The 56229-nt window shown below is 69.9% G+C and carries 47 protein-coding genes, 1 pseudogene and 2 riboswitches (1 of these 50 cut by a window edge); of the genes and pseudogenes, 20 read left to right on the top strand and 28 right to left on the bottom strand.

Translation table 11 applies throughout. From position 1 onward, the window contains the following. From LVB77_RS17960 to LVB77_RS17950, 3 genes are all read left to right on the top strand, one after another. A protein-coding gene (locus tag LVB77_RS17960; RefSeq protein ID WP_232907427.1) for a dicarboxylate/amino acid:cation symporter crosses the window boundary here: on the top strand, window positions 1-1076 show its 3' portion. It extends 256 nt beyond the left edge of the window; the window shows 1076 of its 1332 coding nt (coding positions 257-1332); its start codon lies off the left edge, out of view; its stop codon occupies window positions 1074-1076. A 262-nt stretch (window positions 1077-1338) separates the two neighbouring features. Continuing rightward, entirely contained in the window at window positions 1339-3339 is a 2001-nt protein-coding gene (tkt, locus tag LVB77_RS17955) for a transketolase (protein ID WP_232907426.1), read from the top strand. A gap of 175 nt (window positions 3340-3514) precedes the next feature. Further along, window positions 3515-5611, top strand: a complete 2097-nt coding sequence (locus tag LVB77_RS17950; protein ID WP_232907425.1) for a tetratricopeptide repeat protein — start codon at window positions 3515-3517, stop codon at window positions 5609-5611. Window positions 5612-5620: 9 nt separating this feature from the next. Here the strand turns inward: LVB77_RS17950 and LVB77_RS17945 are convergent, their stop codons facing one another. Continuing rightward, complete coding sequence (locus LVB77_RS17945) at window positions 5621-6097, bottom strand: hypothetical protein (RefSeq protein WP_232907424.1); 477 nt, start codon at window positions 6095-6097, stop codon at window positions 5621-5623. A gap of 335 nt (window positions 6098-6432) precedes the next feature. On the opposite strand from LVB77_RS17945, the gene LVB77_RS17940 reads away from it, so the two are divergent. Further along, window positions 6433-6771: a hypothetical protein gene (locus LVB77_RS17940; RefSeq protein ID WP_232907423.1), complete on the top strand. Its 339-nt coding sequence runs from the start codon at window positions 6433-6435 to the stop codon at window positions 6769-6771. 37 nt (window positions 6772-6808) lie between these two features. Here LVB77_RS17940 and LVB77_RS17935 read toward each other — a convergent pair whose 3' ends face one another. From LVB77_RS17935 to LVB77_RS17925, 3 genes are all read right to left on the bottom strand, one after another. Beyond that, window positions 6809-7912 carry a hypothetical protein gene (locus tag LVB77_RS17935; RefSeq protein WP_232907422.1) on the bottom strand — a complete coding sequence of 368 codons (1104 nt, stop codon included), beginning with the start codon at window positions 7910-7912 and terminating at the stop codon, window positions 6809-6811. 183 nt (window positions 7913-8095) lie between these two features. After that, window positions 8096-8788 (bottom strand): hypothetical protein, encoded by a 693-nt coding sequence (locus LVB77_RS17930; RefSeq protein WP_232907421.1) that lies wholly within the window; start codon window positions 8786-8788, stop codon window positions 8096-8098. A gap of 80 nt (window positions 8789-8868) precedes the next feature. Beyond that, window positions 8869-10806: an acetyl-CoA hydrolase/transferase C-terminal domain-containing protein gene (locus tag LVB77_RS17925; protein ID WP_232907420.1), complete on the bottom strand. Its 1938-nt coding sequence runs from the start codon at window positions 10804-10806 to the stop codon at window positions 8869-8871. 85 nt (window positions 10807-10891) lie between these two features. On the opposite strand from LVB77_RS17925, the gene LVB77_RS17920 reads away from it, so the two are divergent. Next, window positions 10892-11263, top strand: coding sequence for a BlaI/MecI/CopY family transcriptional regulator (locus LVB77_RS17920; protein ID WP_232907419.1), 372 nt, complete (start codon window positions 10892-10894; stop codon window positions 11261-11263). After that, a complete protein-coding gene (locus LVB77_RS17915) occupies window positions 11250-13016 on the top strand; it encodes a TonB family protein (RefSeq protein WP_232907418.1) in 1767 nt (588 codons plus the stop codon). The genes LVB77_RS17920 and LVB77_RS17915 overlap by 14 nt, the downstream gene beginning before the upstream one ends. A gap of 255 nt (window positions 13017-13271) precedes the next feature. On the opposite strand, the gene LVB77_RS17910 is transcribed toward LVB77_RS17915, so the two are convergent. The 7 genes from LVB77_RS17910 to LVB77_RS17880 all read right to left on the bottom strand — a co-directional run bounded on the left by LVB77_RS17910 (window position 13272) and on the right by LVB77_RS17880 (window position 18518). Beyond that, window positions 13272-13895, bottom strand: coding sequence for an ATP-binding cassette domain-containing protein (locus LVB77_RS17910; protein ID WP_232910353.1), 624 nt, complete (start codon window positions 13893-13895; stop codon window positions 13272-13274). Between the two features lie 11 nt (window positions 13896-13906). After that, window positions 13907-14599: a molybdate ABC transporter permease subunit gene (gene modB / locus LVB77_RS17905; protein WP_232907417.1), complete on the bottom strand. Its 693-nt coding sequence runs from the start codon at window positions 14597-14599 to the stop codon at window positions 13907-13909. A 13-nt stretch (window positions 14600-14612) separates the two neighbouring features. Further along, entirely contained in the window at window positions 14613-15398 is a 786-nt protein-coding gene (gene modA / locus LVB77_RS17900) for a molybdate ABC transporter substrate-binding protein (protein WP_232907416.1), read from the bottom strand. A gap of 128 nt (window positions 15399-15526) precedes the next feature. Then, the gene (locus LVB77_RS17895; protein ID WP_232907415.1) at window positions 15527-15922 is read right to left on the bottom strand and encodes a molybdopterin-dependent oxidoreductase; all 396 of its coding nucleotides are present in this window, start codon (window positions 15920-15922) and stop codon (window positions 15527-15529) included. A 133-nt stretch (window positions 15923-16055) separates the two neighbouring features. After that, entirely contained in the window at window positions 16056-16919 is an 864-nt protein-coding gene (locus tag LVB77_RS17890) for an MBL fold metallo-hydrolase (protein ID WP_232907414.1), read from the bottom strand. Between the two features lie 74 nt (window positions 16920-16993). Then, a complete protein-coding gene (locus LVB77_RS17885; RefSeq protein WP_232907413.1) occupies window positions 16994-17785 on the bottom strand; it encodes a S1/P1 nuclease in 792 nt (263 codons plus the stop codon). A gap of 106 nt (window positions 17786-17891) precedes the next feature. Beyond that, window positions 17892-18518 (bottom strand): OmpW family outer membrane protein, encoded by a 627-nt coding sequence (locus LVB77_RS17880; protein WP_232907412.1) that lies wholly within the window; start codon window positions 18516-18518, stop codon window positions 17892-17894. A gap of 266 nt (window positions 18519-18784) precedes the next feature. On the opposite strand from LVB77_RS17880, the gene gap reads away from it, so the two are divergent. Next, window positions 18785-19789 (top strand): type I glyceraldehyde-3-phosphate dehydrogenase, encoded by a 1005-nt coding sequence (gap, locus tag LVB77_RS17875; RefSeq protein ID WP_232907411.1) that lies wholly within the window; start codon window positions 18785-18787, stop codon window positions 19787-19789. A 342-nt stretch (window positions 19790-20131) separates the two neighbouring features. Here gap and metE read toward each other — a convergent pair whose 3' ends face one another. The 4 genes from metE to LVB77_RS17855 all read right to left on the bottom strand — a co-directional run bounded on the left by metE (window position 20132) and on the right by LVB77_RS17855 (window position 27010). Continuing rightward, on the bottom strand, window positions 20132-22411 hold the full coding sequence (gene metE / locus LVB77_RS17870; protein WP_232907410.1) for a 5-methyltetrahydropteroyltriglutamate--homocysteine S-methyltransferase: 2280 nt from the start codon (window positions 22409-22411) through the stop codon (window positions 20132-20134). A gap of 210 nt (window positions 22412-22621) precedes the next feature. Beyond that, window positions 22622-22827, bottom strand: a riboswitch (cobalamin riboswitch). 85 nt (window positions 22828-22912) lie between these two features. Next, the gene (locus LVB77_RS17865; protein ID WP_232907409.1) at window positions 22913-23293 is read right to left on the bottom strand and encodes an acyl-CoA thioesterase; all 381 of its coding nucleotides are present in this window, start codon (window positions 23291-23293) and stop codon (window positions 22913-22915) included. 208 nt (window positions 23294-23501) lie between these two features. Continuing rightward, window positions 23502-24518, bottom strand: a complete 1017-nt coding sequence (locus LVB77_RS17860) for a ribonucleotide-diphosphate reductase subunit beta (RefSeq protein ID WP_232907408.1) — start codon at window positions 24516-24518, stop codon at window positions 23502-23504. A 143-nt stretch (window positions 24519-24661) separates the two neighbouring features. Continuing rightward, the gene (locus LVB77_RS17855) at window positions 24662-27010 is read right to left on the bottom strand and encodes a ribonucleoside-diphosphate reductase subunit alpha (RefSeq protein ID WP_232910351.1); all 2349 of its coding nucleotides are present in this window, start codon (window positions 27008-27010) and stop codon (window positions 24662-24664) included. A gap of 366 nt (window positions 27011-27376) precedes the next feature. Next, window positions 27377-27602: riboswitch (cobalamin riboswitch) on the bottom strand. A gap of 127 nt (window positions 27603-27729) precedes the next feature. On the opposite strand from LVB77_RS17855, the gene LVB77_RS17850 reads away from it, so the two are divergent. The 5 genes from LVB77_RS17850 to LVB77_RS17830 all read left to right on the top strand — a co-directional run bounded on the left by LVB77_RS17850 (window position 27730) and on the right by LVB77_RS17830 (window position 34481). After that, window positions 27730-30474 (top strand): DUF2339 domain-containing protein, encoded by a 2745-nt coding sequence (locus LVB77_RS17850; RefSeq protein ID WP_232907407.1) that lies wholly within the window; start codon window positions 27730-27732, stop codon window positions 30472-30474. Continuing rightward, window positions 30471-31865 carry a DUF3999 domain-containing protein gene (locus LVB77_RS17845; RefSeq protein ID WP_232907406.1) on the top strand — a complete coding sequence of 465 codons (1395 nt, stop codon included), beginning with the start codon at window positions 30471-30473 and terminating at the stop codon, window positions 31863-31865. Before LVB77_RS17850 ends, LVB77_RS17845 begins: the two co-directional genes overlap by 4 nt. Window positions 31866-32010: 145 nt before the next feature. Further along, complete coding sequence (locus tag LVB77_RS17840; RefSeq protein WP_232907405.1) at window positions 32011-33186, top strand: phosphoglycerate kinase; 1176 nt, start codon at window positions 32011-32013, stop codon at window positions 33184-33186. A gap of 2 nt (window positions 33187-33188) precedes the next feature. Then, entirely contained in the window at window positions 33189-33839 is a 651-nt protein-coding gene (locus LVB77_RS17835; RefSeq protein WP_232907404.1) for an HAD hydrolase-like protein, read from the top strand. 411 nt (window positions 33840-34250) lie between these two features. After that, a complete protein-coding gene (locus tag LVB77_RS17830) occupies window positions 34251-34481 on the top strand; it encodes a DUF6289 family protein (RefSeq protein WP_232907403.1) in 231 nt (76 codons plus the stop codon). Between the two features lie 177 nt (window positions 34482-34658). Here LVB77_RS17830 and LVB77_RS17825 read toward each other — a convergent pair whose 3' ends face one another. Beyond that, window positions 34659-35255 carry a GNAT family N-acetyltransferase gene (locus tag LVB77_RS17825; RefSeq protein ID WP_232907402.1) on the bottom strand — a complete coding sequence of 199 codons (597 nt, stop codon included), beginning with the start codon at window positions 35253-35255 and terminating at the stop codon, window positions 34659-34661. A gap of 70 nt (window positions 35256-35325) precedes the next feature. On the opposite strand from LVB77_RS17825, the gene pyk reads away from it, so the two are divergent. The 3 genes from pyk to LVB77_RS17810 all read left to right on the top strand — a co-directional run bounded on the left by pyk (window position 35326) and on the right by LVB77_RS17810 (window position 38775). Then, the gene (gene pyk / locus LVB77_RS17820; RefSeq protein WP_232907401.1) at window positions 35326-36792 is read left to right on the top strand and encodes a pyruvate kinase; all 1467 of its coding nucleotides are present in this window, start codon (window positions 35326-35328) and stop codon (window positions 36790-36792) included. 174 nt (window positions 36793-36966) lie between these two features. Next, window positions 36967-37977, top strand: coding sequence for a class I fructose-bisphosphate aldolase (locus LVB77_RS17815; RefSeq protein ID WP_232907400.1), 1011 nt, complete (start codon window positions 36967-36969; stop codon window positions 37975-37977). Window positions 37978-38256: 279 nt separating this feature from the next. Then, on the top strand, window positions 38257-38775 hold the full coding sequence (locus tag LVB77_RS17810; RefSeq protein WP_232907399.1) for a hypothetical protein: 519 nt from the start codon (window positions 38257-38259) through the stop codon (window positions 38773-38775). 97 nt (window positions 38776-38872) lie between these two features. Here LVB77_RS17810 and LVB77_RS17805 read toward each other — a convergent pair whose 3' ends face one another. After that, window positions 38873-39496 (bottom strand): DUF6498-containing protein, encoded by a 624-nt coding sequence (locus LVB77_RS17805; protein WP_232907398.1) that lies wholly within the window; start codon window positions 39494-39496, stop codon window positions 38873-38875. 11 nt (window positions 39497-39507) lie between these two features. Then, entirely contained in the window at window positions 39508-40464 is a 957-nt protein-coding gene (gene cysK, locus LVB77_RS17800) for a cysteine synthase A (RefSeq protein WP_232907397.1), read from the bottom strand. A gap of 294 nt (window positions 40465-40758) precedes the next feature. On the opposite strand from cysK, the gene LVB77_RS17795 reads away from it, so the two are divergent. Both LVB77_RS17795 and LVB77_RS17790 read left to right on the top strand, forming a co-directional pair. Further along, the gene (locus LVB77_RS17795; RefSeq protein ID WP_232907396.1) at window positions 40759-41856 is read left to right on the top strand and encodes an efflux RND transporter periplasmic adaptor subunit; all 1098 of its coding nucleotides are present in this window, start codon (window positions 40759-40761) and stop codon (window positions 41854-41856) included. 49 nt (window positions 41857-41905) lie between these two features. After that, the gene (locus tag LVB77_RS17790; RefSeq protein ID WP_232907395.1) at window positions 41906-45031 is read left to right on the top strand and encodes an efflux RND transporter permease subunit; all 3126 of its coding nucleotides are present in this window, start codon (window positions 41906-41908) and stop codon (window positions 45029-45031) included. A gap of 46 nt (window positions 45032-45077) precedes the next feature. Here the strand turns inward: LVB77_RS17790 and LVB77_RS17785 are convergent, their stop codons facing one another. Continuing rightward, window positions 45078-45467 carry an Imm10 family immunity protein gene (locus LVB77_RS17785; protein ID WP_232907394.1) on the bottom strand — a complete coding sequence of 130 codons (390 nt, stop codon included), beginning with the start codon at window positions 45465-45467 and terminating at the stop codon, window positions 45078-45080. Window positions 45468-45528: 61 nt separating this feature from the next. On the opposite strand from LVB77_RS17785, the gene LVB77_RS17780 reads away from it, so the two are divergent. Together LVB77_RS17780 and LVB77_RS17775 are read left to right on the top strand one after the other, a co-directional pair. Beyond that, the gene (locus LVB77_RS17780; protein ID WP_232907393.1) at window positions 45529-46089 is read left to right on the top strand and encodes a GNAT family N-acetyltransferase; all 561 of its coding nucleotides are present in this window, start codon (window positions 45529-45531) and stop codon (window positions 46087-46089) included. 325 nt (window positions 46090-46414) lie between these two features. Next, window positions 46415-47275 (top strand): RNA methyltransferase, encoded by an 861-nt coding sequence (locus LVB77_RS17775; protein WP_232910349.1) that lies wholly within the window; start codon window positions 46415-46417, stop codon window positions 47273-47275. 478 nt (window positions 47276-47753) lie between these two features. Here LVB77_RS17775 and LVB77_RS17770 read toward each other — a convergent pair. The 6 genes and pseudogenes from LVB77_RS17770 to LVB77_RS17745 all read right to left on the bottom strand — a co-directional run. Next, window positions 47754-47993, bottom strand: a pseudogene (locus LVB77_RS17770) (RebB family R body protein); the annotation flags it as partial. A gap of 125 nt (window positions 47994-48118) precedes the next feature. Continuing rightward, on the bottom strand, window positions 48119-48568 hold the full coding sequence (locus tag LVB77_RS17765; protein ID WP_232907392.1) for an NIPSNAP family protein: 450 nt from the start codon (window positions 48566-48568) through the stop codon (window positions 48119-48121). Window positions 48569-48629: 61 nt separating this feature from the next. Next, the gene (locus tag LVB77_RS17760) at window positions 48630-50030 is read right to left on the bottom strand and encodes a M28 family peptidase (protein WP_232910347.1); all 1401 of its coding nucleotides are present in this window, start codon (window positions 50028-50030) and stop codon (window positions 48630-48632) included. Between the two features lie 410 nt (window positions 50031-50440). Next, window positions 50441-50842, bottom strand: a complete 402-nt coding sequence (gene mscL / locus LVB77_RS17755; RefSeq protein WP_232907391.1) for a large-conductance mechanosensitive channel protein MscL — start codon at window positions 50840-50842, stop codon at window positions 50441-50443. A gap of 45 nt (window positions 50843-50887) precedes the next feature. After that, a complete protein-coding gene (locus LVB77_RS17750; RefSeq protein WP_232907390.1) occupies window positions 50888-51601 on the bottom strand; it encodes a fumarylacetoacetate hydrolase family protein in 714 nt (237 codons plus the stop codon). 8 nt (window positions 51602-51609) lie between these two features. Beyond that, window positions 51610-51921, bottom strand: coding sequence for a hypothetical protein (locus LVB77_RS17745; protein WP_232907389.1), 312 nt, complete (start codon window positions 51919-51921; stop codon window positions 51610-51612). Between the two features lie 120 nt (window positions 51922-52041). Here LVB77_RS17745 and LVB77_RS17740 point away from each other — a divergent pair, with 120 nt between their 5' ends. After that, on the top strand, window positions 52042-52359 hold the full coding sequence (locus LVB77_RS17740) for a Rieske 2Fe-2S domain-containing protein (protein ID WP_232910345.1): 318 nt from the start codon (window positions 52042-52044) through the stop codon (window positions 52357-52359). Window positions 52360-52541: 182 nt separating this feature from the next. Here the strand turns inward: LVB77_RS17740 and LVB77_RS17735 are convergent, their stop codons facing one another. From LVB77_RS17735 to LVB77_RS17725, 3 genes are read right to left on the bottom strand one after another with little or no spacing between them, the layout of a single operon-like run. Continuing rightward, window positions 52542-54389 carry an SLC13 family permease gene (locus LVB77_RS17735; protein ID WP_232907388.1) on the bottom strand — a complete coding sequence of 616 codons (1848 nt, stop codon included), beginning with the start codon at window positions 54387-54389 and terminating at the stop codon, window positions 52542-52544. 21 nt (window positions 54390-54410) lie between these two features. After that, window positions 54411-55145 (bottom strand): tRNA (guanosine(46)-N7)-methyltransferase TrmB, encoded by a 735-nt coding sequence (gene trmB / locus LVB77_RS17730; RefSeq protein ID WP_232907387.1) that lies wholly within the window; start codon window positions 55143-55145, stop codon window positions 54411-54413. Further along, window positions 55145-55939, bottom strand: coding sequence for a thiazole synthase (locus LVB77_RS17725; protein WP_232907386.1), 795 nt, complete (start codon window positions 55937-55939; stop codon window positions 55145-55147). The genes trmB and LVB77_RS17725 overlap by 1 nt, the downstream gene beginning before the upstream one ends. Window positions 55940-56229: the final 290 nt, after the last annotated feature.

Below are 56229 nucleotides of genomic sequence, written 5' to 3'. Positions count from 1 at the left end.
TGTCGGAGATGGGTGACGTGCGCGCCTTCGGCCGCATCGGCTGGCGCACCCTGGCCTTCACCGTGCTGATGTCGGCGATCGCTGTAGCGATCGGCCTGGGCCTGGTGAACTGGGTCAAGCCCGGTGCGGGCGTGGACCCGGCGCTGGCGCAGCAGTTGCTGGCCGAGAACGCCGAGCGCGCCAAGGCCATCGTCAGCGACGTCGGCAGCCAGCCCAAGGGCATGGACATGCTGCTGTCGATCGTGCCCGACAACGTGGTCAAGGCCGCGGCCGAGAACACCATCCTGGCGGTGATGTTCTTCGCCCTGATGATGGGCATCGGCATGGTGCTGACCCAGTCGCCGGCGGTGGACACGCTCAAGCGCGGCATCCAGGGGCTGTTCGACGTCTCGATGACGCTGATCGGCCTGGTCATCCGGCTGGCGCCGTACGCGGTGTTCTGCCTGATGTTCAACATGACCGTGGTGTTCGGCGCGGACCTGCTGGCCAAGCTGGCCAGCTATGTGGTGGTGGTGGTGGCGGCGCTGGCGCTGCACCTGTTCGTGACCTATTCGCTGGCGTTGCGCTTCCTCGGCGGCTGGTCGCCGCTGAAATTCTTCCGCGGCGCGCAGGAACTGATGCTGCTGGCGTTCTCCACCGCATCCAGCAACGCCAGCCTGCCGACCGCGCTGCGCGTGGCCGACGAGATCGGCCTGCCGCGCCGCGTCTCGCGCTTCGTGCTGACCGTGGGCGCCACCGCCAACCAGAACGGCACCGCGCTGTTCGAGGGCGTGACGGTGATCTTCCTGGCCCAGTTCTTCGGCGTCGAGCTGAGCCTGGCGCAGCAGATCACGGTGATGTTCGTCTGCATCCTGGGCGGCATCGGCACCGCCGGCGTCCCCTCGGGTTCGCTGCCGGTGATCGCGCTGATCTGCGGCATGGTCGGCGTTCCGCCGGAGGGCATCGGCCTGATCCTGGGCGTGAACCACTTCCTCGACATGTGCCGGACCACCCTCAACGTCACCGGCGACCTGGCCGTGGCCGCGGTGGTGTCGCGCGGCGAGACCGATCCGCCGGCCGAGCGCCTGGCCGACTGAGTCGGGGCGGTCCGTCCGGCCCGACGCGCAAAGCCCGCTACGGCGGGCTTTGCCGTTTTTGCGCCCCGGCCGCGCCGATCCGGCGCGACAGGGCGGCGCGCGGATGGGACAATGGGGGCTGTTTCCTTCTCCCGCGGGAGAAGGTGCCCGCAGGGCGGATGAGGGTCCGGGACGAGTCCGTCGCTCCGCGCTCGCGCCGAACCCTCACCCCAACCCCTCTCCCGAGGGCAGACGGGCTCATTCCACCGCAACCGCAGACGCCATGACGACGCCCAGCCGCCGCGACCTCGCCAACGCCATCCGATTCCTCGCCATCGACGCGGTGCAGGCCGCCAACTCCGGCCATCCCGGCATGCCCATGGGCATGGCCGATATCGCCGAAGTGCTTTGGAACGACTACCTCAACCACAACCCGAACAATCCGAAGTGGTTCAACCGCGACCGCTTCGTGCTGTCCAACGGCCATGGTTCGATGCTGCAGTACGCGTTGCTGCACCTGGCGGGCTACGACCTGTCGATCGACGAGCTCAAGCGCTTCCGCCAGCTCGATTCCAAGACCCCGGGCCATCCCGAGAACTTCATGACCCCGGGCGTGGAAACCACCACCGGTCCGCTGGGTCAGGGCTTCGCCAACGCGGTCGGCATGGCGCTGGCCGAGAAGCTGCTGGCGCAGCGCTTCAACCGCCCCGAACTGGCCGTGGTCGATCACCGCACCTGGGTGTTCATGGGCGACGGCTGCCTGATGGAAGGCATCTCGCACGAAGCCGCGTCGCTGGCCGGTACCTGGGGCCTGGGCAAGCTGGTCGCGTTCTGGGACGACAACAAGATCTCCATCGACGGCAACACCGACGGTTGGTTCACCGACGACACGCCGGCGCGCTTCGAGGCCTACGGCTGGCGCGTGATCCGCAACGTCAACGGCCACGATCCGGTCGAGATCAAGACCGCCATCGACACCGCGATGGCCAAGACCGACAAGCCGACCCTGATCTGCTGCCGCACCACGATCGGCTTCGGTTCGCCGGCCAAAGCGGGCAAGGAGTCCTCGCACGGCGCGCCGCTGGGCAAGGACGAAGTCATCGCCACGCGCGAGGCGCTGCAGTGGCCGCACGCGGCGTTCGAGATTCCGGAACCGATCTACGACGGCTGGCGCATGCGCAGCACCGGTCAGGTGCGCGAAGACCAGTGGAACCGCCTGTTCGACGCCTACGCCGCGCAGCATCCGGCCGAAGCCGCCGAGCTGACGCGCCGCTCGCACGCGCAACTGCCCGAGACCTTCGCCGCCGACGCCGACGCCTACCTCGCCAAGCTGCAGGCCGACGGCCAGACCATCGCCTCGCGCAAGGCCTCGCAGATGGCGATCGAAACCTTCGCGCCGCTGCTGCCGGAACTGGTCGGCGGTTCGGCCGACCTGGCCCACTCCAACCTGACCCTGTGGAAGGGCAGCAAGTCGGTGGCCACGGACGATCCCAACGCCAACTACATCTATTTCGGCGTGCGCGAATTCGCCATGACCGCGATCAGCAACGGTCTGAGCCTGCACGGCGGTTTCATTCCCTACGACGCCACCTTCCTGGTGTTCAGCGACTACGCGCGCAACGCCGTGCGCATGAGCGCGCTGATGGGCGCGCACGCGATCCACGTCTACACCCATGACTCGATCGGTCTGGGCGAGGACGGCCCCACCCACCAGCCGATCGAACACCTGGCCAGCCTGCGCTACATCCCGCACAACGACGTCTGGCGCCCCTGCGACGCGGTCGAGTCGGCCAGTTCCTGGCGCGCGGCGATCGAGCGCAAGGACGGCCCGAGCTGCCTGATCTTCTCGCGCCAGAACCTGGCCCACCAGCCGCGCAGCGACGAGCAGGTCAAGCAGATCCTGCGCGGCGGCTACGTGCTGCGCGACAGCGACGGCGCGCCGGAACTGATCCTGATCGCCACCGGTTCCGAAGTGGGCCTGGCCACCCAGGCCGCCGACGCGCTCGCCGCCGACGGCGTCAAGGTGCGCGTGGTGTCGATGCCGTCCAGCGACGTGTTCGACCGTCAGGACGCCGCCTACCGTGAATCCGTGCTGCCCAACGCGGTGCGCAAGCGCGTCGCCATTGAGGCCGGCGTCAGCGATTTCTGGCGCAAGTACGTGGGCCTGGACGGCGCCGTGATCGGCATCGACGATTTCGGCGCCTCGGCGCCGGCCGAAGCGCTGTTCCCGCACTTCGGCTTCACGGTCGAGCGCGTGATCGCCGCGGCGAAGGCCCTGGCCTGAGCCGCAGCGCCGCGGCGATGCTGCTGACGGCGATGCCGCCACCGGACACGGGCCGCGCGATGCGGCCCGTGCGGATCGAAGCGGCGGCATCGGGGCGCGGCATTTGATCGCGGCCGCGGCACGGACGTCGGCACCGCCGCGCAGCGCGCGGCGTTCGCTGCTCCCGTGCTGCGCGATGCTGTGGCTGCTCATCGCTGGCGTCGCTTCGGCGGCGCCGCCGCAGGTGGTCTGCGACCGCGAGCAAGCGCCGCGCGTCTTGCCCGACCCGACGGTCTGTCCGCGCCGCCTGGGCGTACCCGCGAGCGCCGGCGGCGCCGCCACCGCCGAGGCCTTGCTGGCGCAGGCGCGCGAACGCATCGGTGGCGGCCGCTTCGACGAAGCGCAGCGCGCGCTGGACTGCGCGCAGTCGACGATCGCCGACGCCTCCGATTGGAAACTGCGCTACGAACTGGTGCGCCAGCGCGGCGTGCTCGCCTATCGGCGCGAACTGATCCCCGATGCCCTGGGCCGCTTCGAATGCGCGCTCAAGCTGTCGACCGCGCACGCCGACAGCGAGGCGATCGCGCGCGACCTTCGCAACATCGGCAGCGCCCTGCGCCGGCTCGGCGATTTCCGCGGCGCCTTGCGCAGCCTGACCGAAAGCCTGCGCATGCAACGCGCGCGCGGCGAGGTCGGCGGCGCGGTGCTAAACAACATCGCCGACGTCTACCGCGAACTGGACGAACCCGACGAGGCGATCCGCCACTACCGCGAGGCGCTGGCGGCGTTCCAGGCGCAGGACGACCGCGTCGAGGCCGGCCACGTGCTGGAAAGCCTGGCCGAGTTGAGCCTGGACCGCGACGACGCGGCGCAAGCCCAGCGCTGGCTGCAGGACGCCCTGCAGACCTACCGCCAGGCCGGCAATCGCGCCTACGAACTGCGCGTGTACGCCGGCCTGATGCGCGCCGCGCTGGCGCGCGCCGATCTCGCCCAGGCGCGGCAGTGGCGGCAGGCCGCGCTGATCATCGCCGAGGAACACAAGCTGAGCCTGCCGGCCGGCTTGCAACTGCAGATCTCGCGCAGCGAACGCATGGAAGGCCGCGCCGACGCCGCCGTCGCGCGCCTGCGCGGCGCGCTCGCGGCGCTGCCGGAGGGCGACGTCGAACGCATCGCGCTGCTGGAAGAACTGTCGCTGGCGCAGGAAGCCGCCGGCGATCGCGGCGCCGCCATCGCGACCTTGCGTAGCGCGCACGAACAGGAGCGCGTGCTCAGCCGCGCCCAACAGGACCGTCAGCTGGGCTGGTTGCGCACGCGTTTCGAAACCGCCGAGCGCGACCGCACCATCGCCGCGCTGGAAAGCGAAAACCGCGTGCGCCGCGGCGAACTGCGCCAGCGCACCCTGTGGCTGTGGCTGACCCTGGCCGCGAGCCTGGCCGCGGCCCTGGCGGTCGGCCTGCTATGGATGCGCCGGCGCCAGCGCACGCGCCTGCTCGAAGCCGCGCGCACGGTGCGCGAGGAAGAAGCCCTGGCGCGCTACCGCCGCGAGGCCGACGCCCTGGCCGAGGACCGCAGCCTGTTGCAGGCGCTGCTGGACAGCCGCGAGGACGCGGTCTGCCTGATCGACGCCGAAGGCCAGGTGCTGGCCGCCAACCGCGCCGCCTGCGAGCTGATCGATGCCGGCGCGCGATCGCCGGTGGGGCACGCCTTCACCGACTACGTGGACGACGCCGACCGCGAGCGCTGGAGCGCGGCGTTGGAGGGCATGGAGGATGCGAGCGCGCAGACGCTGGGCTTCGCACGCCGCGGCGTGCCCGGCGCCCTGCAGGCGCAGCTTACGCCGTGGCAGCGCGGCGACGGTCTGATCGTGCTCGGGCTGCGCGACGCCGGCGCGGTGCCGATGGCGGCCTTCGCCGAGCCTGCCGCCGACACCGAAGCGCCCGCCGACGATCCCGCCCACGAGGCGCGCATGCGCGAGGATTTCCGCCGCGCGCTGGTGGAGTTGATGCTGGCGGTGGTCGAGACCTGGGAGCGCAGCACCGGCAGCAGCCGCCTGGAGCTGGCCGAACGCAGCCGCATCTGGCGCGTGACCGTCGACGACGGGCGACTGCGTGCGCGTGCGATGGAACGTTACCTGGCCCTGTCGAAGCTGCCGCGTCAGCCGCGCTGGCGCGACGTGCTGCGTTCGGCCTACTACGTGCTTGGGCATTGCACGATGGAAGCGGCCGAGCGCGACGCTCTGCAGGCCCGCGTCGACGCGGCGCTGGCCTACACCCGCCGCCGCGCGCTGGTCTGAGTCCTGCTTTCAGCGATCCGGCGCCGCCAGCTCCGGCGGCAAGCGGTTGTCGACGCAGACCACGCACACGCCGCTGAGGTTGCCGTCCTTGAACCGGTACAGGTCGTGGTGGGAGGCGTTGTCGGGATTGAAGTCCGCGGGATGGTCGACGAAGGGCATCGGCGTCTGTCCGGAGCCCGTCGCCGACTTCACGCCCAGCGCCGAGCACTGGTCGTGCGCCGCCTCGTTGGCCCAGAACCACTCGTCGACGATGCCGCAGGTCTTCTCCGGCACGCAGTAGCCCTCGGCGCTCTGGCCCAGCAGCGGGGCGTGTTCGGCGCGGTACTGCGACAGCGCCACCGGCGCGATGCTGAAGGTGCTGACGATCTTCGGCGAGGTGGTCGGATCGGCGCACCAGGCCTTGTTCTTGGCCAGCGGATCGTGGGCATGGGCGCTATGGGCGAACAACAGGCTCAGGCCGAGCAGGCAGGGCAGATGGCGCGTCATGGTCCGGTCGCGTGAGTGGATGACGGCTCCCAGTGTAGGCGGCGCCGCCCCCGCGGCTCCAACGCTTTCGGGGGCACAAACGGGGCACGAATCCGCGCCAAGCGATTGATTTTCCGAAGCGGGCAGGTCGCGGCCCGGCGGCGCTGGCGATTCGCCGCTGGCGATTCGTTCCCGCCGCGGTCCGGTTTCGTCCCGGTCGCGTACTGGCCGCGCGTCGCCCCGGGACCTAGCGTGGACTCGCCCCGTCAGCGGCGGCTCGCCACCCTAGGGCGCGCCGTCGCCGGCATCGCTAGCGTCCGCCGCCGTTGCCATGGCGGCCAAACCCGGAGACCGATATGAACCTCAAAGCCTTCAACCTGGCCCTGATGACCACGCTGCTGCTCGGCACCGCCCTGGTCGCCGAACCCGCCAGCGCCGCCAACGGCGTGCCGGGCCGCGTCATCCACGACCGCGACGACCCGGTCGGCCCCAGCACCGGCACCTGGCGCGGCAGCTACTACACCCAGTACACCGTCTGGGGCGACGGCATCGAACACATCGGCGAGGTCGGCACCACCTTCCGCACCGGTCACGAGGTCTTCGGCAATTCGTACCAGAGCTGCCACAGCGCCCTGATCGCGGAAATGAACGCCGTCGGCGGCGTCGCCGGCTGGACCGACTGCTCGCCGATGTAACCGCGTTGGGGGGATCGCGCGCCGTTCGCGGCCGCGGTCAATCGGCGGGCCGTTCGCCGTGCACGCTCACGCGTTGCGGCGACGGCTCGTCGGTCTCGAGACGGCCGGGATAGCGGTCGTACTCGGACATCGGGCTGTCCTGCGCGCAGCGCGCGTCGGGGAAACCGTAGCGCTGGCGCAACGACAGCCCGCATTCGGCCATGGCCTCGAAGGCCTGGCCCACCTGCATGCACTGCTTGTCGAAATCGCGCCGGAACGCGTCGCGGCGGCGCATGAAGTCTTCGCCGCATTTGCGCCCGATCCGGATCCGGTCCAGATCGTCCTGGGCCGCGTTGGTGCCGGCCAAACCGTATTCCTTCAGTTCGGCCTCGCTGAGGATGCGCAGGTCGCGGTTGGCGACCGTCATCATCTGGTCGGCGACCGCGGTGGCGACGCCGTTGCGCTCCAGGTAGTCGCGCACCTGGCCGTTGATCGCACGCAGTTCGGCGCTGAGTTCGGCGCGCGAGGTCGCGGTGGAGCGGTCGCGGATCAGGCGATGGATGCCGACCTTGCCCGAGATCGAGCGGGTGTCGCCCGCGGCCAGCACCAGCACGCAGGCGCTGTGGCACTGCGAATCCTCGCGGATCCAGATCGCCCAGCGCGATTCGGCGATCGAGTCGCCGGCGCGGATCGCTTCCTCGACGTGGCCGCCGGTCGAGTCCAGGTCGAGGATGCGGGTCGGAATCTCCATGCGGTCGGCCATCGCCGCCACGCGCTGGACCAGGGCGGTGAAGCCGGCGCCGATCTTGCCGCGGTAGCGCACGCGCACCATGCCGCGCGGCTGGCAGTCGCGCAGCGCGTCGACCAGGCTGAAGAATTCCAGCGAGGTCAGCGGCTCGCCGTCGCCGTGCTGGGCGTAGTCGTACTCGCAGCTGATCGAGGCCTCGCCGGCGTCGAGTTGCGCGGGCGGCCAGTAGGTGCCCTTGAGCCCGTCGGCCTTGCCCGATGGCGGCTCGCGCGCCGGCGCGGCGGAACGGTCTCCGGACTGATCGCCCATGGTGACCGCCTCCTCGCCCTTCGCATCGGACTGCGCCGGCCGCTGGCAGCCCGCCAGCACGCACAGCGACAACAGCACCGATCCGAACAGCCACCTTTTCGACATGCCTTGCTCGTCCTGATTACGGTTGCGGCCGCCCGGCGACCGCGTGGCTCGCATCGGGCGGCATGGGGTGGGACCGCATGGCCGGCGCCCGGTTCCGAGGATCGCCTGGCGGCCGGCTCCGCCATGATCGCGCGCGCAGGATGAACGCGAGCGTGATCGCGCGGACGCAGGCGCCGCGCCGGCTCAGCCCGCCGGACGCGGCGTGTCGTAGCGCTTGAAGTAGCCGTGATGGCGCAGATGGTCGTGGCGCTGGCCGATCGCGAAGTAGGCCTTGCCGCCGCGGCGCCCCGGCTGCAGGCAGGGCAGCTCGTGCTGCGCCTCGGGGTTGTTGGTGTAGTAGGCCGGAATCTTGTCGATGAAGCGGCTCAGCATCTGCGGGCCGCATTCCACGCCTTCGTAGCTGTCGAAACCGAAGCGCGGATGGCCGATGTTGAAGTCGTCCACGCAGACCACGCCGTTCTCGATCAGCGCCAGCTCGCGTTCCAGCGGCCAGGCCTCGTACCAGTGGGCATCCAGGTAGTACAGCGGGCAGCGGAACTGGTCGCGGAACTTGGCGATCAGCTCGGGCGAATCCAGCTTCTCGACATGGGTATGCGGCATGAAACCGACGCGGCGCTTGACCAGGTCCACGTAGCGGTCGACCACGTCGCAGGTGACGATGTTGAGGTGCGGATAGGTGCGCGCGAGGTACTCGGTGGTGTCGCCGACGTTGGAACCGGTCTCGATGATCGCGTCGCACTGGTAGCGTTCGATCAGATAGTCGAATTCCAGCGCGGTGGTGATGTCGAAACCGAACGGCCCGCCGTCGTCGCTGAGTTCGGCCGCGCCCAGGCGCATGGTGCGATAGAAATGCTTGTAGACGTTCTCGGCCGACATCGCGCGCCTCCCCAGGGCTGATGGAATGGGGAGTATATGCGCCGCCGGCCTCGCTACGGAGCGGCCGGCGGCGGGTTCGCTCAGGGCTGGCGGGTTTCGCGCAGCGCCAGTCCCAGCAGCCGCGCCAGCAGCCTTTCGCCCAGTCCGGACGGCGCATCCAGGGCCATGCGTCGCAGCGCCTGGGCGTCGTCGCTGCCGCCGCCGGCGATCGCGCGCGCGACGGTGGCCAGCTTGCCTCCGCGGCTGGCGGTGGCGCCCTTCAACCAGCCCAGCGCGCGCACCAGGCGTTGCTCGACCGCATCGAAGTCGCTGCCCAGCGGGTAGTCGGGCAGCAGGCCGTCGCGCCGCAGCGGCGCCAATGCCGCGCGCAGCGCCTCGGGCGTGTTGCGCCGAGCCGGTGCGGCGGTGCGGTAATCGGCGCGCAGCTTGCCTTCGTCGCGGGCGGTGTCCAGCAGCCCGCCGGCGTAGCGCGCATCGGCGATCGCCGCCATCGCCAGCACGCAGTCCTCGTCGGCGCGGCCGCGCAGGTCGGCGATGCCGTACTCGCTGATGTAGAGATCGCGCAGGTGGCGCGGGATGGTGGTGTGGCCGTAGTTCCAGACCAGGTTGGAGCTGGTCCGGCCGCCGGCCTCGCGGGTCGCGCGCAGCATCAGCACCGAGCGCGCGTCGGGCAGGGCGTGCGCCATCGCGACGAAGTTGTACTGCCCGCCCACGCCCGACACCACGCGGCCGTCGGCCAACCCGTCGGACACGGCCGCGCCCAGCGCGGTGGCCATCATGCAGGTGTTGAAGAAGCGCGCGTCGCGGCGCTGCAGGCGTTCCAGCGCCTCGTGGCCGCCGTAGAGCTCGTTGACCTCGCTGATGCGGCGCATGCCGATGCCGCGGCGCTGGTCCTCGGGCAGGCGCCGCAGCCACTCGTAGAACTCCGGCGAGCCCAGATAGAAGCCGCCGTGCAGATACTCGCCGTCGCGTTCCAGCACGGCGCGGTCGGCGTCGTCGGCGCTGCCGTCGGCGAGCCGGCGCATCAGCGCTTCGTCGTCCACCACCTTGCGCCGGATCACGCCGACTTCGACCAGGCGGCGGAAGCCTTCGTTGATCATCTCGCTGCAGCCGTACAGGCCGACCGCGAACGGCGTCAGGTCCTCGCGCCGGGCCAGTTCGGGATCCAACGCCGCCAGCACGCGCCGATAGCCGGCGTTGTCGGCGTGACGCAGCGCCAGCGCGTGGCACAGCGCATCGGCCAGCGCGCCGATGCCGATCTGCAGGGTGCCGCCGTCGGGCACCAGGGTGCTGGCGTAGAAACCGATCGCGTAGTCGGCATCGGTGACCGGCTGGCGCGGCAGGCCGAACAGCTTCGGATGCGGACCCGGCGGCGTCACCACCGCGTCGAAGTACTCCTCGGCGACGGTGGCGCTGCCGCCCAGCCAGGGCAGCTCCGGGTCGACTTCGGCGATCAGCAGCGGGCGCGGCAGGCCGCGCGCGACGATCGCATCGACCGCGTCCTGGGTGAGGTCGGTGTTGCACGACAGCGACAGGCGCGCATCGCCGTCGCGGCACGCGACCTTCTGCACGATGGCGTTGACGCCGCGGTCGGCCAGCGCGCGCGCGACGTGGGTGTAGTTGAGGCTGGCGTAGCGTTGCTGCGCCGGCGGCGAATGCAGCAAGGCGCCGGATTGCAGGTAGAACTCCTCGATCTCGATGTGCGCAGGCAGGGCGTCGCGCTTGAGCGCGGCCACGTAAGCCAGGCGCGGATAGTCGTCGCCGAAATGGCGGCTCGCGAACGGCCCGATGAAGCGCCCTTCCAGACCCTTGCCGGGGCCCGGCGGGTCCAGCGACAGCGCCGTGTACAAGTGCAGCGGGCGCGAGGGATCGGCCTGCATGCGCGCGTAGATCGCGTTCAACAGCCGGTGCGGCTTGCCCAGGCCCAGCGGGGCGCCCAGGTGCAGCGCGCCCTGGGTGCGGGCAAGCAGGAAATCGACGGCGTCGTCGAGGTGGTCGTAACGGGCGGGCGCGGTCATGCCACGGAGTATCGCACCGGCGGCGTGGACCGCTTGACATTGACGATTACGGGTGTAATCTCAAGAAAAATTACGGATGTAAACGATGCAGATCAGCGAAGCCGAATCGGTGGTGATGGACGTGCTCTGGCGCGAGCATCCGCTCGCCGCCGAGGACGTGGTCGCGGCCTTGGCGCAGCGCCAGGACTGGCAGGAGGCGACCATCAAGACCTTGCTCAACCGGCTCTTGAACAAGGGCGCGGTGCGCGCGCAGAAGCAGGGGCGGCGGTATTTGTACGCGCCGGTGCTCAAGCGCGAGGACTGGGTGCTGGAGGAAAGCCAGGGCCTGCTGCAGCGCCTGTTCGACGGCCGCGTCGCGCCGCTGGTGGCGCACTTCAGCGAGCAGCGCAAGCTCAGCCGCAAGGACATCGCCGAACTGCGCAAGCTGCTGGAGGAGCTGGACGATGAGCAGCGTTGAGATCCTGAGCGCACTGGCGGAAACCGCGCTGGCCGGCAGTGCCGCGATCGCGCTGGTGCTGCTGGTGCGGCGGCCGTGGCGGCAGCGCTTCGGCGCCGGCGCCGCCTACGCGCTATGGGCCGTGGTGCCGGTCGCGATGCTGGCGGTGCTGTTGCCGGCCGCGACGGTGGCGGTGCCCGCCTCGCCGCGTCTGGCGGCGCTGTTGCTGCAGACGGGCGGCCCCGTCGTCGCGCCAACGCCCGCGTCGCTGCCGTGGCCCGCGCTGGCCTTGGCCTTGTGGCTGGCCGGCGCGCTCGCGACGGCGGCGGTATTGCTGGTGCAGCAGCGCCGTTTCGTGCGCGCGCTGGGAACGCTGCGCAAGCGCGAGGACGGTTTGCACCAGGCCGACGCCGTCGCCGGCCTGCCGGCCGCGATCGGCCTGCTGCGCCCCACGGTGGTGGTGCCGCAGGATTTCGACAGCCGCTACAGCGCACAGGAACAGGGGCTGATGCGCGAGCACGAACGCCAGCACATCGTGCGCGGCGATCTGCAGTGCAATGCCGCGGTCGCGTTGCTGCGCTGTCTGTACTGGTTCAACCCGTTGCTGCACTACGCCGCGCGCCACTACCGCCACGACCAGGAACTGGCCTGCGACGCGCGCGTGATCGGCCGCCACCCGCGTGCGCGCCGTGCCTACGGCGAGGCCATGCTCAAGACCCTGCTGGCGTCGCGCCCCGCGCCCCTGGGCTGCCATTGGGGCTACAGCCATCCACTCAAGGAGAGGATCGAAATGCTGAAACAAGCACAGGTATCGAGGAAGCGCTGGCTGGCCGGCGCCGTTCTGGTCGGCCTGCTGGCCGCCGCCACCGGCGCGCTGGCGTGGAGCGCGCAACCCAAGCGGCTGGTGGCCGCGGCCGCGGATCATGCCTGGGTCGAGCTGGAGGTCCGGGTGGACGACAGCGACGTCAGCCGCTTCCGCGTGCTCGAGCGCTACGGCGAGGATTTCGCCGTCGACGGCCACGACGCCGGCACGCCGTGGTCGCTGCGCGGCCGCGTAACGCCGGCCGGCGACGGCATGCTGCTGTTGCAGGCCACCGTGCAGCGCAGCGGCGCGGTGATCGGCCAGCCGACGCTGAAGGTGCGTAACGGCGAGCAGGCGCGCATCACCATCGGCAGCGTGAAAGGTTCGCGCGATGCGCAGATGCTGAAAGGGTTCGATCTGAAGGTCACGATCAGCGGCGGCGCGGCGGAGGCTGCCACGTCGGCGGCGCGGCCGGCACCAACAGCCGCGCCCGGTCCGGCACCGGTATCGGCGCGCGGCATCGCTCCCGGCGCCGCACCCGCGGCGACGGCCCGACCGGCGCCTGCCGCCAAGGCGATGCCGGCGGTGCTGGCGACGCCGGCCACGCCCGCGGCCGACCACGATGTCGCCGCCTACCGCGCCCTCAGCCCGCCGCCGTATCCGAAGGATCGCAAAGTCGAAGGGCGGGTGCTGCTGGATATCCTGGTCGGCAGCGACGGTCGCGCCGAGGAGGTCAAACTGGCGCGCAGCTCCGGCGACGCCGAACTCGACGCGAGCACCGTGGAGGCCGCGCGCCAATGGCGCTTCGAACCGGCGGTGCGCGGCGGCAAGGCGGTGGCGTCGCGGGTGCAGGTGCCGGTGGAGTTCGCCCATGACGCGGGCGCCGTCGCCGACGACGCGGTCGAGCTGAGGCTCACGCCGGCCGGCGCCGGCGGCGCGGCTACGCTGGATGCGATACGCGTGGGGCAGTAAGGGCAACGAGTGCGGATGATGGTTCCATCATCCCGTCATTCCGGCGCAAGCCGGAACCCATTGTGATTTTGCTTGGCGAGCCCATGCCGCCAGCTATGCGCGCACGTCAAAATGGGTTCCGGCTTGCGCCGGAATGACGGCGGTTGGAGGGGCGGACGTGACTTGGCTGCCTACTGCGTCCGTAAGATCGTCGAAGCCCGAAGCTGAAATCAACGCTCGAATCCAAAGCTCCAATCCAAAGCGCAAGGCTCGCGCTCAGTCCCCGACCACATGCACCTCGTCGGCGATGCGCTTCACTTCGTCGGGATAGTGGCTGACGTAGATCATCGGCAGCGCGACCTCGTCGCGTACCCGCTGCAGGTAGGGCAGCAACTCGTCGCGGCGGTTCATGTCCAGCATCGACAGCGGTTCGTCCAGCAGCAGGATCCGCGGCTGCGACAGCAAGGCCCGGCCCAGGGCGACGCGCTGCATCTCGCCGCCGGACAGGCCGGCGGTGGAGCGCGGCAGCAGGGCGCCGATGCCCAGCAGGTCGACGATGGCATCGAGTTCGAAACGCGGCGCCGCGCGCGCCTCGCCGCGCAGGCCGTAGAGCAGGTTGCGGCGCACGTCCAGGTGCGGAAACAGGCGCGCGTCCTGGAATACGTAGCCGATCCGACGCCGATGCGCGGGCAGATCGATCCCGGCCTGCGCGTCGAACAAGCAGCGGCCGCCGATCTCGATGCGCCCGCGCTGCGGCCGCAGCAGGCCGGCGATCGCGTGCAGCAGCGAGGTCTTGCCGGCGCCGGATTCGCCGACCAGGGCGATCACGCGCTGCGTGCTGCGGATGCCGACGCTGCGCTCGAACGCGCCGCGGCGCAGGGTGAAATCCAGCACGTGCAGCGGCGCCTCGCTCATGCGGCGCGCTCGCGACGTTGGCGCTGCACCAGCCATTCCGACAGCAACACCGCGCCGAACGAGATCGCCACCGCGACCACGGTCAGCCGCCACAGCCCCGACTCGGCGCCGGGCACCTGCAACATGCCGTAGATCGCCGACGACAGGGTCTGGGTCTCGCCGGGAATGTTGGACACGAAGGTGATGGTGGCGCCGAATTCGCCCAGAGCCTTGGCGAAGGCCAGCACCGCGCCGGCGATCACGCCCGGCAGCGCCAGCGGCAGGGTCATGCCGAAGAACACCCGCCATGGGTTCGCGCCCAAGGTCGCCGCGGCCTGTTCGAGACGGCGGTCGACGGCCTCGATCGAGAGGCGGATCGCGCGCACCATCAGCGGAAAACCCATGATCGCGCAGGCCAGCGCGGCGCCGGTCCAGCGGAACGCGAAACTGAAACCGAAGTGGTCGGACAGGAAGCGGCCGATCGCGCCCTGGTGGCCGAACAGGATCAGCAGCACGTAGCCGGTCACCACCGGCGGCAGCACCAGCGGCAGATGCAGCAGCGCGTCCAGCAACAACTTGCCCGGGAAGCGGATGCGCGCGAGCAGCCATCCCGTCGCGATGCCCAGCGGCAGGCTGGCCAGCACCGCCACGCCGGCGACCTTGAGGCTGAGGCCGATCGCGGTCAGCTCGGCCGGGCTGAAGTCGAACATGCGCGCTTCGCGTTTACTTCAGCACGCTGAAGCCGTGGCGGCGGAACAGCGTCGCCGCGGGCGCGGTCCGCAGCCAGCGCACGAACGCGGCCGCCTGCGGGTGCGTGCTCGCGCGCAGCCGCGCGACCGGGTAGACGATCGCCGGATGGCTGTCGGCGGGGAAGGTCGCCAGCACGCGCACCTTCGGTTCGGCGCGCGCGTCGCTGGCGTACACCACGCCCAGCGGCGCCTCGCCGCGCGCGACCAGCATCAGCGCCGCGCGCACGTTCTCGGCCTCGGCGACGCGCGGCTGCAGCTGCGTCCACACGCCCAGCGATTCGAACGCCGCGCGCGCGTACTTGCCCGCCGGCACGCTCGCGGTCAGGGCCAGGGCCAGGCGGCCGTCGCCGAGCAAGGGACGCAAGTCGACGCCGGGCTTGAGCTGCAGCGGCTTGGCCGGGCTGGACGCGGGCGCGACCAGCACCAACGTGTTGCCCAGCAGGTTGCGGCGGCTGGCTTCGTCGACCAACTTGCGCTGCTGCAGGTAGTCCATCCAGTCCAGATCGGCGGACAGGAACACGTCGGCCGGCGCGCCCTGCTCGATCTGCCGCGCCAGCGCCGAACTGGCGGCGTAGGACACGCGCAGCGGCTGCCCGGTTTGGGCCTCGTAGGCGACCGCGGCCTCGTCCAGCGATTCCTTCAGGCTGGCGGCGGCGAACACGGTGATCGGTGCGGGCTTGGGCGGCGCGGCGTGGGCGACCGACAGCGACAGGCCCAGGGCGCACAGCGCGGAGAGCCAGCGGCGACGCGACAGCAGCATGGGGGAGCTCCGGTGCGGGGGACTGGGGCAGCGTAACGTGAAAGGCAGGAGTGAGCGTAGAGGCGTGAGGAGCGTCCGGTGCGGCGTTGCAGCGTTCGCCGCTCACTCCTCTGCGCTCACGTCTCGCCTCAAGGCGCGTCGATCACCCGGATCGACTCGACCTGGCGTACCCAGCGCGCGGGACGCGATTCGCCCGGCGCGATCAGGCGCCAGGGGCCGTCGTCGGCGTCCAGCGCGGCGCCGTTGCAGCGGTTGGTCAGCACCACCTCGCGCGCGCCCAGGCTGGCGTCGAGTTCGGCCAGCGAGTAGGCGGCGCGGTAGCCGTCGCGCGCCGAGATCACCACCACGCGTGCGAGCTGCGCGCCGCGCAGCGGTTCGGCCGGCATCGCGCCGGAGGCGCGCAGCAGCGCGGCCAGCGACACGCCCTCGCAGCTCAGGGTTTTGCCGTGCGCGCTGCCGACGGCGGTCACGCGCGGCAGGGCGGCGAGGCGGTCCGCATCCAGGGCCACGTCGACTGGCGCCATGCGTTGCGGCGGATCGGAGGCGTGCGCGTGCGGACTCTTCGCCGTCTCTGCGGCCGCGCCGCTCGCGGCCCAGCACAGCCCCAGGCAGAGGACGGCGATCGCGAGCGGGGTGCGGTTCGGGTGCATGGCGGCCTCAGAGCTGGTTGAGCGGGATCTTCAGGTAGCGCACGCCGTTGTCCTCGGCCTCGGGCAGGGCGCCCGCGCGCAGGTTGACCTGCAGGGCCGGCAGGATCAGCGCCGGCACCGCCAGGGTCGCGTCGCGGGCCTCGCGCATGTGCACGAAATCGGCTTCGGCGGTATCGGCGCGCACGTGGATATTGGCGCGCTTGTGTTCGCCGATGCTGCTCTCGCACAGCGGCGCGCGGCCGTTGGGGCCGTAGTCGTGGCAGACGTAGACGCGGGTGGAGTCGGGCAACTCGTACAGGTGCCGGATCGAGGCGTAGAGCATGGCCGCGTCGCCGCCGGGGAAATCGCAGCGCGCGGTGCCGCTGTCGGGCATGAACAGCGAATCGCCGACGAACACGGCGTCGCCGATCAGGTAGGCCAGGCTGTCCAGGGTGTGACCGGGCACGGCGATGGTGCGCGCACGCAAGTCGCCGATCGCGAACTCTTCCTCGTCTTCGAACAGATGGTCGAACTGGCTGCCGTCGGCGACGACCTTGGCGTCCAGGCCCAGCACCGGCACGAAGGTGCGCTGCACCTCGCGGATGCGCCGGCCGATCGCGATGCGCGCCTGCGGCAGGCGTTGCTTCAGCCAGTCCGCCGCGCTGAGGTGGTCGGCGTGCGCGTGCGTTTCCAGCAGCCAGCGCACGTCCGCGCCGCAGGCGCCGGCGGCGTCCAGGATCGCCTGCGCGGACGTACCGCCGGTGCGGCCGGAGCGGGCGTCGTAATCGAGCACCGGATCGACGATCGCGGCCTGCGACGTCGCCGGGTCGATCACCAGGTAGCTCCAGGTCCCGGTGTCGGCATGATGGAAAGACTGCACCTGCGGGGACATCGGATTCCTCTTGCTGGGGCGTCCGTGCGATTCGTGCGCCGGCGCCGTGAGCGGCGCGGCGGCGTGTAGGGCGCTCAGCGCTTCAGTGCGGCGTTGAGCAGCGCGGCCAGGTGGGTGCCGCCCCGGCGCAACTGGGCTTCGGCCTCGGGACGCCAAGTCTGCACGTATTCGGCGTCGACCGTCGCCTTGGCGGGATAAAAACCCGGCTGCGTCGCGATCCGGCACGAGGCTTCCGCCCAGCCGGCCGAATCCGGCGGCAAGGCCGGCTGCGACAGTTCCACCGTCAGCGGCAAGGCCTTGAGGCGTCGCAGCCAAGCGTCCTCGTCCAGGCCGGCGGCGTTGAGCATGCCGCTGTCCCACAGCTGGTGGACGTTGCTGCCGCGGCCGTCGAACTGGATCTGCACGTCGTTGCCGCCCTTGTCGTGGGCGTAGCCGGCGTGCAGCGGCTGGTGCGCGTCGCCGACGAAGTGGACGACGAACTTCAAAGCCTGCAGGCGTTGCTCGCGCGGAAGATCGCGGTTAGCCAGGATCCGCGTCTGGTCGTCGATCGCCGCGACCACGCAGGCGCCGTTGGGGCAGTCGCGTTCGGGCCGATAGACGCAGCCGTCCTCGCCGAGGTTGACGTAATGCCACTTGGCGCTGGTCCGGCCCAGGTCGGGATCGTGGGCGCGCAGCTCGTCGGCCCAGTTGGCGATGCCGGCCAGGCTGGGGTCGGGCTCGCCGACCAGCAGCGCGTCGATGTCGCGGCGCACGGCCGGGTCGAGTTCGTCCCAGGCCAGCAAAGCGACCAGACGATGGCCCAACGTGCCCCAGGCCAGGGCATCGATCGGCAGCAGCAACAGCAGGGCGAGGGAGAGGGCGCGCATCATCCCGTCACTTTACCGGAGCCGGCGCCGTCGCCGGCCGCCGATCGGCGGTGGCGACGGTGCCGCGTGTGTCGGTTCGCCGTTGCCGGCGTGGCCGGCCGCGGACTCAGAAGCGGTAGACGTAGGCGACGCCGTAGGCGAGCGGGTCGATCTGCGCGGTGCCGATCTTGACGCCGTTGACCTCGACGTCGGTGTCGATGTCCATCCAGCGCACGTCGACGCGGATCGCGCCGCTTTCGCCGATCATGAAATCTACGCCGGCATGCGCGGCCGGGCCCCAGGAGTCCTTGAGCTTGATCGTGGTGCCTTCGAGCGCGCCGCTGGTCTTCTCGCTGAAGAACAGGGTGTAGTTGATGCCCGCGCCGACGAACGGCGAGACCATGCCGCGGCTGTTGAAGTGGTATTGCAGGGTCACCGTCGGCGGCAGCTGCTTGGTGGTGGCGACGCGGCCGACGTCGACGATGTCGATGTCGTGCTCGAACGGGATCGAGGCCAGTACCTCGATGCCCAGGTCGTTGCGGATGAAATACTCGAACGTCACCGTCGGCTGCGCGTTCTCGCTGATGTCCAGATCGAAGTCGCCGTCCAGCACGCTGCCGTTGTCCGAGGTGGGCTTGACCTGATGGGCCCCGACCCCGACGCTCCAGGTGCCGGCCGACTGGGCCAGGACGGGCTGCGACAGGCAAGCCAGGGCGAGGGCGGCGAGCGCGCCACCGTAAGTACGCTTGTTCATTCCTTGAATCCCCTGTTGGATCGAGCTGGTTTGAGCGGTGCTCGGCGTGATCCGGCTTGGATCGCCATACACTCTATGTGTGCCGAATCCTGCCCGTCCTTGACAGGCGTTGCAATATCGCCGGCGGCCAGGGGGCCCCCGCGGGCCAGGGGCTGGCGGGCTCCCAGGGCCCCGCCGGGCGGTTCCAGGCCGGGGCCGGAGGCGGCGTTTGCTAGAATGGCGGTTTCCCATCCCAGCCGCGTGTGCGGGCCCAGGAGTTTGCAGAAATGGCGATCAAGGTAGGCATCAACGGTTTCGGCCGCATCGGACGCAACGTGCTGCGCTCGGCGGTGCAGAATTTCGGCGGCGAGATCGAGATCGTCGCGATCAACGACCTGCTGGAGCCGGACTACCTGGCCTATATGCTCCAGTACGACTCCGTGCACGGCCGCTTCAAGGGCGACATCGCGGTCGAGGGCAACACCCTGATCGTCAACGGTCAGAAGATCCGCCTGACCCAGGAGCGCGACCCGGCCAACCTCAAGTGGGACGAGGTCGGCGCGGAGGTCGTGATCGAATCGACCGGCCTGTTCCTGGACAAGGCCACCGCGCAGAAGCACCTGGACGCGGGCGCCAAGAAGGTCGTGCTGTCGGCGCCGTCCAAGGACGACACGCCGATGTTCGTCTTCGGCGTCAACGACAAGACCTACAAGGGCGAGGCCATCATCTCCAACGCCTCGTGCACCACCAACTGCCTGGCTCCGCTGGCCAAGGTGCTGAACGACAAGTGGGGCATCAAGCGCGGCCTGATGACCACCGTGCACGCCGCCACCGCCACCCAGAAGACCGTCGACGGCCCGTCCAACAAGGACTGGCGCGGCGGCCGCGGCATCCTCGAGAACATCATTCCGTCCAGCACCGGCGCGGCCAAGGCGGTCGGCGTGGTGATCCCGGAGCTCAACAAGAAGCTCACCGGCATGTCGTTCCGCGTACCGACCTCGGACGTGTCGGTGGTCGATCTGACCGTCGAGCTCAACAAGGACGCGACCTACGCCGAGATCTGCGCGGAAATGAAGGCGCAGAGCGAAGGCGCGCTCAAGGGCATCCTGGGCTACACCGAGGACAAGGTGGTCGCCACCGATTTCCGCGGCGACACCCGCACCTCGATCTTCGACGCCGACGCCGGCATCGCCCTGGACGGCACCTTCGTCAAGCTGGTGAGCTGGTACGACAACGAGTGGGGCTACTCCAACAAGTGCCTGGAAATGGTCAAGGTGGTCGCGGGCAAGTAAGCCGCGACGATCGCAGCGGTACCAGAAAGCCCCGCGTTCGCGGGGCTTTTTTTTGGGGGGGCTGCACGGTCGGAGCAAGTCCCCCGACTGCCTTCTTCAAAGGGAAGCAAGTGCGAATTCGCCCCCTTTGAAAAAGGGGGCTGCGCGCCGCGTGTCTGTGAGGTCTGTACTCGCTTGAGCGCGCGGGGGATTTGCTTTTGCTCGCGCGGGTCGAGCAAATCCCCCCTAGCCCCCTTTTTCAAAGGGGGGAACCAAGCGGAAATTCGCGCTGCGTCTGCGAAGCCTGATTTCACTTGAGCGCGCGGGGGATTCGCTCCACCCGCGCGCGACTTACTCAACGGGCTACGCCGTAGCCGCCACCGACTCCCGCAGACCCTCCGCGGCCTGCACCATCGCCCGTAGCGCCGTGCGCACTTCCGGCCAGCCGCGGGTCTTGAGGCCGCAGTCCGGATTCACCCACAGCTGCGCCGGCGTCAGCACGTCCAGCGCCTTGTCCAGCAGCCCGCGCATCTCGTCCACGCTGGGCACGCGCGGCGAGTGGATGTCGTAGACGCCGGGACCAATGCCGTTGGGGTAGCGGTAGCGCACGAACGCGTCCAGCAACTCCATGCGCGAGCGCGAGGTCTCGATCGAGATCACGTCGGCGTCCAGCGCGGCCACCGCCTCGATGATGTCGTTGAACTCGGCGTAGCACATGTGGGTATGGATCTGGGTCGCGTCGCCGACGCCGCTGGCGGCCAGACGGAAGGCTTCGCCGGCCCAGGCCAGGTAGGCGGGCCAATCGGCGCGGCGCAACGGCAGGCCTTCGCGCAATGCCGGCTCGTCGATCTGGATCACCGCGATGCCGGCCGCCTCCAGATCCAGCACCTCCTCGCGCAGGGCCAGAGCGATCTGGCGGCAGGTGTCGGCGCGCGGCTGGTCGTCGCGCACGAACGACCACTGCAGGATCGTGACCGGACCGGTCAGCATGCCCTTGACCGGGCGCGCGGTCAGCGACTGCGCATAGCGCGCCCAGTCCACCGTCATGGCGCGCGGGCGGGCGACATCGCCGTACAGCACCGGCGGCTTCACGCAGCGCGAGCCGTAGCTTTGCACCCAGCCGTGGGCGGTGAAGGCGAAGCCGGCCAGTTGCTCGCCGAAGTACTCGACCATGTCGTTGCGCTCGAACTCGCCGTGCACCAGCACGTCCAGGCCCAGCGCCTCCTGCTCGCGCAGGCAGTGTTCGGTTTCGCGTTCCAGAAAGGCGCGGTAGCCGGCGTCGTCCAGGCGCCCGGCCTTGTGCTCGGCACGGGCCTGTCGCACCTGCGCGGTCTGCGGGAAGGAGCCGATGGTGGTGGTGGGGAAATCGGGCAGCGCCAGACGCTGCGCCTGCAGCGGCGCGCGCTGCGCATAAGCCGAATCGCGCTGCGTCATCGACGGCGTCACCGCGGCCAGCCTGGCGCGCACCTGCGCATCGCGCAGCAGCGGCGAGGCCAGCCGCGCGGCGCGCGCGCTGGTCGCGGCCGCCAATGCGTCGGCGGCGCGGTCGTCGTCGCTGAGGGTGTCGGCGAGCAGGCGCAGCTCCTCGATCTTCTGCCGTGCGTAAGCCATCCACGCCTGCAGCGGCGGCGGCAGCTTGCGCTCCAGGCTCAAATCGATCGGCACGTGCAGCAGCGAGCACGACGGCGCCAGCCAGCGCGCGCGCGTGCCCGCGCGGCGCGCCAGGCTGAGCGCGGCATCGAGGTCGGCGCGCCAGATGTTGCGGCCGTCGACCACGCCCAGGCTCAGCGCGCGATCCTCCGGCAGCTTCGGCAACAGCGCTTCGAGTTGACCGGGTGCACGCACCAGATCCAGGTGCAGTGCCTGCACCGGCAGCGACGCAGCCAGATCGGCGTTGTCGCCCAGGCCGCCGAAGTAGTTGGCGAGCAGCCGCGCGGGCGCATCCGCACCGGCGAGCGCGTCATAGGCGCGGCGATAGGCGGCGCGGTCGGCGTCGTCGAGGTCCAGCGTCAGGCAGGGCTCGTCCAGCTGCACCCATTGCGCGCCTGCAATCTTCAAGCGTGCGAGCAGTTCGGCATAGGCGGGCAGCAACGCGTCCAGCAGTTCGCGCGGATCGCCGCCATCGCTGCGTTTGCCCAGCTTGAGCAGCGACACCGGTCCCAGCAGCACCGGTCGCGCCTGCAGGCCCAGCGCCTGCGCCTCGGCCAGTTCCGCCAGCGGCTTGTCGCCGCGCAGGACGAAGCGCTGGCCGCGCTCGAACTGCGGCACCAGGTAGTGGTAGTTGGTGTCGAACCACTTGGTCATTTCCAGCGCACGCAGGTCGTGGCACGCATCCTGCAGGCCGCGTGCGAGCGCGAAATAGCCGGCCAGCGGGTCGGCGTCCAGGGTTTCGCGGTAGGGCGCGGGCACCGCGTCGAACAGCAGTGCGGTGTCGAGCACGTGATCGTAGAGCGAGAAGTCGTTGCAAGGTACGACGTCGGCGCCGGCGTCGCGCGCCAGTCGCCAGTGCCGCGCACGCAGCGCGCGCGCGGTGTCGTGCAGGTCGGTGGCCGCGGTCTCGCCTTTCCAGAACGATTCCAGGGCCTGCTTGAGCTCGCGCCGCGCGCCGATGCGCGGGAAGCCGAGGTGGGTGACGCTGATCATGATGTCTCCTGCGATGCGTAAGGGCATGAGCAGGGCAACGAAGGAGGACGGGTACGCGCGCACGACCGCGCGTCGCGGATGCGACGACGCCGGAACGCGACCTGCCTTCGACCTTCGCCCCCGCGGGCGAACCGGTCCCGCGGACGCGGCGAGGGCAGGCGGCCACGGCCGCATGCACGCGCCGGCCTGCGGGGCCGGAGTCGTACGGAGGGCGAACCCTCCGGTCAGGGCAGGTCTTCGGGCTTGGGGCATGGCGCGATGAGACGCCGCCTACTGTCCGTCGCTTCCCGGATTCGCACCCAGTGCCTGACGGAGGTCGTTCCCTATACCGCTGCGGGGCAGCTCCGGAATTGGACGAGTCCGTACCGGATTCCCTCTAACCGCCGCCGGCGCGAACCGGTAGCGATTTGTTGCATCGCTTTATCTTTATGAAGCGATGTTCACCATGACGGCTGCCAAATTACGCCTCGCGGCGCTGCGCGTCAATCGACGCCTGTGCGTTCAGGCCGCCACGGAATCCAGCGCGGGCACCGGCGTCGGCACGCCGTCGCGATCGAGCGCGATCATGGTGAAGCGCCCGCGCGTGGCCAGCTGCGATTCGCCGCTGAGCAGGTCTTCGCTGTGCATCTCCACCTCGACCTGCATCGAGGTGCGGCCCACCGCGACCACGCGCGCGATCAGCTCCACCAGCGCGCCCTTGGGCACGGCGGTGTGGAAGTCGATCTGTTCCGAGCGCGCGGTCACAACGGTGCGCCGCGCGTAACGGGAGGCGGCGACGAACGCGGCCTTGTCCATCCACGCCAGCGCCTGGCCACCGAACAGGGTGCCCAGGTGGTTGGTGTGGTCGGGGAAGACGATTTCGATGATGCGGGCTTCGGTCATGGGGTGTCTTGGAGGGGGCTACGTTGTTGATCCGATTGCCGCGAATAATCCCTTCTCCCGCTTGCGGCGCCCGAAGGGTGCGCAAGGCTGAGAGGGGTTAGGGTGAGGAGAGCTTTTGTTTTCAGGAGTGGAGCAGGAGCAAAGGCATTCGCGCCTTTGGCGCTGATCCCCTCACCCTAACCCCTCTCAGCCTTGCGATGCGCCGCCGTCAAAACGCCTCGTCGAACGCCACCTCGCCCTGCACGCCGACCTGATAGGCCGAGACGCGGCGCTCGAAGAAGTTGGTCACTTCCTGCACGTCCTGCAGGTCCATGAAGCCGAACGGGTTGGTCGCGCCGAAATGCTTGGGCATGCCGAGCTGGGCCATGCGCTGGTCGGCGCAGTACTCCAGGTACTGGCGCATGTCCCTGAGCGACAGGCCGACCACGCCGCCGGACAGCACGTCCTGGGCGAACTGCAGTTCGCAGTCCACCGCATCCTCGAACATCTTGACCACCTGCGCGCGCAGGTCGGCGTCGAACAGGTCGGGCTCTTCCTCGCGCGCGGTGCGGATGACCTCGAACGCGAACGCCATGTGGCAGCTCTCGTCGCGGAACACCCAGTTGGTGCCCGAGGCCAGGCCGTTGAGCAGGCCGCGCGAGCGCAGGTAATAGACGTAGGCGAAGGCGGCGAAGAAGAACAGGCCCTCGATGCAGCCGGCGAAGCAGATCAGGTTGAGCAGGAACTGGCGGCGCTGCTCGCGGGTCTCGATGCGCTTGAGGCCCTGCACCGAGTCGATCCAGCGGAAGCAGAACTCGGCCTTTGCGCGGATCGAAGGAATGTTCTCGACCGCGTCGAAGGCCTTGGCGCGCTCGTTCGGGTCCGGCAGGTAGGTGTCCAGCAGGGTCAGGTAGAACTGCACGTGCAGCGCTTCCTCGTACAGCTGGCGCGACAGGTACATGCGCGCTTCCGGCGCGTTGATGTGCTGGTACAGGTTCAGCACCAGGTTGTTGGACACGATGCTGTCGCCGGTGGCGAAGAACGCGACCAGGCGCTCGATCAGATGGCGCTCGGCCGGGCCGAACTTGTGCTTGAGGTCGTTGACGTCCTGCGAGAAATCGACCTCCTCGACGGTCCAGGTGTTGCGGATCGCGTCGCGGTACATCTCGTAGAACTGCGGATAACGCATCGGCCGCAGGGTGAGGTCGAAACCGGGGTCGAGCAGACGGGGTGCGGCGAGGGACATGGCATTTCTCTTTGCCCTTCTCCCTTGGGAGAAGGTGGCCCGCAGGGCCGGATGAGGGTTCGGGATGAGGCTGGGCGGCGCGCTCGCGCCGGACCCTCACCCCAACCCCTCTCCCAGCGGGAGAGGGGCTAAAGCGAAGCGGTTTACTGACAGGCCTCGCAGGACTCCGGATTCTCCAGCGAGCAAGCGATCGCTTCGTCCTGCGTGTACTCGGGCTTCGGCGTTGCCGCCACCGGCGCGCTCACCGTGCTCTTGGCGATCTTGGTGGCCGGACGCGAGCGCAGGTAGTAGGTGGTCTTCAGGCCCTTCTTCCATGCGTACATGTACATCGAGCTGAGCTGGCCGATGTTCGGGCTTTCGATGAACAGGTTCAGCGACTGGCTCTGATCGATGTAGGCGCCGCGTTCGGCGGCCATGTCGATCAGCGAGCGCATCGGCAGTTCCCAGGCGGTGCGGTAGATCTGGCGCAGCGATTCGGGCACCTCGTGCACCGACTGGATCGAGCCTTCGGCCATCTTGATGCGGTCGCGCATCTCCGCCGTCCACAGGCCGAGTTTCTTGAGCTCCTCGACCAGGTAGCGGTTGACCACCAGGAAGTCGCCCGACAGCGTCTCGCGCTTGAACAGGTTGGACACCTGCGGCTCGATGCATTCGTAGCAGCCGGCGATCGAGGCGATGGTGGCGGTGGGCGCGATCGCGATCAGCAGCGAGTTGCGCAGGCCGTGTTCGGCGATGCGCTTGCGCAGGGTTTCCCAGCGCTCGGGCTGCGACGGGGTCACGCCCCAGGCCTCGAACTGCAGTTCGCCGACGCTGGCGCGGGTGTCCTCGAACGACGGGTGGCGGCCGTGCTCCATCGCCAGTTCGTTCGACGCCGACAGGGCGTGGAAATAGATGGCCTCGGCGATCTCCTGCGCCAGCTTGCGCGCGGCCTCGGAATCGAAGGCCAGGCGCAGTTTGAAGAACACGTCCTGCAGGCCCATCGTGCCCAGGCCGACCGGCCGCCATTTCAGATTGGCGCGGCGCGCGGTTTCGATCGGGTAGAAGTTGAGGTCGATCACGCGGTCTAGCTGGCGCACGGCCAGGCGCACGGTCTCGGCCAGCTTGTCGAAATCGAACGCGCCCTTGCCGTCCTCAAACAGCTCGACGTGGTGCGACAGGTTGATCGAGCCCAGGTTGCACACCGCGGTCTCGTCCTGCGAGGTGACCTCGAGGATCTCGGTGCACAGGTTGGACAGGTGGATGACGTTGCCGTCGCGCAGGGTCTGGTTGGAGGCGCGGTTGGACTTGTCCTTGAAGTTCATCCAGCCGTTGCCGGTCTGCGCCAGCGTGCGCATCATGCGGCCGTAAATGTCGCGCGCCTTGACCTTCTTGGTCGCCAGGCCGGCGGCCTCGGCGGCGTGGTAGGCGCGGTCGAAGGCCTCGCCCCACAGGTCGGTCAGCTGCGGCACCTTGTGCGGGTCGAACAGCGACCATTCGGCGTCGGCCTCGACGCGGCGCATGAATTCGTCGGGAATCCAGTTGGCCAGGTTGAGGTTGTGGGTGCGGCGCGCTTCGTCGCCGGTGTTGTCGCGCAGTTCCAGGAACTCCTCGACGTCGGCGTGCCACGGTTCCAGGTACACGCAGGCCGCGCCCTTGCGCTTGCCGCCCTGGTTGACCGCGGCGACCGAGGCGTCGAGCGTCTTCAGCCACGGCACGATGCCGTTGCTCAGGCCGTTGGTGGAACGGATCAGCGAGCCGCGCGAACGGATGCGGGTGTAGCTCAGGCCGATGCCGCCGCTGAATTTGCTGAGCTTGGCCACGTCCATGTAGCGCTTGTAGATGGCTTCCAGCGAGTCCTCGGGCGAATCCAGCAGGAAGCAGCTCGACAGCTGCTCGTGGGTGGTGCCGGCGTTGAACAGGGTCGGCGAGGAGGGGATGTAGTCCAGCTGGGCCATGCGCCGGTACAGCGCCAGCGCGTCGCCGACGTCCTCGCTGAGCGCGCAGGCGATGCGCAGGAAGAACTGCTGCGGGGTTTCGATCACGGTGCGCGCGGTCGGATGGCGCAGCAGGTAGCGGTCGTACAGCGTGCGCAGGCCGAAGTAGTCGAAGCGCGCGTCCAGGCTGCGGTCGATGGCGTCGTTGAGCTTGCGCGCGTTGGCCTGCACGAAGCCGAGCAGACGGTCGTTGATCAGGCCCAGCTCGTGGCCGCGCACCACCGACTGCGAGAACGCGTGGATCTCGATGCCGGCGACTTCCTTCTCGATCACGTTGCTGAGCAGGCGCGCGGCGAGGCGGCCGTACTCGGGCTCCTCGGCGGTGAGCAGGGCGGCGGTGCGGATCGACAGTTCGTCCAGCTCGCGCGTGGTCGCGCCGTCGTAGAGGCCGGAGATGGTGCGCGTGGCCACGCGCATGGGATCGACCGCGTACAGGTCCTCGCCGCAGCGCGTCACCGCGCGCACGATCTTGTTGAGGTCGACCGGTTCGCGGCGGCCGCTGCGCTTGGTCACGCTCATGGTGAGGTTGGCGGCCGGCGGGGTCAGGGCGAAGCCGGGGGCGGGCTCGGCCGCGCGGGCCGGTGCGTCGGCGAGGGTGGGGGTAGCGACCGCGGCGGGCGCGTCGGTGATGGTGCTCATAAGCGGGTACTCCGGTGCGTGGGCGCACGTATCGCCGGCCTTCCCTCGAGGGCCGACGCGCGCGGACGCAGGACGCAAGACCGAACGGGTCGGCCTTGCGGCGTGCGCCCCCGCGGGCGCGAAGCGTTCGAGGATGACGACAGGGTGTCGCGCAGCCCGAGACGGACTGCGACCGCGACGGCGGACCGTGGCGGCGGCGACACCGGCCGTCTTCCCCCGAAGACTCCTGAGCCGGTACCGCGCGGTGTGCGACGCGCGGTTGTCGGCAGGTCTTCGGGCTCGGGACTGGAAGCCAAGCTTCGCCTACTTGTGGCCGCTTCCCAGGCGCCGGGCGCCCAGTGCGATGACCACGTTCGTTTCCCATACCGCTGCGGGGCAGCGCCGGCTTTGTCGCCGCCCTTTCGGGGCGGGTCCGCACCGGCTTCCCTTTTAAGCCGATCTCGCGATCGGCACCGACGGACACAACATATTAGGGGTGCCCCGATCCGTCAACACGATATGTGGGGAGTGGCCGCAGTTTCGCAACAAATACTTCGGCGCCGTTGCAGCGCCGCGCTTGATGTTAACGTGCGTGGCGACACGGACAGGGATGGGGCGCGATGGCAGGACTGGTGACGTTGTTGGTGCTGGTGCTGCTGGCCGTGCCGGTGCTGTTGATCGTCGCGCTGGTGTCGGTGTCCGGGCTCAAGGCCCGGGTGGCGATGCTGGAGGCGCAGGTTGCGGCCTTGTCCTCGCGCGCTGCCGCACCGCGGGCGACTGCCGAAGCCGATGCCGAAGCCGATCAGGGGCCGACGCTGGGCGAGCTGATGCGCGCCGCCCCGGCTGCGCCGCCACCGAGCGCCGCGCCCGTTGCGCCCAGGCCGCTCGAGCCCGAGCCGGCTCCGTTCGAACCGGCCGCATCCGAGCCCGCCACCGCGCCGCCACGCGCGGCCGAACCTGCGCCGCCGCTGCCGCCCCCGCTGCCCACGCCGCGTCCGATTTTCGAAACCTCGCCGCGCGCGCAGGTGCGCGCGCCGTCCCGCCCCGATCCGATCGAGCGCATGGTCGGCGCGGTCAAGCGCTGGTTCACCGAGGGCAACGTGCCGGTCAAGGTCGGCATGCTGGTGCTGTTCGCCGGCGTCGCCGCGCTGCTCAAGTACGCGACTGATCAGGGCTGGATGCGCTTCCCGATCGAACTGCGTCTGACCGGCATCGCCCTGGCCGCGCTGGCCGGGCTGGTGTTCGGCTGGCGCCAGCGCGAGCGCAAGCGCGCGTTCGCGTTGGGTCTGCAGGGCGGCGCGATCGGCGTGCTGCTGCTGACGGTGTTCGCGGCCTTCAAGCTTTACGGTCTGATCGAGGCCGGACCGGCGTTCGCGCTGAGCATCGTGCTGGTCGCCGGCGCGGGCGTGCTGGCGGTGCGGCAGAACGCGATCGCGCTGGCCCTGCTGGGCATCTTCGCCGGCTTCATGGCGCCGATCTGGCTGTCGACCGGGCAGGGCAACCACGTCGCCTTGTTCGGTTACTACGCGGTGCTCAACGCGGCGATCTTCGTCATCGCCTGGTGGCGTCCGTGGCGCGCGCTGAACCTGCTGGGCTTCGTGTTCACCTTCGGCATCGGCACCGCCTGGGGCGTGCTGCGCTACCGCAGCGCCGACTTCGCCACCACCGAACCTTTCCTGCTGCTGTTCTTCGCCTTCTACCTGCTGATCCCGATCCTGTACGCCTGGCGCCAGGCCGCGGAACGGCGCGACTTCATCGACGGCTGCCTGGTGTTCGGCACGCCGCTGATCGCGTTCTCGCTGCAGGCCGGTCTGCTGGAAGGCGAGCGCATGCCGCTGGCGTTCTGCGCGCTGGGCCTGGCCGCGCTGTACGCGGCGCTGGCCGCGTGGCTCAAGCGGCGCGCGCACTTCGTCGCGCTGGCCACGCCTTACGCCTTGCTCGCGGTCGGCTTCGCGACCCTGGCCGTGCCGCTGGCGCTGTCGGCGCAGACCACCGCCTGCGTGTTCGCGGTCGAGGGCGCGGCGCTGGTGTGGCTGGGCCTGCGCCAGCAGCGCCTGCTGCCGCAACTGGCCGGCCTGGCCCTGCAACTGTTCGCCGCGGCCGGGTTCGCGATCGGCATCGGCGACGGCGCGCAACCGCTCACGGCGGTGTTCAATGCGCGCTTCATGGGCGCGCTGCTGATCGCGCTGGCCGGTTTCGCCAGCGCCTGGAGCTATCGCCGCGCGCAGCACCGCAACCCCGCGCTCGCGTACTACCTGTGGGGCCTGATCTGGTGGTGCGGCAACGCCTGGGGCGAGTTCGACCGCTTCCTGCTGGCGGACGTGCGCGCCGACGCCTGGCTGGCCTTCGTCGCGCTCAGCGCCTGGCTGGCCGCCGAGACCTTCCGCCGGATGCCGGCGCGCGCGCTGTCGTGGACGGTCGCGGCCGGTTTGTTCGCGGCGTTGCCGCTGGCGTTCGCGCAGGAATCGGCGCATCTGCATCCGTTCGGCGGCTACGGTTGGGCGGCGTGGCTGGTGTACGCGGTCGCGGGCGTGCGCGCGCTGCGCTGCCTGCGCGACGACGCCGGCGGCGAACTGGGCTTCGCGCACACGGGCTGGCTGTGGGCCTGGCCGTTGGCGGCCAGCCTGAGCCTGCACGAGTTCGTCGGCCGCGCCACCGTCGGCGACGGCTGGACCTGGGCCGCGCTGGCGCTGCCGTTCCTGCTGATGGCGGCGGCGCTGCAATGGCGTCCGAACGCCGTCGCGCTGCCGTTGGCCGCGCGCTTCCATCAATGGCGCGGAGTGGTGCAGGGGCTGTTCCTGTTCGCTCTGATGCTGGGCGCGATCGTGCTGCTGGGTCAGCCCGGGGGCAGCGCGCCGTTGCCGTGGCTGCCGCTGATCAATCCGCTGGATCTGATCCAGCTCGCGGTGCTGGCGCTGTTCGCCTACTGGCTGGCCTCGCCGTCGGCGCCGGACGATCTGCGCGCGCGCCGGGTGCCGCTGCTGGCGGCCGCCGGCTTCGCCCTGATCACCGCGATCACGCTGCGCGCGACGCATCATTGGGGCGGCGTGCCCTGGGACGGCTCCATGTATCGCACCGGCCTGGTCCAGACCAGTCTGACCGTGGTCTGGAGCCTGCTGGGCGTGCTGGGCTGGGTGATCGGTTCGCGCCGCGGACAACGTGGGCTGTGGCTGGCCGGCGCGGTGCTGATGGCGGTGGTGCTGGCCAAGCTGGTGTTCGTCGACCGCACGCATCTGGGCAATCTGCTCGGCATCGCCTCGTTCATCGCCTACGGTCTGTTGTGCACCCTGGTCGGTTACCTCGCGCCGGCGCCGCCGGCTTCCCGCGACGCATCCGCGGACCCTCCCCCGGAGATGCAGGCATGAATCTGGCCCCCATCGCAGCGCGCTACGCCGCGAGTTTCGCCTTGCTGCTGTTGCCCGCGCTGGCCATCGCCGCGCCGCGCGACGATTACGCCCAGCAATGGCCGCTGCGCTTGAGCAGCGCCGACGCCGGCGCCTACCGCGTGGTGCTGGACGACACGGTGTACCGGCAGGCGCGCCAGCCCGGCTTGCGCGATGTCGACGTGATCGACGGCACCGGCAATCCGGTGCCGGCCGCGATCTACCGGCCCGACGGCAACGACACCGGTCCGACCACGCGCGTGAGCCTGCCCTGGTTCGCGTTGCCGGCGCGTTCGCGTAACGGCACGCAGGACTGGCAGCTGATCAGCGAAGTCGAGGCCGACGGCCGCCTGCGTCGGGTCGAGGCGCGCGGTCTCGGTCGCGGCGCGTCGGTGGGGCCGCAGACCGCGTTGCTGATCGACGCCAGCACCGTGCGCACGCCGATCCGCGCGCTGGAACTGGACTGGGCGCCGGGCACCGCGTTGGACGCGACCTACCGCGTCGAGATCAGCGACGACCTGGAGCACTGGCGCGATGTCGCCGCCAACGGGCGCCTGGTCGACCTGCAGCAAGGCGGCCGCCGGCTGCTGCAGCGCCGGATCGCGTTCGACACCGCCGGCCTGCGCGCGCGTTACCTGCGCCTGAGTCCGGCCAATCCCGATGCGGTGGCGCCGATCCGCGCGGTCGCCGCCGAACTGGGCGCCACCGCCAATCCCGCGCCGCTGCGCTGGCGCCAGCTGCAGGGCCGCCGCCTGGCCGCGCAGGACGGCAAGGACAAGGGCGCGCGTTTCGAATTCGAGCTCGACGGCCGCTACCCGGTGCAGCGCATCGACGTCGTCCTGCCGGGCAACTACGCGGTGCGCTGGACGCTGGAAAGCCGCGATCAGGCCGATGCGCCGTGGCAGCTGCGCCTGGACACCTGGACCGCGTTCCGCGTCGGCGCCGACGGCCGCTCCTCGTCGCGGCCGCTGTCGGCGCGCACCGACGACCGCTACTGGCGCCTGCGCGCCGATGGCGCGGTGCCGGCCGAGCCGACCTTGCGGCTGGGCTATCAGCCCGAGTCGGTGGTGTTCATCGCCCAGGGCGCGCCGCCTTACGTGCTGGTCGCCGGCAGCGCGCGCACCGTGCGCGACGATCTGCCGCTGCCGCAGGCGATGCTGGCGCTGCAGGCCGGCCGCGGCGCCGACTGGCGCCCCGCCGAGGCGACGCTGGGGCCGATGGCCGCGCTGGCCGGCGAGGCCGCGCTGCAGGCACCGGAACCCGAGCGCAACTGGCGCACCTGGCTGCTGTGGGCGGTGCTGGTGATCGGCGCGCTGGTGGTGGCGGGCTTCGCCTTCAGCCTGCTGCGCAGCGCTCCGCCGCCGCAGGCCTGATCGACTCGCCGCTCTGCAAAGGCCCGCTCCGGCGGGCCTTTCGTTTGTCCGGACCACGCCATTGTGGGCGGCCGCTTACAATATGCGGCTCCGGCGCCGGGCCCCGCGCGCCGCTCCCCCTTCATTCCGTGCCCAGGAGGCCTCCGTGTCCATCGTCCGCATGACCGATCTCGATCTCGCCGGCAAACGCGTGCTGATCCGAGAAGATCTCAACGTGCCGATCGACGCCGGCCGCATCACTTCCGAGCTGCGCATCCTGGCGGCCCTGCCGACCCTGAAGCTGGCCCTGGAAAAAGGCGCCGCGGTCATGGTGACCTCGCACCTGGGCCGGCCCAAGGAAGGCGTGTGGAGCGAAGCCGATTCGCTGGCGCCGGTGGCCGCGCGTTTGTCGCAGCTGTTGGGCCTCGAGGTGCCGCTGGTCAAGGACTGGGTCGACGGCGTCGACGTCGCGCCCGGCCGGCTGGTGCTGTTGGAAAACTGCCGTATGAACGTCGGCGAGGGCAAGGACGACGAGGTCTTGTCGAAAAAGTACGCCGCGCTGTGCGACGTGTTCGTCATGGACGCCTTCGGCACCGCCCATCGCGCCCAGGCTTCCACCCACGGCGTGATCCGCCAGGCCAAGCTCGCCGCCGGCGGTCCGCTGCTGATGGCCGAACTGGACGCATTGGCCAAGGCGCTGGAACAGCCCGCGCGCCCGCTGCTGGCGATCGTCGCCGGCTCCAAGGTGTCGACCAAGCTGGAACTGCTGTCCTCGCTGGTCGGCAAGGTCGATCAACTCATCGTCGGCGGCGGCATCGCCAACACCTTCATCGCCGCGCTCGGCCATGGCGTGGGCAAGTCGCTGGTCGAGAACGACCTGATCGACACCGCCAAGAAGATCATGGCCGATGCCAAGGCGCGCGGCGCCGACATTCCGGTGCCGACCGACGTCGTGGTCGCGCCGGCCTTCGCCGCCGACGCGCCGGCCACGGTCAAGGCGGTCGACGCGGTCGGCGCCGACGACATGATCCTGGACATCGGCCCGGACACCGCCGCGCGCTACGCGCAGCTGATCAAGGACGCCGGCACCGTGGTCTGGAACGGCCCGGTCGGCGTGTTCGAATTCGACGCCTTCGGCCATGGCACCGAAGCGCTGGCGCGCGCGATCGCCGCGTCCAAGGCCTTCTCCATCGCCGGCGGCGGCGACACCCTGGCCGCGGTCGACAAGTACGGCATCGCCGACGACGTCAGCTACATCTCCACCGGCGGCGGCGCGTTCCTGGAATTCCTGGAAGGCAAGGAACTGCCGGCGGTCGCCGCGCTCAAGTCGCGGAGCGCCTGAGCGTGGCCGCGGCCACGACGACGCTGTTCTTCGACCTCGACGGCACCCTGATCGACTCGGCGGTCGGCATCACCCGCTGCGTCGCCCACGCGTTGACGCGCATGGAACAACCGGTGCCGCCGGAATCGGAGCTGCGGCGCTGGATCGGCCCCTCGCTGCGCACCAGCTTCGGGCCGCTGTTCTCGCAGCCCGAACAGGTCGAGCGCGCGGTCGAGCACTACCGCGAACGTTTCGAAAGCCACGGCTGGGCCGAGCACGAGGTTTACGGGGGCATCGAACAGACGGTTGAATCGCTGCACGCGGCCGGTTACCGCCTGGCCATCGTCACCGCCAAGAACGAACCGCACGCGCGCAAGATCATCGAGCACCTGCCGTTCGGCCACCGCTTCGACGACGTCATCGGCTCGACCATGGACGGCAGCCTCAGCGATAAGCCCGAGCTGATCGCCGAGGCGCTGCGGCGTTTTTCGCTGGACGCGCAGGATTGCTGGATGATCGGCGACCGCCGCATGGACATCGAAGGCGCGCGCCACCACGGCATGCGCAACATCGGCGTGCTCTGGGGCTTCGGCGGCGAAGAGGAACTGCGATTGGCCGGTGCGCAGCGGCTGGCGGAGAAGCCGGAGCAGTTGCCCGGGTTGACTGCGGCTTGAGGGGTACGCCCTCGTCTTCCGGGGATGAGGGTTTGAAGGTGCGTTGTGAGCCCCTGCGTCGTTCTTCCCCGCGAAGTTGGCAACCGGAAGCTTTACCGTGAGAGGGCTCTGAAGTCACTGGATCCCCGCTTTCGCGGGGATGACGGCTGCAGGGCGCGTCATGCATGCGGCATACGGCATGCGCAGCGCGTGCAATGCCCACAATCCGCGCGAGGTCGCGTGGGCCGGATCGGCGCGCGCACAGGCGCACGCGCAAGCGCCGTGCGTCGGCTGTAGCGCGCGGGGATGTGCCGGCGCACTCATTTCGCGCTGCCCGCACCGCCGGCTGTGAAGCGGGTCATGGTTTGCAGCGGCGACCGGGCGTAGCGTCCGGCTGCGGTCAGCCGACCGCGTCGACACGGAGATCGCACCATGCGCCGCAAGGGAATCGTGCTCTCGAACCTGCTGGTCGCCGCCGCCCTGCTCGGGCTGTTGCTGGCCGGCGCCGCCGTCGCCGGACGCGCCGGCGAGGCTTACTCGGTTCTTTATTTCGACGAAGCCGGTAACGAAGTAGGCGGCGCTACCGCCAACTGCGGCGGGCAGTACACGTCCTGGGGCGAGCGCACCGAGCATTACGTGCGCCGTACCTGGATCTGCGACTGAGCGTACGCCTGCGCTGTTCCGGCGGATCGCGACGGCGCTTGGTTGTCGGCCAGGGAAGGCGACGATGCGGTTCGCCTTCGGCTTACCGCATCCTACGGGTGGGGGCCGTCCGCCTCGTAGGATGTGGTGAGCGCAGCGAACCGCATCGCCCGCGCAAGCGCCGATACGCGCGCACCCTCAGCGCCGCGCGCGCCAATCCGCCGCCAGCAGGCCCAGCAGCTCGCTGTCGGTGACGCGGTCGCCGACGAAGAAGCTTTCGCGCTGCCGCCCTTCGGTGACGAAACCCAGCCGGTGCAGCAGCGCGCGCGAGGCGTCGTTGTCGGGATCGATACCCGCGTCGACGCGGTGCAGGCCCAGGCCGTCGAACGCCCAGTCCAGCGTCAGCGAGGCGGCTTCGCGCGCGATGCCGCGTCCCCATTGCGAGGGGTGCAGGGCATAGCCCAGTTCGGCGCGGCGGTGGACGGCGTCGAATTGGAACAGGGTGCAGCTGCCGACGGCGACGTCGGCGGCGTCGGCGATCACCCAGTTGAACATCGTGCGTTGCTGCTGGCCCTCACGGATGTTGTCGATCAAGGCCCGGGCCTCGTCGCGCCCGCGCATCGCCGGGCGGCTCCAGTAGCGCATCACCTGCGGCTCGGAGAACAGCGCGAACAGCGCGTCGGCGTCCTCGTCGCGCGGGCCGCGCAGGGCGATGCGCTCGCCGCGCAGCAGCGGGAATTCGCTCTGGGCTTGCAGCGCCGCGGCGATGGCCGCGCTCTTTTCCGACAAGGACATGAAAGGCTCCGGTAACGGTCTGCGCGACGAGAAGCTGTGCTAGCGTGGCCCGCAGTCCAGAGAGTCTGCCATGTCCAACAGCCCCCGCCGCACCAAGATCCTCGCCACCCTCGGCCCGGCCACCGATCCGCCGGGCGTGCTAGACGCGCTGCTGACCGCCGGCGTCGACGTGGTCCGACTCAATTTCTCCCATGGCGATCCGTCCTCGCAGATCGCGCGCGCCGCCGCGGTGCGCGAGGCCGCGCAGCGGGTCGGCGTGGAGGTCGGCATCCTGGCCGACCTGCCGGGTCCGAAAATCCGCATCGAGCGTTTCGCCGAGGGCCGGGTGCTGCTCAAGGCCGGCGACCGCTTCGACTTGGTCGCCAGCATCGATGCGCCACCGGGCAGCCTGCGCGAGGTCGGGGTGAGCTACCTGGACCTGCCCAAGGACGTGAAGCCCGGCGACGTGCTGTTGCTGGACGACGGCCTGCTGCAGCTGCGCGTGGGTGCGGTCGAAGGCCAGCGCATCGTCACCACCGTACTCAACGACGGCGCGCTGTCGGATCGCAAGGGCTTGAACAAGCAGGGCGGCGGCCTGTCGCTGGGCGCGCTGACCGAGCGCGACAAGGAGCTGATCGGCGTGGCCGCCGAAATCGGCGTGGACTTCATCGCGGTGTCGTTCTGCCGCAATGCGCAGGACATGAACGACGCCCGCGCGATCGCGCGCGCCGCCGGCTGCGACGCGGCGCTGGTGTCCAAGATCGAGCGCGCCGAGGCGATCGAGAACCTGGCCGAAATCGTGGAAGCCAGCGACGTGGTCATGGTCGCGCGCGGCGACTTGGGCGTGGAGATCGGCGATGCCGAGCTGCCCGGCCTGCAGAAGAAAATCATCCGCGAGTCGCTGGCGCGCAACCGTGTGGTGATCACCGCCACCCAGATGCTGCAGTCGATGGTCGACAGCCCCATCCCGACCCGCGCCGAGGTGCTGGACGTGGCCAACGCGGTGATCGACGGCACCGACGCGGTGATGCTGTCGCAGGAGTCCGCGGCCGGCCGCTACCCGATCAAGGCGGTCGAGGCGATGGCGCGCATCTGCCTGGGCGCCGAGCGCCAGTTCGACCACGACACCGACTTCGAGGCCGCGCCGCGCAATCTGCAGCGCGCCGACCAGGCCATCGCGATGGCGGCGATGTTCCTGTCCGAGCACATCGGCGTGCGCGCGATCGTGGCCATGACCGAATCCGGCGGCACCGCGCGTTTCCTGTCGCGATTCCGCTCCAATGCGCCGATCTACGCCTTCTCGCGCCACGACGGCGCGCGCCGGCGCATGGCGCTGATGCGCGACGTCTATCCGATCGAGTTCGACAGCCGTGGCCTGGCCTCGCGCGACGCCGCCCGCAGTGCGGTCAAGCAGTTGTTCGACACCGGCAAGCTGGCGATCGACGAGCGGGTGATCTTCACCAGCGGCGACACCATGGAGCAGCACGGCGCCACCAACACCCTGCGCCTGCTGCAGGTGGGCGAGGGTGGCTGCGCGACGGGTCTGGGCGAACTGTGACGGCGGGCGGGCCGGCTCGCCGGCCCGCCACGCGGTGGCGGCAGGAATCGTGCCCTGTAACCGGTTACCCGGCATGCCTGCGCTAAGTCGTTGATCCGGCGAGCGCCGCAGCGGGGCAGGCTTCATCGGCAGCCGCTATAATTGCGGGCTTCCCACCGCTTCAGCAGGACGTCCATGAGCATCGAACAGCTTGCCGAAACCGCCCAGGCCATGGTCGCCGCGGGCAAGGGCATCATCGCCATCGATGAGTCCAACGCCACCATCGCCAAGCGTTTCGCCGGCGTCGGCATCGAGAACAGCGAAGAACAGCGCCGCGCCTACCGCGAGCTGCTGCTGAGCACGCCCAAGCTGGGCGACTACATCTCCGGCGCGATCCTGTACGACGAAACCATCCGCCAGTCCACCAAGGCCGGCGTGCCGTTCACCAAGCTCATGGCCGACAACGGCATCATCCCGGGCATCAAGGTCGACAAGGGCCCGCAGCCGCTGGCCGGTTTCCCGGGCGAAGTGGTCACCGAGGGCCTGGACGGCCTGCGCGCGCGCCTGGAGGAGTACTACAAGCTCGGCGCCCGTTTCGCCAAGTGGCGCGCGGTCATCAACATCGGCGACGACATCCCCTCGGGCACCTGCATCGAGGCCAACAGCCACGCCCTGGCGCGCTACGCCGCGCTGTGCCAGGAGCAGGGCCTGGTGCCGATGGTGGAGCCGGAAGTGATCATGGACGGCAGCCACGACATCGACACCTGCTTCGAAGTCACCGAGGTCGTGCTGCGTTCGCTGTTCGGCGCGCTGTACGAGCAGAGCGTGATGCTGGAAGGCACCATCCTGAAGGCTTCGATGGTGCTGCCGGGTTCGACCAGCGGCGAGCAGGCCAGCGTCGAGGAAGTCGCCGCCGCCACCCTGCAGTGCCTGAAGTCGACCGTGCCGGCGACCCTGCCGGGCATCGTGTTCCTGTCGGGCGGTCAGTCCGACGAGGCCGCGACCGCGCACCTGGACGCGATGAACCGCATGGGCCCGAATCCGTGGCCGCTGTCGTTCTCCTACGGCCGCGCCATGCAGTCGGCCGCGCTCAAGCTGTGGTCGCAGGACCTGGTCAACAACGTCGCCTCGGCGCAGCAGACCGTGTTCGCGCGTGCGCGCGACAACGGCCTGGCCGCGCTGGGCCAGTGGAAGTCGGCTGCGTAATCGCGACCGAACCGCTGTTTCGAAAACGCCGGCCTCGCGCCGGCGTTTTTTTACCCGCCAACGCGCCTGTTCCCTTCTCCCGCTTGCGGGCGAGGGTGGCGCGCAGCGCCGGATGAGGGCGCGCGCCGCTCCATTACGCCGGCGGTCCCGAGCCGGATCTGGGTGCGGCACGCATGCGCCATTGCCGTGGGTCCACGCCCCGCATAGCCCAATCTGGCTAGCCCAGCCGCCCACCGAAGCCGGGTAGACTGGCCGCAGTCGATGCAGGAGGCAGCGCGCATGGCCGAGTCGAAGAAGGTCGCCATTTCCCCCGAGGCCGCCGCCGCGGTCGCGCGCGGCGATTTGATCACGGCGATCAAGTTGGTGCGCGACAGCAACGGCAAGATCGAGCTGAGCCTGGCCAAGGAGGCGGTGGACGCCTGGAAGAGCAGCCGGCCGTTGCCCAGCACGAACGCCGCCGCGACCGTGGTCGCGGCGAAGGCGGCCGCGAACGCCGGACTGCCCGCCGCCGCTCTGCTGGCGCTGTCGCAAGGCAAGACCCTGGAGGCGATCAAGGTCCTGCACAACACGGGCATGGACCTGCGCAGCGCCAAGGAGCGCATCGAGGCGCATATGCAGGCGCATCCGAAGGCCGCGGCGACGCGCCCGCACCATGTCGCCGGCACCCGCCAAACCGTGACGGTGACGCGCACCCCGACCGTGCAGCACGACGACAGCGACCGCCGCGTGGTGGTCTATGCCTTGGCGGCGGTGGCGGTCGCGCTGGTCGCCTATGCGTGGGATGCGGGCTGGTTGTAAGCCCGCCACGTGCGCATCCGCCATGCGTGGCTGCGTCGCGATGATGCGGTTCGCTGCGCTCACCGCATCCTGCGAGGTCGAGGCGACGCCGGTATCGCTACTCCTCGCCGCGCGTCACCGTAGCCGGACGCTTCGCCGCCGAGCGCTCGGCCATGCGCCGGTCGATCGCGTCCAGGCCCAGGTCGGACGCGGTCTTGAGCGCGCAGAACACCAGCAGCGCGGCGGTGCCCTGGCCGCCGGCGCCGAACAGGATGGTCAGATGCATCGGCAGCACGCGCAGGTAGGGCGTGAACATCAGCGCGCCCAGGTTGGGTCGGCCGCGCAGATCGGCCGCGTGCTGGACCTCGTAGGTCTTGCGCTGAGAGAGCGCGAACGACACGCCGCAGGCGGCCAGCACCAGCCAGTCGAACGCGCCGCTCACGCGGTGCTGGACGAACAGGAACGCGAGATAGCCCAGGTGGAAGAAGCCGTAGTGCAGCACGAAGAAGTGCGCGGTCGATCGCTTGCCGGCCTCGGTTTCCGGCACGCGCTGGCCGCCGGAGGTGAAGCCTTCGGTGCTGAACTCGCGCAGCGACAGCATGCGCAAGCGCGCGTAGTAGCCGACGATCACGCTCTGGATCCAGTACGCCCACAACAGCCAGCCCACGTTCCAGCCCAGCGCCAAGGCCGCGACCAGGGTCGCGGCGTTGGACAGCAGCAGGTTGCGGGCCGAAGGCGCCATCCGCGACGGGTTCAGGGCAGGCCGGCCAGCCACTCGTCGTCGGAGCCTTCGTTGACGCCCTCGAACAGGATGGTGCTCAGGTAACGCTCGCCGGTGTCGGGCAGCATTGCCAGGATCACCGAGCCAGGCGCGGCGCCTTTGGCCACTTCCAGCGCGGCGGCGGTGGTGGCGCCGGCGGAGATGCCGACGAACACGCCTTCCTCGGCCGCGAGCCGGCGCGCGGTGTCGCGCGCGAGCAGGTCGTCCACCGGCAGGATCGCGTCGGCGGCCTGCGGGTTGAGCACTTCGGGCACGAAGTCCGGGGTCCAGCCCTGGATCTTGTGCGGCTGCCATTCCTTGCCGCTCAGCAGCGACGCGCCGGCCGGTTCGGACACGGTCACGCGCACGTCCGGGCGCGCCAGCTTCAGCATTTCGCCGACGCCGGTCAGGGTGCCGCCGGTGCCCCAGCCGGTGACGAAATGGTCGAGTCGGCGGCCGGCGAAGTCCTGCAGGATTTCCGCGGCGGTGGTCTGGCGGTGATAGGCCGGATTGGCCGGATTCTGGAACTGGCGGGCGAGGAACCAGCCGTGGCGCTGGGCCAGTTCCTCGGCGCGCCGGACCATGCCGCTGCCGCGTTCGGCGGCCGGGGTCAGGATCACTTTGGCGCCGTAGGCGCGCATCAGTTTGCGGCGCTCGACCGAAAAGGTTTCCGACATGGTCGCGACGAACTTGTAGCCGCGCGCCGCGCACACCATCGCCAGCGCGACGCCGGTGTTGCCGGAGGTCGCCTCCACCACGGTGTCGCCGGGCTTGAGCAGGCCGCGCGCCTCGGCGTCGAGAATGATGGCGATCGCCAGACGGTCCTTGACCGAGCCGCCGGGGTTGAAGGATTCGACCTTGGCGTACAGGGTCACGTGCGGCGGTGCGATGCGGTGCAGGCGCACGATCGGCGTGCGGCCGATGGTGTCGAGGATGCTGTCGTGGATCATGGCGGGAGGCTCCTGGGGGGAAGGGCAGTGAGCGTGGACAGGGCGAACGGGGCCGGCCACCGTCGCCGACGGCACCGGCCCGATGCGGGGCCGCGATGCGACCCGCCACATTCGGCAAACCTTACACGCGATGGACGGCGCAAGCCGGCCACGCCAGCGGTCGCGCGCCCCGTCCGCGTCAACCTTTGGCCCACGCGAACGTTAACGCAGGGCCGCTAGAATCGACCGGCTGGGCCCGGTGCGCCCGTGACGGCCGCCGCTCCAGTCCCCTCAGTACCCCGTTCAGAGAACCGCATGCGCCTTGCCCCCGGATTCCGTGCAGCTTGCACCCGCGCCAGCTGCGCGCTCGTCGTCGTCTTCGCCGTCGCGGCCTGCGGCAAGGGCGAGAAAGGCCAGCCAGGCGGCGGTGGCGACCGCCCGGTACCGGTGACGATCCAGGCGGCCGCGATGCGGCCCTGGAACGACACCGTGCAGGCCCTGGGCAACGTCAAGGCGCGTGAATCGGTGACGGTGACCGCCAAAGTCAGCGAGACCGTGCAGCGCGTGCATTTCGAAAGCGGCGACGTGGTCGCCGTCGGCGCGCCGCTGGTGACGCTGACCGGGCAGGTGCAGCAGGCCGCGCTGGAGCAGGCGCAGGCCACCGCCAAGGAAGCCGAAAGCCTGTACCAGCGCCAGACCGAACTGGCCGGGCAGCAGCTGATCGCGCGCTCGGCGCTGGACACCCAGCGCGCCACCCGCGACGCGGCGCGCGCGCGCGTGGCGCAGATGGCCGCCGATCTCGACAACCGCGTGATCCGCGCGCCGTTCGGCGGCGTGCTCGGCATCCGTCAGGTCAGTCCGGGTTCGCTGGTCACGCCGGGCACGGCCATCGCCACGCTCGACGACACCGCCCGCGTCTACGTCGACTTCCCGGTGCCGGAAACGCTGCTGGCCAACATCGGCGTCGGCCAGCACCTGGCCGGCACCAGCGCGGCCTATCCGGGCCGCGCGTTCGAAGGCCAGGTCAGCACCGTGGATGCGCGCGTCGATCCGGCCACGCGCGCGATCACCGTGCGCGGCGATTTCGCCAACGCCGACCGCGCGCTGCGGCCGGGCATGCTGGTGCAGATCACGCTGGACCGTCCGCAGCGCGAGGCGCTGCTGATCCCGGAAATTTCGGTGGTGCAGGTCGGCAACGATTCCTACGTGTTCCGGGTCAAGGCCGACGGCACGGTCGAGCGCGCCGACGTCAAGATCGGCACCCGCCGCGAAGGCCTGGCCGAGATCGTCGAAGGCCTGAAGGCCGGCGAGCGCGTCGTGGTCGACGGCACCGGCAAGCTGCGCCCGGGCAGCAAGGTGACCGAGGGCGGCGCCAAGCCGGCGCCGGCCGCCAAGGGCGCCGGCGATGCGTAAGCGCCTGCGCATGCACCGCACCGTCCGCGCGCCGCGGAGCTGAGCGACGATGAACATTTCCGATCTCTCGATCCGCCGTCCGGTGTTCGCCACCGTGATGAGCCTGCTGCTGATCACCCTGGGCGTGATGGCCTTCTCGCGCCTGACCCTGCGCGAGTTGCCGGCGATCGATCCGCCCATCGTCTCGGTCGACGTGACCTATCCGGGCGCGTCGGCGGCGGTGGTGGAAACCCGCATCACCCAGGTGCTGGAAGACGCGCTGGCCGGCATCGAAGGCATCGAGACCATCGAATCGCGCAGCGTCAACGGCCGCGCCTCGATCAGCATCGAGTTCACCCTGCAGCGCGAGATCGAGGCCGCCGCCAACGACGTGCGCGACGCGGTCAGCCGGGTCACCAACCGTTTGCCTGAGGAGGCCGACCCGCCGCAGATCGAGAAGGTCGAAAGCGACGCCGATCCGATCATCTGGCTCAACATGAGCTCCAAGCAGATGGACACGCTGCAGCTGTCCGACTACGCGGAGCGTTACGTGGTCGACCGCCTGTCCTCGGTGGACGGCGTGGCCCAGGTCCGCATCGGCGGCCAGCAGCGCTACGCGATGCGCATCTGGTTGGACCGCGACGCGCTGGCTGCGCGCGACATCACCGTCAACGAAGTCGAGGCCGCGCTGCGCGCCGAGAACGTCGAGCTGCCGGCGGGCCGCATCGAATCGCAGTCGCGCGACTTCACCCTGCGCGTGGCGCGCAGCTACCAGAAGCCCGAGGACTTCGCCCAGATTCCGCTGCGCAAGGGCGCCGACGGCTACGTGGTGCGGCTGGGCGACGTGGCCAAGATCCAGCTGGATTCGGCCGAGCGCCGCGCCTATTACCGCAGCAACGGCGAGCCCAACATCGGCCTGGGCATCGTCAAGACGTCCACCGCCAACAGCCTCGACGTGGCGCTGGCGGTGCGCAAGGCCGCCGACACCATTCGCCCGTCGCTGCCGCAGGGCACCGACATCTTCGTCGCCTTCGACACCACGGTGTTCATCGAATCGGCGGTGGAGCGCGTCTACCACACGCTGGCCGAGGCCATCGTGCTGGTGCTGATCGTGATCTGGTTGTTCTTGGGCAGTTTCCGCGCCGCGCTGATTCCGGCGGTGACGGTGCCGGTGTGTCTGATCGCGGCGTTCATTCCGCTGTACCTGTTCGGTTTCTCGATCAACCTGCTGACGTTGCTGGCGCTGGTGCTGTGTATCGGCCTGGTGGTGGACGACGCGATCGTGGTGCTGGAGAACATCCAGCGCCGCGCCGACCTGGGCGAACCCAAACTGGTGGCCGCCGCGCGCGGCACCAAGCAGGTCGCGTTCGCGGTGATCGCCACCACCGCGGTGCTGGTGGCGGTGTTCCTGCCGGTGGGCTTCATGGAGGGCAACACCGGGCGCCTGTTCCGCGAGTTGTCGGTGGCGCTGGCCGGCGCCGTGGCGATCTCGGCGTTCGTGGCGCTGACGCTGACGCCGATGATGTCGTCCAAGCTGGTGCGCCCGCACAAGGACGAGAAGTCCAACCCGATCAACCGCTGGGTCAACGCGCGACTGGACGGCGTCAGCCGCCGCTACCGGCGCTGGCTGGACCGCAGCGTCGAGCGGCCCTGGCTGTTCGGCATCCTGATGCTGGTCGCGATCGGCTTGAGCTACGGCCTGTTCCGTTACGTGCCCTCGGAACTGGCGCCGCCGGAAGACCGCGGCTCGTTCCAGATTTCCATCCTCGGCCCGGAAGGCGCCGGCTTCGACTACACGGTCAAGCAGGTGCAGCAGGTCGAGAAGATCGTCGCCGCGCACGTCGGGCCGGACCAGACCATCCAGCGCTACAACCCGCGCGTGCCCGGCGGTTTCGGCGCCAGCGAGGAAATGCACACCGGCCGCATCGCGGTGTTCCTGCAGGACTGGGACAAGCGCGATGTGAGCACCGCGCAGGTCGCCGACAGCCTGCGCGGCGAGCTGGGCCAGCTGACCGGCGTGCGCGCCTTGCCGCAGGTCAGCGGCGGCCTGGTGCGCACGCGCGGGCAGCCGATCCAGATCGTGCTGGGCGGCCCCGAGTACGCAGAACTCGCGCAGTGGCGCGACAAGCTGCTGGCGCGCATGGAGCAGAACCCCGGGTTCTTCTCCGCCGATTCCGACTACAAGGAAACCCGGCCGCAGATGCGCGTGGAGATCGACCGCCAGCGCGCCGCCGATCTGGGCGTCAGCGTGACCGACATCGGCCATGCGCTGGAAACCATGATGGGCTCGCGCCGCGTCACCACCTTCGTGCAGAACGGCGAGGAATACGACGTGATCGTGCAGTCCGACCGCGCCCTGCGCGCGTCGCCGGCCGATCTGGCCGCGATCCAGGTGCGCGCGCGCGACGGCGGGCTGGTGCCGTTGTCCAACCTGGTCACGCTGCAGGAACTGGCCGAGCCGGGCAGCCTCAACCGCTTCAACCGCCTGCGCTCGATCACCATCAGCGCCGGCCTGGCGCCGGGCTACCGCATGGGCGATGCGATCACCTGGCTCAACCAGGCCGTGCAGGAAGAACTGCCGGATCAGGCGCAGATCGACTGGAAGGGCGAATCGCGCGAATACCAGGCCGCCGGCGGCGCGGTGCTGCTGACCTTCGCGCTGGCCTTGCTGGTGGTGTACCTGGTGCTGGCGGCGCAGTTCGAGAGCTTCATCCATCCGTTCGTGATCATGCTGACGGTGCCCTTGGGCGTGCTCGGCGCGCTGATCGGCCTGGCCCTGACCGGCGGCACGCTCAATCTGTTCAGTCAGATCGGCATCGTCATGCTGGTCGGTCTGGCGGCCAAGAACGGCATCCTGATCGTCGAGTTCGCCAACCAGCTGCGCGACGAAGGCCGGGCGATCCACGAGGCCATCGTCGAGTCCTCCGCGGTGCGCCTGCGCCCGATCCTGATGACCTCGATCGCCACCGTGGTCGGCGCGCTGCCGCTGGTGCTGGCCGGCGGTCCCGGTTCGGCCAGCCGCGCGACCATCGGCGTGGTGGTGATCTTCGGCGTGTCGTTCTCGACCCTGCTGTCGCTGTTCATCGTGCCCGCGTTCTACGTGCTGCTGGCCAAGTACACCAAGTCGCCGGAAGCGGTGGCGCACGAGTTGGAAAAGCTGGAACGCGAAACGCCGCAGGCCGGCGGTCACGCCTGAGGTCGTGCGGGGGCGGCAGGCGCCGCTCCCGCGCTATGGCCGCGCTTCAGACCCGTTCCAGCACCCGCCCGCTCTCGCAGTCGCGCATCCGCTCGAGGATGCGCAAGGCCTCGGTCTTGCCGGCCAGCGCATCGGGCCATAGCAGGCACAGGTCGTCGTCGAATTGCAGGCAGTCGCGGCCGCTGGCGTTCAAGCGCAACTCGACCGCGCGCTCGCCGACGCGGATGCGGTCGGCGCCGCCGTAGCCGCTGCGGCTCTGGTCGTCGCGCTCCAGATAGATCGCGTCCATGCCGTGTTCGCGGTCCTGCGGCTCGACTTCAAAGGCGCAGACGATATGCAGCACGTCCAGGGGGTTGTCGGGCGAGACGAAGCCCAGGCTCACCCAGAGGCAGTCGTCGTCGCCGCAATGGACTTCCTCGATCCGATAGGTCTTCACTCCGGGCTCCCCGCCGCTGGCCTGGTTTGCAGCACGACGGTCGCACATTTAGGCTAGTCGCATGAACCCCGCCACCCGCGTCGCCAGCCTGCCACCGGCAGGCGAGGGCTACGTCCTGCGCCCGTGGCGCGGCGACGACCTCGCCAGCCTGCTCGCGCATGCCGACGACGCGCAGGTGGCACGCGGCGTCAGCGACCGCTTCCCGCACCCGTACACGCGCGCCGACGGCGAGCGTTTCCTGGCCGGCGAGGTGGTGAACTTCGCCCATCCGGTCTATGCGATCGAAGTCGCCGGGCAGGCCTGCGGCGGGATCGGCGTGCGGCCGGGCGAGGGCGAGCGCCGTCACGGCGCCGAACTCGGCTATTGGCTGGGGCGCGCGCACTGGAACGGCGGTCTGATGACGCGCGTGGTCGGCGCGTTCGCGCCCTGGGTCATGCGCGAGCTGGCCCTGTACCGCCTGTGCGCGACGGTGTTGGACAGCAACCCGGCGTCGGCGCGGGTGCTGGCGAAGAACGGTTTCATCGAAGAGGGCGCGCAACGCTGCGCCGTGGTCAAGTACGGCGAACTGCACGATCTGCGCGTGTTCGCCAAGGTAAGAAGGAGTCTGCAAGATGCGCCGTGATCCTCCCGGTAATCCTCCCCGTGGTCCGCGTCCGCCCGGTGGCGGCGATCCCTGGCGACGCGAAGGCGGCCGCGACGAGCGCGGGCCCGGGCGCGAACGTTCCGGTTCCGAGCGCTCCGGTCCGGATCGGCCGGGTTCGGATCGGCCCGCGCCCGAACGCGGCGCGCGCGACGAACGCGCCGGCGGTCCCTGGTCTGGCCGCGGCGAACGCGGCAGCGGCGAGCAGCGGCCGCGCGGCGGCGAACGCGAACGCAGCGGCACCGCGCCGCACGGCCGCGACACGCCCTGGCGCGAGCGCCCGCCGCAGGCCGCGCGCGGCGAACGCATGCCGCCGCAACGCTACGACGAGCGGCCGCAGGCGCCGCGTCCGCCGCGCGGCGCGGGGCAGGGGTTCCAGGTCGGCGAGCGTCTGGACGAAAGCCAGTTGCAGGGCGAGGCCGCACCGCGCCGCGCGCGCGACGTCGAGCTGCGCCTGTACGGCCTCAATGCCGTGCGCGCTACCTTCGCGCGCCGCCCACAGGCGATCCGCAAGCTGTATCTGACCGAAGCCCGCATCCCGGCCTTGCAGCCTTTGCTGGCCTGGTGCGTGGCCCAGCGCGTCGGTTACCGCGTGGTGGAGGAGTCCGATCTAGACAAACTCGCCGCCAGCAGCCACCACGAGGGCGTGGTGGCCGAAGTGCTGCGTGAGGAACCCCTGTCGGTATCGGCCTGGCTGCGCGATCTGCTCGCCGGCCCGCAGGCCGCGCTGTGGCTGGACGGCGTCGGTAATCCGCACAACCTGGGCGCGATCCTGCGCGCCGCCGCGCATTTCGGCGTGTCGGCGGTGCTGCTGCCCAAGCACTCTGCGCTGGCGCTGTCCGGCGCGGCCGCGCGCGTGGCCGAGGGCGGCGCCGAGGCGGTGCCGATGGTGCGATTGGGGCGCGAGGACAACGCGTTCGCGCAACTGCGCGGCGCCGGCTTCAAGCTGGCCGCCACGGTGGTGCGCGGCGGCAGCGATCTGTTCGCCACGGCGCTGCCCGAACGCCTGATCTATGTGATCGGCGCCGAGGGCGAGGGCATGGACCGCGAGCTGGCGGCGGCCTGCGATCTGCGTCTGTCGATTCCGGGCAGCGGCAAGGTCGAGAGCCTCAACGTCGCCGCGGCGACGGCGGTGTTTCTGGCGGCGTGGGCGTCGCGGGGGAGTTAAAAGCGAATCCCCCTCAATCCCCCTTTTTCAAAGGGGGAAGACAAGCAAAGGCGGCATAGGTGTCCCCCTTTGACGTTCCCCCCTTTGAAAAAGGGGGCTAGGGGGATTTGCTCTTGCTTCTGCTCTCGCACCCACCTCATCCCAAACGCCGAATCGCATCCAACACGCCCGCATACGCCTCGCCCTGTTCGGGGTGGGCGATCATCGCGCGCAAGCACACCGCCGTCGCGGCTAATTGCAACGACTGCAAAGCCTCGTGGTAGGCCGATTCGTTGATGCCGTGCAGCGCCGCCTGCATCGCATCGGCCACGCAGCGCGCGGCGTAGGAAAAGTCGCCGGCGTGGTCGAGCGTGCTGTGCAGATTCAACTTCAACGCATCGACGATCTGGCTGTTGACGCCGCCGGCCGTGGCCGCGGCCTTCAGTTCCACCGCGGCTTGTTGGGTCGCCGCCACCAGCGGCTCCCCGGCGCTGACGGCCACGTCGGCGGTGGTGTCCAGCGAATAGATCTGCATCACGCCCTGGTTGGCTGCGGCCTGCATCAGCGTGTTCTGTTGCTGCTGCGCGGCGACCGCGTTCTCGAACAGGATGCCGGTGGAGTGGGCGAAGCTCTGATAGATCGAACCCATCGCGATCGCCGGCGCTTCGCCGATGACTTTGACGTTGCTTTGGGTGATGGAGTCGGTGATCTGATCATTGACGGCGGTCGGGAAGGACATGGCGGTTTCCTGGTCGGTGGATGGGCGTTCCTTGCGCGGTCCAGTCTAAGCGCCGCGCAACGCCGCCAGGGGGCGATTGTGAACCGCCGCGACCGCCGGCTTGGCGCCGAGCGACGAACGGTAACTCAGTCCGCCAGCCCGCGTTGCGGCGAGTAGTCGGTGAGCTGCAGCGTGCGGTCTTGGATGCCGTCGACGAAGCGGCCGTGGCGCGCGCCCGTCTCTTTCTTGATCGCCGCCCATTCCGGGTCGGCCATGAACGCGTCCCAGGCCGACTTCATCGCGGCCGCATCCGGCCATTGCAGCAGGTAGACGAACTCGGTGCCGGCGTCCGACTTCGCCTGCCAGGTGGCGACCACGTCGAAACGGTGGCGGGCCATGATCCGCAGCGCATGGTCGCGGAAGCGGTCGTGGAAGGGGCCTTCGTTGCCGGCGTGGACGCGGTAGATGCGCAGCTGATGGATCGGCGTGGCCGCGCCGGCGGTTTCGGTTTCCGCGCGTGCCGGCGGCGGCGCGAGCGCGCCGGTCAACAGGGCCAGGGCGAGCAGACAGCGGTACGGCGGGGAAGCGGCTTGCATGGCGGCGGACCTCGATAACGGCGCCGGCGTTGCGCCGGCGCCTCAAGGAAAAACGCGGGCCTTACTCCGCCGGCGGCGTGACCGCCTTGGGCTGGCTGCCGAAGTCGCCATCGGCGGACGCGGCCAGGTACGCGAACACCGCGTACGCGGCGACGTTCTGCGCCAGGGCCTGCGGATCGATCTTGTCGAAGGTGTCGTCGGGCGTGTGGTGCAGGTCGAAGTAGTCGCTGCCGTCCTGCGCCAGACGCGCCCAGGCCATGCCCTTCTCGGCGATGGGGCCGATGTCCGGGCCTGGGCCGCCGGTGCCCGGCGTGTAGGCGATGCCCAGCGGCGCCAGCGCTTCGGCGATCTGCTTGTCGGCGGCCAGCGCGTGCGCGGGTGCCGAGCTGGAATAGGCGTAGATGCGGCCGGCGCCGAAGTCGCTCTCGGCGCCGATCTGATGCTTGGCCACCGCCTTGGCGTGTTCGGCCGCATAGGCCTTGCCGCCGTACAGACCCTGTTCCTCGTTGGCGTAGGCGATCACGCGCACGCTGCGCGCCGGGCGCTGCTTCATCTCGCCGATCAGCTTGCCCGCGGCCATGGTCAGGCCGACGCCGGCGCCGTCGTCGATCGCGCCGGTGCCCAGATCCCAGGAGTCCAGGTGCCCGCCGATCACCACCACTTCGTCGGGCTTCTTGCTGCCGCGGATCTCGCCGATCACGTTGTGCGAGGTGGCCGTGCCGTTCCAGCCGCAGTCCAGCGCCACGCGCACCTTCACCGGGCCCTTGGCGACCAGGCGCGCGAGCTGGTCGGCGTCGGGCGCGGCCAGGGCGGCGGAGGGGATCGGGGTCAGGCCTTCGTCGAAGCGGGTGATGCCGGTGTGCGGCGCGCGGTGCGAATCGGTGCCCGCAGAACGCATCAGCATCGCGGCCGCGCCGGCGCGGATCGCCGCCGACGGCGCGCGGCTGCGCACACGCGAACCCGGGCCGTAACCGGCGCCGTCGCGCGCGCGCTGCATGCGGTAGTCGACGAAGGCGATCTTGCCGGCCAGCGAGCCGGCCGGCGCCGCTTCCAGCGCCGCCAGGTCGGCGAAGCGCACGATCTCGCCCTCGACCGTGCCGCCCGGGCTGCCGCCCAACGCGGTCAGGGTCAGCGGCTGGCCGTGCGCGCCCAGGACGGCGGCGTGTTCGCTGCGGCGTTCCCATTTGGGAAACGTCACAGGCTCCAGCCAGACCTTGTCGTAACCCAGCTCGCGGAACTTGGCCTGCGCCCAGGCGACCGCGCGTGCGTCGGCCTCGCTGCCGGCCAGGCGCGGGCCGACTTCGGTGGTCAGCGATTCGGTGATGCGGTAGCCCAGGTCGCTGGCCAGCGCGCGCTCGCGCAGCTGCGCGACGTTGGCGATCGCGGCCTCGGGGATGCGGGTTTCGCGCTCGGCGGCGAACAGCGGGCCGGCCAACGACGAGACGGACAGGACGACGGCCATGGCCGCCCACAACGGTGCACGCATTCCCAACTCCCCAGCTGCATGGACGAAACGACGAGCTTAGCAATCCGCGCGCGCGTCCTTGCATGCCTCAAGTCACGCCGGACTTGAGCGATTTTTGTCGCTGGCTATCGCCGCGCTTGAGGCTGGCGCGAAAGTTTGCCGAAGCGGTGCTTTCGTATCGTTGGCGAACGGGCATCGGTGCCGGCTTTGGGACGGGATCGGCGCCCTCGGATTCGCGAGCTGAGCTTTCTGTGGGAGCGGCGTGAGCCGCGATTGCGTCGGTCGTGAGGCAGCGCAGGCTGCCGATCGCGGCTCACGCCGCTCCCACAGAAAGCAAAGCAAGGCCGCGCCACACAGCGCAACGGCCGCGCTAGGCGGCCGTTGCGGATGTCCTGCCGGTGCGACGCTTACTTCTTCAGCGAATCGCGAATCTCGCGCAGCAGCACGATGTCCTCGGGCGTGGCCGCGGCTTCGGCCGGCTTGCGCACTTTGTTGTAGGCCTTCAGCACCAGGAAGATCACGAACGCGATCAGCAGGAAGTCGATGGCGGTCTGCAGGAACAGGCCGTACTTGATCGCGACTTCGGCCGCGACTTCCTTGCCGGCCGCATCCAGCTGCGAGGGCTTGAGCACGTACTTCCAGTCGCTGACGCTGACGCCGCCGCTGAGGAAACCGATCAGCGGCATCACGATGCCGTCGACCAGGGCGGTGACGATCTTGCCGAAGGCCGCGCCGATCACCACGCCCACGGCGAGGTCGACGACGTTGCCGCGCGAAATGAATTCCTTGAACTCGCTGATCATGCCCATGGCGGGTCTCCCTGGATGAACGGCACGGGGGTGCCTAGTGCCCGACTATACCGTCGCCGGCGCGATCTGGCCGTCCAATTCGGCCACGCCTTCGAGCACGGCGTGGTAGCGGTCGCCGGGCTGCAGCGCGGCCACGCCGGCCGGCGTGCCCATGAAGATCACGTCGCCGGCCCGCAGCGCGTACAGGCGCGACAGCTCGTGCAGGATCTCGGGCACGTTCCAGACCAGATCGTCGAGCGTGCCGCGCTGGCGCGGCTGGCCGTTGACTTCCAGGGTCAGCGCGCGCGCGCCGAGCTCGCCGACCTCGGCCGCCGGCACGATCGCGCTGACCGGCGCGGAATGGTCGAAGGCCTTGCCGGTGTCCCAGGGCAGGCCCTTGGCCTTGGCCGCGGCCTGCAGGTCGCGGCGGGTCAGGTCCAGGCCGACCGCGTAGCCGAAGATCAGCGGCGCGGCGTCGGCCGGATCGAGTTCGCCGGCGGGCGCGTCGCGGCCCAGCGCCACCACCAGCTCGACCTCGTGGTGCAGGTCCTGGGTGCCGCGCGGGTAGGGCACGCGGCCGTCGAGCACGATCGCATCGGCGGGTTTGAGGAAGAACACCGGCCGGCCGCGATCGGCGGCCGAGGTGGGGACGGCGGCGCCCATCTCGCGCGCATGCTCGGCGAAATTGCGACCGACGCAGTAGATGCGGCGGACCGGGAACTGTCCGCCGCCGCGGACCGGAATACGGGGCTGCGGCGGTGCCGCGATCACATCGGTCATTGCGGGCCTTACAGGGGTCGGGTGGTGTCGCCGCGTTCGATGCGGGCCGCATCGACGACGCGGTACTCGCCTTCGACGATGCGCGGATCGCGCGCCGCCACTGGCTGGCCGCGGCGCTTCCACAGTTTGTAGACGATGCCGGCGGCGATCATGGCCGCGCCGATCACCACGCTGAACATCACCAGCAGCGCCAGCAATCCCAGGCCCAGCACGCCGACGACGAAGCGCAGCAGCCGGTGGCGCGGCTTGCGCGGCTCGAAGGCGTTGCGCATGCGCTTTTGGAAGTGTTGGTGGTCGAAGCGGAAGCTGTGGGCGAACATTTCTTGCGTCGTGACACAATGCGGCAACAGGCCGGACAGGCGAGTATCGGACCAGCGATGGACGAGGGTGTGAGAACTTCGTTAAACCATGCCGAAGCCGGCGGCTCGGCGGCGCAGCCCTTGATTTCGCTGGAACGCATCGCCGTGGGCGGTTTCGCCGAGGCCGAGGCCAGCATCGACGGCGACGCCGAGTCGCTGTTGCTGTATCGCGACGAAACCGGCGTGCGCGCCTGGCTCAACATCTGTCCGCACGCCGGCCGACGCCTGGACTGGGCGCCGGGCCAGTTCCTCAAGAGCAAGGACGGGCTGCTGGTGTGCGCGGCGCACGGCGCCAGCTTCGAACTGGGCGGCGGCACCTGCGTGGCCGGCCCCTGCCGCGGCGAGGCGCTGCGCGCGATCGCGGTGGCGGTGCGCGATGGGGCGGTTTGGCTGGCTTGAGGCGTTAGAAGCAAATCCGCCCTAGCCCCTTTTTCAAAGGCGAGGAACCCCTTCGGCTTGAGACGGGTGCGGTCGGATTGCGATGCCTCTTCGACCTCTCGATTTACTCGTGCGCCGGCGCACCGGTTCCCCCCTTTGAAAAAGGGGGCCAGGGGGGATTTGCTGTTGCCCTTGCCCCTGCCTCACTTCCCCCAAAACAACAGATTCACCATCAGCACCGCGATCAGCGTGTAGATCAGCGACAGCGGCGCGCCGATCTTCCACAGCTCCTTGCCGCTGTAGCCGGCCGGCCCGGTGATCATCGAGATCACCGGATTGGACGCGGTCATGAAGTTGTTCGAGGCCGACAGCGCCACGATCAGCGCGAACGCGGTCGGGTTGCCGCCCGCGGCCAGGGCCAGATTCACCGCCAGCGGCACGACCACGATGGTCGCGCCGACGTGGCTGATCACCAACGAGAACAGTGTGGTGAGCAGGCCGATCAGCAGCTCCAGCAACCATATCGGCGTGCCCGAGGGCAGGCGCTCGATGGTGTGGCCGGCGATCCACGCCGCCGCGCCGCTGGAGTCCATGGCCCAGCCCAGCGGAATCAGGCAGGCCATCAGGAACACGGTCTTCCAATTGATCGCCGAATAGGCTTCGTCGATGTTGATCACGCCCGCGATCAGCATGCCGGCCACGCCGGTCATCAGCGCGATCGACACCGGCAGCCGCGACGACAGCGCCAGCAGCATGGCCACGGCGAAAATCGACAGCGCCAGCTTGAGCTTGTGCGGACGCTGCTCGCCCTTGGGGTAGTCGGTGACCACCACCAGGTCCTTGCTGGCGGCGACATCGGCCAGGTCGGTCCAGATGCTGTGCAGCACCAGCATGTCGCCGGCGCGCAGCGGTACGTTGCGCACGTTCTCGCGCAGCACCTGCTTGTCGCGGTTGACCGCCAGCAGGCTCAGGCCGGCCTGCTTGCGCAGATGCAGGTCGCCGGCGGTCTTGCCGATGTAGCCGGAGGTGGCCGGGATCACCGCCTCGGAAATGCCGGCGCGGCTGGGATTGAACAGGTCGCCGAAGGTGCGCAGGCGCGAGGACAGGCGCAGGAAATGGTTCTGGGCGAAATCGGCGACGTGCTGCTTCGGGCCCATCGCGCCGAGCACGCTGCCGACCCAGATGCGGGTGTCGGCTGGCGGCGACAGCCGCGATTCGTTGTCGCTCTTCAACGCCAGCAGCAGCGGCGCGCCGCGCAGCGCCTCGGCCTCGCCCAGCGACATGCCCACCAGCGGGCTGTCGGCGGTGACGGTGAGTTCGTAGACGTCGCCCTCGATGCCGTAGGCCTTGGCGAAATAGCTCTGGGTGCGCGCCGGAGTCGCGCCCTTGTCGCTGTCGTCCTTGAGCAGCTTGTCGCCGAAGAAATGGAAATAGGCCAGCGACGCGGCCAGCAGGGCCAGGCCGATCGGCAGCGGCGCGAACATCTTCAGCGGCTCGATGGTGGCCGCGCCCGAGGGCAGGTTGCTGTTGGCGTTGAGCAGCAAGTCGTTGAGCAGGATCAGCGGCGAGTTGCCGACCATGGTCAGCGCGCCGCCCATCACGATGGCCGCCGCGATCGGCAGCAGCAGGCGCGGCAGCGACAGGCCGGTGCGCGAGGACAACCGCGCGGCGACCGGCATGTACAGCGCCATCACCGACGGGTTCTGCATGAACGAGGAATTGAGCCCGGCGACCGCGGTGGTCAGCAGCAGCAGGCGCTGCTCGACGCCGTGCGCGCGCCGCAGCAGCCAGCCGGCCAGACGGTTGAGCGCGCCGGTGCGGTCCAGGCCGGCGCCCAGGATCATGGTCGCGATGATGCTGATCACCGCGTTGCCGGAGAAACCGTTGAACAGTTCGTCGGGTTCGACCAGGCCCGACAGGCCCAGCAGCACCAGCACCACCAGCGCGACCACGTCGGCGCGGATGCGTTCGAACAGGAACATCGCCATCGTGAAGCCCACCAGCCCGAGGACGAGCTTCATGTCGGTGGTGAGCGTCAGCGCGGTATCCATGCCGGATCGGTCGGGGGCTCGTCAGCGGCGGTCGTAGAGCAGGTCCCAGACGCCGTGGCCGAGTTTCTGGCCGCGGGTCTCGAAATGCGTTTGCGGGCGCCAGTCCGGCCGGGGCACCGTGCCGCGCGCGCCGGCGCGGTTGCTCAGGCCCTGGGTCGCATCCAGCACGTCCCACATCTGTTCCGCATAGTCCTGCCAATCGGTGGCGAGGTGCAAGCGGCCATCGGCGGCGAGCTTGCGCACCAGCAGCTGCGCGAACTCGGGCTGGACCAGGCGGCGCTTGTTGTGGCGCTTCTTGTGCCAGGGATCCGGGAAGTAGATGCGGACCTCGTCCAGCGAGCCGTCGGCGACTTCGTTGTTCAGCACTTCGACCGCGTCGTGGTGGTACAGGCGCACGTGGTCGCTGCCGTCGGCGGCCAGCGCGTTGAGCAGGCGACCGACGCCGGGAGCGTGGACCTCGATGCCGATCAGGTCGCGTTCGCGGTCGTGCTGGGCGGCGTAGCGCAGAGCGTCGCCGTTGCCGAAACCGATTTCCATCACGCGCTTGGCCTTGCGGCCGAAGATCGCATCGTAATCGCGCGGCGCGCCCTGGTAGTCGATGCCCAAGCGCGGCCACAGCTCGTCGAACGCGCGCTGCTGGGCCGGGGTGAAGCGGCCCTGGCGCAGCACGAAGCTGCGCACCTGGCGCCGGCCTTCCTCGACCGTGAACGGCTTGGGCGGGGTCTTGGCGCCGTCGCTGGAGAACGGATCGGTCATCAGTCGATCAGACCGTCGACCGGCGAGGACGCGCTGGCGTAGCGCTTGCGCGGAATGCGGCCGGCCTTGAACGCGGCGCGGCCGGCTTCCACCGCCAGCTTCATCGCGTGCGCCATCAGGATCGGATCGCGCGCGCCGGCGATGGCGGTGTTCATCAGCACGCCGTCGCAGCCCAGCTCCATCGCGATCGCCGCGTCGGAGGCGGTGCCCACGCCGGCGTCGACGATGATCGGCACCTTCGCGTTCTCGACGATCTCCAGCAGGTTGTACTTGTTCTGCACGCCCAGGCCCGAGCCGATCGGCGCCGCCAGCGGCATCACCGCCACGCAGCCGATTTCCTCCAGGCGCTTGGCCAGGATCGGATCGTCGGAGGTGTAGACCATCACGTCGAAGCCGTCCTTGACCAGGATCTCGGCCGCGGCCAGGGTCTGGACCACGTCGGGGAACAGGGTGCGCTGGTCGCCCAGCACCTCCAGCTTGACCAGCTTGTGGCCGTCGAGCAGCTCGCGCGCCAGGCGGCAGGTGCGTACCGCGTCGTCGACGTTGTAGCAGCCGGCGGTGTTGGGCAGCAGGGTGTAGCGGTCCGGCGGCAGCACGTCGAGCAGGTTGGGCTCGTTCGGGCTTTGGCCGATGTTGGTGCGGCGGATCGCCACGGTCACGATTTCGGCGGCGGCGGCCTCGGTGGCCAGGCGGGTCTCGTTCAGGTCCTTGAACTTGCCGGTGCCGGTGAGGAGGCGGGAACGGTAGGGCTTGCCGGCGATGACCAGCGGGTCTGCAGCGAGGGGGGTCGTCATGTGCGGAATTATGAACGATAGGCCGGGGCGCGGGGTGATCGCGGGAGCGTTGCGTCAGGGGTTTTTCAGGCCCGCGGGGCTCGGCTTTGGGGTAGGAGCGGCGTGAGCCGCGATCGGGGGCTGCGCGAGCGCTGTGGGCTTGGGTTGGGGGCGTTGCGCCGTGGCCGGCGTCGCTTCGGGTGGCTACGCGTTGCCATCCATGACGCTACTTCTCGGCTTCGGATCGTCCGGCCCGGCCATCCCTGGCCGGGCGTTCGCCGATGCACGAGCCAGTGGCACGTAAGCGCATC

The organism is Lysobacter sp. 5GHs7-4 (assembly GCF_021284765.1).
In the GTDB taxonomy this organism is placed as follows: Bacteria; Pseudomonadota; Gammaproteobacteria; order Xanthomonadales; family Xanthomonadaceae; genus Lysobacter.
This window is presented reverse-complemented; position numbering and strand designations above follow the sequence as displayed.

Excerpts from the sequence above, each read along its gene's own strand:
- trmB (WP_232907387.1), bottom strand. The coding sequence starts at position 55,145 with ATGACCGATCCGTTCTCCAGCGACGGCGCCAAGACCCCGCCCAAGCCG.
- LVB77_RS17920 (WP_232907419.1), top strand. The coding sequence starts at position 10,892 with ATGCAGATCAGCGAAGCCGAATCGGTGGTGATGGACGTGCTCTGGCGC.
- LVB77_RS17865 (WP_232907409.1), bottom strand. The coding sequence starts at position 23,293 with ATGACCGAAGCCCGCATCATCGAAATCGTCTTCCCCGACCACACCAAC.
- LVB77_RS17940 (WP_232907423.1), top strand. The coding sequence starts at position 6,433 with ATGAACCTCAAAGCCTTCAACCTGGCCCTGATGACCACGCTGCTGCTC.
- LVB77_RS17895 (WP_232907415.1), bottom strand. The coding sequence starts at position 15,922 with ATGGCGCCAGTCGACGTGGCCCTGGATGCGGACCGCCTCGCCGCCCTG.
- LVB77_RS17845 (WP_232907406.1), top strand. The coding sequence starts at position 30,471 with ATGAATCTGGCCCCCATCGCAGCGCGCTACGCCGCGAGTTTCGCCTTG.
- LVB77_RS17805 (WP_232907398.1), bottom strand. The coding sequence starts at position 39,496 with ATGGCGCCTTCGGCCCGCAACCTGCTGCTGTCCAACGCCGCGACCCTG.
- LVB77_RS17815 (WP_232907400.1), top strand. The coding sequence starts at position 36,967 with ATGAGCATCGAACAGCTTGCCGAAACCGCCCAGGCCATGGTCGCCGCG.
- LVB77_RS17925 (WP_232907420.1), bottom strand. The coding sequence starts at position 10,806 with ATGACCGCGCCCGCCCGTTACGACCACCTCGACGACGCCGTCGATTTC.
- tkt (WP_232907426.1), top strand. The coding sequence starts at position 1,339 with ATGACGACGCCCAGCCGCCGCGACCTCGCCAACGCCATCCGATTCCTC.
- pyk (WP_232907401.1), top strand. The coding sequence starts at position 35,326 with ATGTCCAACAGCCCCCGCCGCACCAAGATCCTCGCCACCCTCGGCCCG.
- LVB77_RS17735 (WP_232907388.1), bottom strand. The coding sequence starts at position 54,389 with ATGGATACCGCGCTGACGCTCACCACCGACATGAAGCTCGTCCTCGGG.
- LVB77_RS17765 (WP_232907392.1), bottom strand. The coding sequence starts at position 48,568 with ATGCAAGCCGCTTCCCCGCCGTACCGCTGTCTGCTCGCCCTGGCCCTG.
- modA (WP_232907416.1), bottom strand. The coding sequence starts at position 15,398 with ATGCTGCTGTCGCGTCGCCGCTGGCTCTCCGCGCTGTGCGCCCTGGGC.
- gap (WP_232907411.1), top strand. The coding sequence starts at position 18,785 with ATGGCGATCAAGGTAGGCATCAACGGTTTCGGCCGCATCGGACGCAAC.
- LVB77_RS17760 (WP_232910347.1), bottom strand. The coding sequence starts at position 50,030 with ATGGCCGTCGTCCTGTCCGTCTCGTCGTTGGCCGGCCCGCTGTTCGCC.
- LVB77_RS17885 (WP_232907413.1), bottom strand. The coding sequence starts at position 17,785 with ATGCGCGCCCTCTCCCTCGCCCTGCTGTTGCTGCTGCCGATCGATGCC.
- LVB77_RS17850 (WP_232907407.1), top strand. The coding sequence starts at position 27,730 with ATGGCAGGACTGGTGACGTTGTTGGTGCTGGTGCTGCTGGCCGTGCCG.
- LVB77_RS17855 (WP_232910351.1), bottom strand. The coding sequence starts at position 27,010 with ATGAGCGTGACCAAGCGCAGCGGCCGCCGCGAACCGGTCGACCTCAAC.
- LVB77_RS17915 (WP_232907418.1), top strand. The coding sequence starts at position 11,250 with ATGAGCAGCGTTGAGATCCTGAGCGCACTGGCGGAAACCGCGCTGGCC.
- LVB77_RS17745 (WP_232907389.1), bottom strand. The coding sequence starts at position 51,921 with ATGTTCGCCCACAGCTTCCGCTTCGACCACCAACACTTCCAAAAGCGC.
- cysK (WP_232907397.1), bottom strand. The coding sequence starts at position 40,464 with ATGATCCACGACAGCATCCTCGACACCATCGGCCGCACGCCGATCGTG.
- LVB77_RS17725 (WP_232907386.1), bottom strand. The coding sequence starts at position 55,939 with ATGACGACCCCCCTCGCTGCAGACCCGCTGGTCATCGCCGGCAAGCCC.
- LVB77_RS17825 (WP_232907402.1), bottom strand. The coding sequence starts at position 35,255 with ATGTCCTTGTCGGAAAAGAGCGCGGCCATCGCCGCGGCGCTGCAAGCC.
- LVB77_RS17880 (WP_232907412.1), bottom strand. The coding sequence starts at position 18,518 with ATGAACAAGCGTACTTACGGTGGCGCGCTCGCCGCCCTCGCCCTGGCT.
- LVB77_RS17810 (WP_232907399.1), top strand. The coding sequence starts at position 38,257 with ATGGCCGAGTCGAAGAAGGTCGCCATTTCCCCCGAGGCCGCCGCCGCG.
- LVB77_RS17795 (WP_232907396.1), top strand. The coding sequence starts at position 40,759 with ATGCGCCTTGCCCCCGGATTCCGTGCAGCTTGCACCCGCGCCAGCTGC.
- LVB77_RS17950 (WP_232907425.1), top strand. The coding sequence starts at position 3,515 with ATGCTGTGGCTGCTCATCGCTGGCGTCGCTTCGGCGGCGCCGCCGCAG.
- metE (WP_232907410.1), bottom strand. The coding sequence starts at position 22,411 with ATGATCAGCGTCACCCACCTCGGCTTCCCGCGCATCGGCGCGCGGCGC.
- LVB77_RS17750 (WP_232907390.1), bottom strand. The coding sequence starts at position 51,601 with ATGACCGATGTGATCGCGGCACCGCCGCAGCCCCGTATTCCGGTCCGC.
- mscL (WP_232907391.1), bottom strand. The coding sequence starts at position 50,842 with ATGGGCATGATCAGCGAGTTCAAGGAATTCATTTCGCGCGGCAACGTC.
- LVB77_RS17860 (WP_232907408.1), bottom strand. The coding sequence starts at position 24,518 with ATGTCCCTCGCCGCACCCCGTCTGCTCGACCCCGGTTTCGACCTCACC.
- LVB77_RS17945 (WP_232907424.1), bottom strand. The coding sequence starts at position 6,097 with ATGACGCGCCATCTGCCCTGCCTGCTCGGCCTGAGCCTGTTGTTCGCC.
- LVB77_RS17790 (WP_232907395.1), top strand. The coding sequence starts at position 41,906 with ATGAACATTTCCGATCTCTCGATCCGCCGTCCGGTGTTCGCCACCGTG.
- modB (WP_232907417.1), bottom strand. The coding sequence starts at position 14,599 with ATGTTCGACTTCAGCCCGGCCGAGCTGACCGCGATCGGCCTCAGCCTC.
- LVB77_RS17830 (WP_232907403.1), top strand. The coding sequence starts at position 34,251 with ATGCGCCGCAAGGGAATCGTGCTCTCGAACCTGCTGGTCGCCGCCGCC.
- LVB77_RS17935 (WP_232907422.1), bottom strand. The coding sequence starts at position 7,912 with ATGTCGAAAAGGTGGCTGTTCGGATCGGTGCTGTTGTCGCTGTGCGTG.
- LVB77_RS17775 (WP_232910349.1), top strand. The coding sequence starts at position 46,415 with ATGCCGCCGCAACGCTACGACGAGCGGCCGCAGGCGCCGCGTCCGCCG.
- LVB77_RS17780 (WP_232907393.1), top strand. The coding sequence starts at position 45,529 with ATGAACCCCGCCACCCGCGTCGCCAGCCTGCCACCGGCAGGCGAGGGC.
- LVB77_RS17890 (WP_232907414.1), bottom strand. The coding sequence starts at position 16,919 with ATGTCCCCGCAGGTGCAGTCTTTCCATCATGCCGACACCGGGACCTGG.
- LVB77_RS17930 (WP_232907421.1), bottom strand. The coding sequence starts at position 8,788 with ATGTCGGCCGAGAACGTCTACAAGCATTTCTATCGCACCATGCGCCTG.